At 49.0% G+C, this 57671-nt stretch carries 53 protein-coding genes (2 of these 53 running past the window's edge); 13 read left to right on the top strand and 40 right to left on the bottom strand.

The window, feature by feature from the left end; genetic code table 11:
- The 4 genes from ACFVU8_RS00980 to ACFVU8_RS00965 form a co-directional block, all read left to right on the top strand.
- A protein-coding gene (locus tag ACFVU8_RS00980) for a helix-turn-helix domain-containing protein (protein WP_387425536.1) crosses the window boundary here: on the top strand, positions 1–310 show its 3' portion. 1250 nt of this gene lie to the left of the window's left edge; only the last 310 of its 1560 coding nucleotides appear in the window; the start codon falls outside the window, past its left edge; the stop codon is at positions 308–310.
- An 86-nt stretch (positions 311–396) separates the two neighbouring features.
- Complete coding sequence (locus tag ACFVU8_RS00975) at positions 397–1416, top strand: ABC transporter substrate-binding protein (RefSeq protein ID WP_379464564.1); 1020 nt, start codon at positions 397–399, stop codon at positions 1414–1416.
- Between the two features lie 177 nt (positions 1417–1593).
- Positions 1594–2763 carry a pectin acetylesterase-family hydrolase gene (locus ACFVU8_RS00970; protein WP_387425535.1) on the top strand — a complete coding sequence of 390 codons (1170 nt, stop codon included), beginning with the start codon at positions 1594–1596 and terminating at the stop codon, positions 2761–2763.
- Positions 2764–2823: 60 nt separating this feature from the next.
- Positions 2824–3444 (top strand): TetR/AcrR family transcriptional regulator, encoded by a 621-nt coding sequence (locus tag ACFVU8_RS00965; protein WP_387425534.1) that lies wholly within the window; start codon positions 2824–2826, stop codon positions 3442–3444.
- On the opposite strand, the gene ACFVU8_RS00960 is transcribed toward ACFVU8_RS00965, so the two are convergent.
- The 3 genes from ACFVU8_RS00960 to ACFVU8_RS00950 are packed head-to-tail and all read right to left on the bottom strand — an operon-like array spanning position 3416 to position 7509.
- The gene (locus ACFVU8_RS00960) at positions 3416–4804 is read right to left on the bottom strand and encodes a HAMP domain-containing sensor histidine kinase (RefSeq protein WP_387425533.1); all 1389 of its coding nucleotides are present in this window, start codon (positions 4802–4804) and stop codon (positions 3416–3418) included. The genes ACFVU8_RS00965 and ACFVU8_RS00960 overlap by 29 nt on opposite strands.
- Positions 4801–5478, bottom strand: a complete 678-nt coding sequence (locus ACFVU8_RS00955) for a response regulator transcription factor (protein ID WP_379464568.1) — start codon at positions 5476–5478, stop codon at positions 4801–4803. Before ACFVU8_RS00955 ends, ACFVU8_RS00960 begins: the two co-directional genes overlap by 4 nt.
- A 60-nt stretch (positions 5479–5538) precedes the next feature.
- Positions 5539–7509 carry a serine hydrolase domain-containing protein gene (locus tag ACFVU8_RS00950; protein ID WP_387425532.1) on the bottom strand — a complete coding sequence of 657 codons (1971 nt, stop codon included), beginning with the start codon at positions 7507–7509 and terminating at the stop codon, positions 5539–5541.
- A 215-nt stretch (positions 7510–7724) separates the two neighbouring features.
- On the opposite strand from ACFVU8_RS00950, the gene ACFVU8_RS00945 reads away from it, so the two are divergent.
- Entirely contained in the window at positions 7725–8153 is a 429-nt protein-coding gene (locus tag ACFVU8_RS00945; RefSeq protein WP_175372473.1) for a VOC family protein, read from the top strand.
- Positions 8154–8261: 108 nt separating this feature from the next.
- Here ACFVU8_RS00945 and ACFVU8_RS00940 read toward each other — a convergent pair whose 3' ends face one another.
- Both ACFVU8_RS00940 and ACFVU8_RS00935 read right to left on the bottom strand, forming a co-directional pair.
- Positions 8262–8621 (bottom strand): hypothetical protein, encoded by a 360-nt coding sequence (locus ACFVU8_RS00940; RefSeq protein ID WP_387425531.1) that lies wholly within the window; start codon positions 8619–8621, stop codon positions 8262–8264.
- A 220-nt stretch (positions 8622–8841) separates the two neighbouring features.
- Positions 8842–9321, bottom strand: coding sequence for a DinB family protein (locus ACFVU8_RS00935; RefSeq protein ID WP_387425530.1), 480 nt, complete (start codon positions 9319–9321; stop codon positions 8842–8844).
- A 189-nt stretch (positions 9322–9510) separates the two neighbouring features.
- Here ACFVU8_RS00935 and ACFVU8_RS00930 point away from each other — a divergent pair, with 189 nt between their 5' ends.
- Complete coding sequence (locus ACFVU8_RS00930; protein WP_387425529.1) at positions 9511–10584, top strand: LLM class flavin-dependent oxidoreductase; 1074 nt, start codon at positions 9511–9513, stop codon at positions 10582–10584.
- A 226-nt stretch (positions 10585–10810) separates the two neighbouring features.
- Here the strand turns inward: ACFVU8_RS00930 and ACFVU8_RS00925 are convergent, their stop codons facing one another.
- The 18 genes from ACFVU8_RS00925 to iolD all read right to left on the bottom strand — a co-directional run bounded on the left by ACFVU8_RS00925 (position 10811) and on the right by iolD (position 34216).
- Positions 10811–11311 (bottom strand): MgtC/SapB family protein, encoded by a 501-nt coding sequence (locus ACFVU8_RS00925; RefSeq protein WP_175372469.1) that lies wholly within the window; start codon positions 11309–11311, stop codon positions 10811–10813.
- A gap of 29 nt (positions 11312–11340) precedes the next feature.
- Entirely contained in the window at positions 11341–12375 is a 1035-nt protein-coding gene (locus ACFVU8_RS00920) for a LacI family DNA-binding transcriptional regulator (protein WP_387425528.1), read from the bottom strand.
- A gap of 24 nt (positions 12376–12399) precedes the next feature.
- Positions 12400–13437 carry an ABC transporter ATP-binding protein gene (locus tag ACFVU8_RS00915; RefSeq protein WP_175372467.1) on the bottom strand — a complete coding sequence of 346 codons (1038 nt, stop codon included), beginning with the start codon at positions 13435–13437 and terminating at the stop codon, positions 12400–12402.
- Complete coding sequence (locus ACFVU8_RS00910) at positions 13434–14477, bottom strand: ABC transporter ATP-binding protein (protein WP_379464575.1); 1044 nt, start codon at positions 14475–14477, stop codon at positions 13434–13436. Before ACFVU8_RS00910 ends, ACFVU8_RS00915 begins: the two co-directional genes overlap by 4 nt.
- Before the next feature lie 32 nt (positions 14478–14509).
- Complete coding sequence (locus ACFVU8_RS00905; RefSeq protein ID WP_175372465.1) at positions 14510–15655, bottom strand: ABC transporter permease; 1146 nt, start codon at positions 15653–15655, stop codon at positions 14510–14512.
- A gap of 2 nt (positions 15656–15657) precedes the next feature.
- A complete protein-coding gene (locus ACFVU8_RS00900) occupies positions 15658–16656 on the bottom strand; it encodes an ABC transporter permease (protein WP_175372464.1) in 999 nt (332 codons plus the stop codon).
- Between the two features lie 192 nt (positions 16657–16848).
- A complete protein-coding gene (locus tag ACFVU8_RS00895) occupies positions 16849–18810 on the bottom strand; it encodes an ABC transporter substrate-binding protein (RefSeq protein ID WP_246317184.1) in 1962 nt (653 codons plus the stop codon).
- A 420-nt stretch (positions 18811–19230) separates the two neighbouring features.
- A complete protein-coding gene (locus ACFVU8_RS00890) occupies positions 19231–21345 on the bottom strand; it encodes a DUF5054 domain-containing protein (RefSeq protein WP_387425527.1) in 2115 nt (704 codons plus the stop codon).
- A gap of 28 nt (positions 21346–21373) precedes the next feature.
- Positions 21374–22909 (bottom strand): Vps62-related protein, encoded by a 1536-nt coding sequence (locus tag ACFVU8_RS00885; RefSeq protein ID WP_379464577.1) that lies wholly within the window; start codon positions 22907–22909, stop codon positions 21374–21376.
- Positions 22910–23298: 389 nt separating this feature from the next.
- The gene (locus tag ACFVU8_RS00880) at positions 23299–24450 is read right to left on the bottom strand and encodes a GntR family transcriptional regulator (RefSeq protein ID WP_387425526.1); all 1152 of its coding nucleotides are present in this window, start codon (positions 24448–24450) and stop codon (positions 23299–23301) included.
- Between the two features lie 867 nt (positions 24451–25317).
- Positions 25318–25848, bottom strand: coding sequence for an HAD family hydrolase (locus ACFVU8_RS00875; protein WP_246317182.1), 531 nt, complete (start codon positions 25846–25848; stop codon positions 25318–25320).
- A 20-nt stretch (positions 25849–25868) separates the two neighbouring features.
- Positions 25869–26882, bottom strand: a complete 1014-nt coding sequence (locus ACFVU8_RS00870; RefSeq protein WP_387425525.1) for a LacI family DNA-binding transcriptional regulator — start codon at positions 26880–26882, stop codon at positions 25869–25871.
- 98 nt (positions 26883–26980) lie between these two features.
- Positions 26981–27814 (bottom strand): 5-deoxy-glucuronate isomerase, encoded by an 834-nt coding sequence (gene iolB, locus ACFVU8_RS00865; protein WP_175372458.1) that lies wholly within the window; start codon positions 27812–27814, stop codon positions 26981–26983.
- 18 nt (positions 27815–27832) lie between these two features.
- Positions 27833–28846, bottom strand: coding sequence for an inositol 2-dehydrogenase (gene iolG / locus ACFVU8_RS00860; RefSeq protein WP_387425524.1), 1014 nt, complete (start codon positions 28844–28846; stop codon positions 27833–27835).
- Between the two features lie 91 nt (positions 28847–28937).
- Positions 28938–30383, bottom strand: coding sequence for a CoA-acylating methylmalonate-semialdehyde dehydrogenase (locus ACFVU8_RS00855; RefSeq protein ID WP_379464580.1), 1446 nt, complete (start codon positions 30381–30383; stop codon positions 28938–28940).
- 37 nt (positions 30384–30420) lie between these two features.
- Complete coding sequence (iolC, locus tag ACFVU8_RS00850; protein ID WP_387425522.1) at positions 30421–31428, bottom strand: 5-dehydro-2-deoxygluconokinase; 1008 nt, start codon at positions 31426–31428, stop codon at positions 30421–30423.
- A gap of 19 nt (positions 31429–31447) precedes the next feature.
- On the bottom strand, positions 31448–32341 hold the full coding sequence (iolE, locus tag ACFVU8_RS00845) for a myo-inosose-2 dehydratase (RefSeq protein ID WP_387425521.1): 894 nt from the start codon (positions 32339–32341) through the stop codon (positions 31448–31450).
- A 12-nt stretch (positions 32342–32353) separates the two neighbouring features.
- The gene (gene iolD, locus ACFVU8_RS00840; protein WP_379464582.1) at positions 32354–34216 is read right to left on the bottom strand and encodes a 3D-(3,5/4)-trihydroxycyclohexane-1,2-dione acylhydrolase (decyclizing); all 1863 of its coding nucleotides are present in this window, start codon (positions 34214–34216) and stop codon (positions 32354–32356) included.
- A 152-nt stretch (positions 34217–34368) separates the two neighbouring features.
- Between iolD and ACFVU8_RS00835 the strand changes: the two genes are divergently transcribed.
- Positions 34369–35043, top strand: coding sequence for a hypothetical protein (locus tag ACFVU8_RS00835; RefSeq protein ID WP_379464583.1), 675 nt, complete (start codon positions 34369–34371; stop codon positions 35041–35043).
- A 308-nt stretch (positions 35044–35351) separates the two neighbouring features.
- Here ACFVU8_RS00835 and ACFVU8_RS00830 read toward each other — a convergent pair whose 3' ends face one another.
- The 5 genes from ACFVU8_RS00830 to ACFVU8_RS00810 form a co-directional block, all read right to left on the bottom strand.
- On the bottom strand, positions 35352–35831 hold the full coding sequence (locus tag ACFVU8_RS00830; protein WP_387425520.1) for a GNAT family N-acetyltransferase: 480 nt from the start codon (positions 35829–35831) through the stop codon (positions 35352–35354).
- A gap of 322 nt (positions 35832–36153) precedes the next feature.
- Complete coding sequence (locus ACFVU8_RS00825) at positions 36154–36558, bottom strand: VOC family protein (RefSeq protein WP_379464585.1); 405 nt, start codon at positions 36556–36558, stop codon at positions 36154–36156.
- A gap of 42 nt (positions 36559–36600) precedes the next feature.
- Positions 36601–37140, bottom strand: a complete 540-nt coding sequence (locus ACFVU8_RS00820) for a PadR family transcriptional regulator (protein WP_387425519.1) — start codon at positions 37138–37140, stop codon at positions 36601–36603.
- Between the two features lie 69 nt (positions 37141–37209).
- Positions 37210–38367, bottom strand: a complete 1158-nt coding sequence (locus tag ACFVU8_RS00815) for a YhgE/Pip domain-containing protein (protein ID WP_387425518.1) — start codon at positions 38365–38367, stop codon at positions 37210–37212.
- A gap of 151 nt (positions 38368–38518) precedes the next feature.
- On the bottom strand, positions 38519–39448 hold the full coding sequence (locus ACFVU8_RS00810) for an NADP-dependent oxidoreductase (protein ID WP_387425516.1): 930 nt from the start codon (positions 39446–39448) through the stop codon (positions 38519–38521).
- Between the two features lie 187 nt (positions 39449–39635).
- Between ACFVU8_RS00810 and ACFVU8_RS00805 the strand changes: the two genes are divergently transcribed.
- On the top strand, positions 39636–40199 hold the full coding sequence (locus ACFVU8_RS00805) for a TetR/AcrR family transcriptional regulator (protein WP_387425515.1): 564 nt from the start codon (positions 39636–39638) through the stop codon (positions 40197–40199).
- Between the two features lie 180 nt (positions 40200–40379).
- On the opposite strand, the gene ACFVU8_RS00800 is transcribed toward ACFVU8_RS00805, so the two are convergent.
- From ACFVU8_RS00800 to ACFVU8_RS00760, 9 genes are all read right to left on the bottom strand, one after another.
- Positions 40380–40724: a 4Fe-4S binding protein gene (locus tag ACFVU8_RS00800; RefSeq protein WP_387425514.1), complete on the bottom strand. Its 345-nt coding sequence runs from the start codon at positions 40722–40724 to the stop codon at positions 40380–40382.
- Positions 40721–42331 (bottom strand): FAD-binding protein, encoded by a 1611-nt coding sequence (locus ACFVU8_RS00795; RefSeq protein ID WP_387425513.1) that lies wholly within the window; start codon positions 42329–42331, stop codon positions 40721–40723. Before ACFVU8_RS00795 ends, ACFVU8_RS00800 begins: the two co-directional genes overlap by 4 nt.
- 134 nt (positions 42332–42465) lie before the next feature.
- Positions 42466–43536: an ABC transporter substrate-binding protein gene (locus ACFVU8_RS00790; RefSeq protein ID WP_379464591.1), complete on the bottom strand. Its 1071-nt coding sequence runs from the start codon at positions 43534–43536 to the stop codon at positions 42466–42468.
- A 507-nt stretch (positions 43537–44043) separates the two neighbouring features.
- Entirely contained in the window at positions 44044–44376 is a 333-nt protein-coding gene (locus tag ACFVU8_RS00785; protein WP_379464592.1) for a 4Fe-4S binding protein, read from the bottom strand.
- Complete coding sequence (locus ACFVU8_RS00780; RefSeq protein WP_387425511.1) at positions 44373–45980, bottom strand: FAD-dependent oxidoreductase; 1608 nt, start codon at positions 45978–45980, stop codon at positions 44373–44375. The genes ACFVU8_RS00785 and ACFVU8_RS00780 overlap by 4 nt, the downstream gene beginning before the upstream one ends.
- 23 nt (positions 45981–46003) lie before the next feature.
- Positions 46004–46888: an ABC transporter permease gene (locus ACFVU8_RS00775; protein WP_387425508.1), complete on the bottom strand. Its 885-nt coding sequence runs from the start codon at positions 46886–46888 to the stop codon at positions 46004–46006.
- A gap of 12 nt (positions 46889–46900) precedes the next feature.
- On the bottom strand, positions 46901–47704 hold the full coding sequence (locus ACFVU8_RS00770) for an ABC transporter permease (RefSeq protein ID WP_387425506.1): 804 nt from the start codon (positions 47702–47704) through the stop codon (positions 46901–46903).
- Positions 47705–48008: 304 nt separating this feature from the next.
- Positions 48009–48785 (bottom strand): ABC transporter ATP-binding protein, encoded by a 777-nt coding sequence (locus ACFVU8_RS00765; RefSeq protein WP_387425504.1) that lies wholly within the window; start codon positions 48783–48785, stop codon positions 48009–48011.
- 685 nt (positions 48786–49470) lie between these two features.
- Positions 49471–50847, bottom strand: coding sequence for an MFS transporter (locus ACFVU8_RS00760; protein WP_387425502.1), 1377 nt, complete (start codon positions 50845–50847; stop codon positions 49471–49473).
- A gap of 107 nt (positions 50848–50954) precedes the next feature.
- On the opposite strand from ACFVU8_RS00760, the gene ACFVU8_RS00755 reads away from it, so the two are divergent.
- The gene (locus ACFVU8_RS00755; protein WP_379464598.1) at positions 50955–51293 is read left to right on the top strand and encodes an ArsR/SmtB family transcription factor; all 339 of its coding nucleotides are present in this window, start codon (positions 50955–50957) and stop codon (positions 51291–51293) included.
- 253 nt (positions 51294–51546) lie between these two features.
- Here the strand turns inward: ACFVU8_RS00755 and ACFVU8_RS00750 are convergent, their stop codons facing one another.
- Positions 51547–53007 carry a sensor histidine kinase gene (locus ACFVU8_RS00750; protein ID WP_387425500.1) on the bottom strand — a complete coding sequence of 487 codons (1461 nt, stop codon included), beginning with the start codon at positions 53005–53007 and terminating at the stop codon, positions 51547–51549.
- Between the two features lies 1 nt (position 53008).
- Positions 53009–53731, bottom strand: coding sequence for a response regulator transcription factor (locus ACFVU8_RS00745; RefSeq protein WP_175372435.1), 723 nt, complete (start codon positions 53729–53731; stop codon positions 53009–53011).
- Between the two features lie 162 nt (positions 53732–53893).
- Here ACFVU8_RS00745 and ACFVU8_RS00740 point away from each other — a divergent pair, with 162 nt between their 5' ends.
- The 4 genes from ACFVU8_RS00740 (at position 53894) to ACFVU8_RS00725 (ending at position 56932) form a co-directional block, all read left to right on the top strand.
- Positions 53894–54637 (top strand): hypothetical protein, encoded by a 744-nt coding sequence (locus tag ACFVU8_RS00740; protein WP_387425498.1) that lies wholly within the window; start codon positions 53894–53896, stop codon positions 54635–54637.
- Positions 54638–54853: 216 nt separating this feature from the next.
- A complete protein-coding gene (locus ACFVU8_RS00735; RefSeq protein WP_379464601.1) occupies positions 54854–55048 on the top strand; it encodes a hypothetical protein in 195 nt (64 codons plus the stop codon).
- Positions 55049–55182: 134 nt separating this feature from the next.
- Positions 55183–56367 (top strand): oxalate decarboxylase family bicupin, encoded by a 1185-nt coding sequence (locus tag ACFVU8_RS00730; RefSeq protein WP_387425496.1) that lies wholly within the window; start codon positions 55183–55185, stop codon positions 56365–56367.
- A gap of 160 nt (positions 56368–56527) precedes the next feature.
- Entirely contained in the window at positions 56528–56932 is a 405-nt protein-coding gene (locus ACFVU8_RS00725) for a CBS domain-containing protein (RefSeq protein WP_175372431.1), read from the top strand.
- A gap of 69 nt (positions 56933–57001) precedes the next feature.
- On the opposite strand, the gene map is transcribed toward ACFVU8_RS00725, so the two are convergent.
- Positions 57002–57671 carry the 3' portion of a type I methionyl aminopeptidase gene (map, locus tag ACFVU8_RS00720; RefSeq protein WP_379196193.1) on the bottom strand. It continues 77 nt past the right edge of the window, so the window shows 670 of its 747 coding nt (coding positions 78–747); the start codon falls outside the window, past its right edge; the stop codon is at positions 57002–57004.

Genomic DNA, 57671 nt, shown 5'->3' with positions numbered 1-57671 from the left:
GCTTTACGGGGACCTGGGCTTAAGACTTCCCGACTCGCAAAGCGCCGAACCTGCCTACGAGATATTGTCCATTGAGCAGCTGATTGCTCTTAATCCCGATCGCCTGCTTGTAGCTATTGGTACCGATCCACAAGCCAGAACGCTTTGGCAAGACCTTACCCAAATGCCCGAATGGCAATACATGACCGCCGTCCGCAATAGACATGTACAGCAGATCCAGCCGGACCCATGGTTCGACTACTCGGCGATGGGACATGAGCGGATACTCAGAGCAGTAATCAAGTTATTTTCCTTGGATCGTCCATCCTAATTCCTAACATTGACTATGGTCAGTTGGCAGGGTTAGCGGGTATGCTGTTTTGAGTGATATTGATTCTCAGTCTCAGGAGGGAAAGCATGTTTTATATTAAAAAATTTCAGCTAGCCACTGTGGTTCTGCTCTTGTCTGTGGCGTTATACGGCTGCAGCAACACAGACCCTGCTTCTACTGCAGCCAAGGAAACCGCGGCGCAGACAGAAGCTACGACCTCAGCGGTACCAGCAGCTAGCCCGGAAACAACCAATTCGTCTACGGAGAACGCTCCCCGCACGGTCAAGGACGACTTGGGCAATAACGTGGTCATACCTGCCAACCCTCAGCGTATTGTTGCCCCCTATCTGGAGGACGCGCTACTGGCCCTTGGCGTCAAGCCAGTCGCTCAGTGGTCAGCGGGTGATTTGCTCCTGAAGTATCTGCAGCCACAACTGCAGGATGTACCTAAGCTGGACTTTGTCAGCCTGGACCCCGAAGCGGTATTGAGCTTCACACCGGACTTGTTCATCGTGCCGTTCGCGGTACGGGTACAAGATGGAGCGTATGATAAATACGCGAAAGTCGCTCCGACCTATGTCTTTCAGGACGCGACCAAAGACTGGAGAAAGACGCTTCTCACCCTTGGCGATCTATTGAATCGGGCCACACAAGCCAAAGAAGCTCTTCAGGCATACGACAGCAAAATTGCAGACATTAAGTCCGCACTCCAGAACCAAACAGCCGGTAAGAGTGCAGCCATCATGCTCATCTCGGACAAGTCCTTCTCGCTGATGCAGGAGAATACCTATAGCGGTAAGGTCATCTATGATGGTCTTGGCTTAGAGGTGCCTCCGGGAGCACAGGGCAACGACTGGAAGGATATCTCCCTCGAGAGTCTGCCGGAATTGAAAGCCGACTATATTTTCCTCATGCAAGTAGACGGTGCCGATCCGCTGAAGAACCAGCAGCTGGCCTCCATCTATGATACATCCGTGTGGAAGAATCTTGAGGCCGTCAAAGCCGGTCATGTGTTCAGCGTGGATCGGGATTACTGGATTAACACGGGTCTGAACGCAAACCTGAAGGTGGCAGAGGATGTGCAGAACCTGCTAAACCGTCCATAATAAAAAATCTAAGATACAACAGCCGGAGCGAGGAAATCCCCACCTTGCCGGCTGTTTCTTTGTGATCAGGGCGCAGTTGCACTCAAAAATAATGCATAAAGGAGATTTAACGGTTTTAATTACACACATTGTGCAACCAATTATCTTAATGTATACTCATTTTGAGGAGTGATGCAGATGAGAAAATTGGCCAAAATTACAATCTTTACTGGGGTTGGGTTGCTGGGTTTGATTTTGATCGCTGTAGTGATGATCAGCGCTTTCGTGATCAAACGGCCAACAACCATACCCGAGCTTGCGGATGTGAAGCCATACAAGTGGAATAAAATGAATTTGGGCGGAAACGTGATTTCCAGTGACGGTTCCGAATATTTTCTATGGAATAAAAAAGGTGAGAATAATAACTGGATTATCTTCTTCTCCGGAGGTGGAGCAAGTTGGGATGCCAAGAGTGCCGCGCACCCTATCAAACTGATGAATTTTATAACAGGTGGAGATACAGGTAATTATTTTCCAGGCATCCCCTTCTATATGCTAAGTCTGCTGCAAGGAATGATGGATACCGATAATCCCGCCAATCCCTTTCATGGATGGAATGTCGTCTACCTCCCTTATACAACCGGTGATTTTCATATCGGCAACCACAACGCTGAATACACTAAAGAGGACGGGACTCCCTTCACGATGCATTATAATGGGAGCAACAATGTACGGAGCAGTCTGGACTGGATCTATGCCAACGTTGACAACCCGGGCAAGCTGCTGATCGCAGGCGAAAGTGCGGGCGGGTTCGGCTCCGCCTTCTGGGCAAAGGAAATCGCCTCCCATTATAAGGACTCGGAGATTTATCAGTATTCCGACAGCTCTTTCCTGCAATCGGATAAATGGCCCAATGTGGTTGATCAGGAGTGGCATGCAGACTTCACCAAAACCTTTGGGTATAAGGCTGAGCCGGATATCATCGGAGCGGCTTTTACAGCTAACGGCCATCTTTTACCTGCCAATGCAGTATTATTGCAGTCCTATTCGTTGTTTGACGAGGTCCTGATTCACTTTCAGAACAAAATCAATGATTACTCAGGACCGCAAAATCAGCAGAACATAGATGCATGGTCACAGCAAATGCGGACCTCTGTCCGTACGCTGGCGGCATCCCTGCCGAATTACTACTACTACCTGACCGACTACGGGCTGGATAAAGAAAAAGGCACCACCCCGCACACATTTGCCACCCGGGACACCTTCTATCAGGCCGAACAGGATGGGATCAAACTACTGAACTGGCTAGGTGATGCCGTCAACCACCACAAACGCTATTCCGTCGGCAGTGAGTTCCTTGAGAAATAGGAAGAAGTCCAGTACGATTAGAAGGAAGGTATTCTGGAAAGAGGCAGGAGAGAAACGCTAATGAAGCTGCGTGAAAAACAGATGCAAATGACGCGGGAGATGATCAAGGGTGCAGCGCTGGCACTGTTTAATAATCAGGGCATTGAGCGCACCGATATGGCTCAGATTGCTGAAGAAGCCGGCATCTCCCGGCGAACCTTGTATCATCATTATAAGGATAAGGAAGAATTGGCTGTCCAAATCTATGTCGAGAATCTGGAGCGGATGTTCGGGCAGTTGCTGTTTGACTTTAATTTTGAACACCCCGAGCAGTCGCTGGAGACCATCCTGGACAAATATTTGGCGCTTAGGGAGGAGAACGAATCACTGATCTACTACGATGCTATTTTCGGAGTTTACTACAGTACCCTCTCCAAGAATCCCGCTGAGTTGCCAGATTTCCAGAAAGCTATGCAGGGCTGGTCTGCAAGGCTTCTACAACCGGAGACGGAGCCGGTGACGCCGGAAGACAAAACAAAGTGGATAGACATCCTACTGAAGTCCACCCACCTGTATTTCATGTATTTGCAAAAAGCTGTGATTATTACCCGCCAGCGCGGGGGCCAGATTACGGAAGAGGATCGGACCACCGACCGGCAATTCAAGGATTTCATCATGCACGGTGTTCGTCATTCCCGCTGACACCGGGCACAGTGAGGGGCAGTCTGACGATGATCGTCGTGCCCTCTCCCACTGCACTATTCACCTCAATATTCCCCTGATGCAGCGACACAATTTTCTTAACGATCGCAAGCCCCAGTCCGTTGCCATTGTTATTTCCGTTCCGCGACTTGTCGACTTTATAGAATCTTTGGAATACAGCACTGAATTCCTCCGGAGAGATCCCGATGCCGCTATCGCTTATGGTAACGGCTATTTCTGCTGTACCAACTTCAATCCTAATACGGCTATTCCCACCCTCAGGGGTGAACTTGATGCTATTGCTTAGCAGATTCATCCAGACCTGCTTCAGTTGATCTTCATCCGCCTCGATCGTAACAGCCTCTGGCAACTCAAGATCAATAAGAATGCCCTTGGACGACCATTGCGGCTCACAAGTCACAACAATGGTGCGGATCTGCTCATCAAGATGAAAGAACACCGGATTAAAGGGATGATGCTCGGAGTCGAGTGAAGCTAGCTTCAGTAAATTATCACTCAGGCGTGACAGCCGTCCACTCTCCGCTATGATAATCTCAAGATATTCATTACGCTCTTCTTCCACGATCAGATCATGACTTTGCAGAGCCTTAGCGAACCCGGAGATCGAAGTAAGCGGAGTCTGGATCTCATGGGAGACATTGGATACAAAATCTTGCCGCATCTGCTCCAACTGCTTAAGCTCCCCGGCCATTTCCACATAGCTTCGGGTCAATTCCCCTATTTCGTCTACCCGATTGACCTTTAGCTCTACCTCAAAATCACCCTTGGCCAGCCTTCTTGTCGCCCGGGTCAACACTTTGATTGGCTCCACCAGATATCTGGCAGCGATGAGAATACAAAGGCTTCCGAGCAGTAGCACAAGCAGTAGTACAAAAAACATCATCCGGTTGATGATATTCTCATTCTCGGCGGAATACTGCAGGAACATCGCCTGCCACTCCCCTTTTAACAGAAAAGGCATCCCGATGAACGTATCATGATCTTCCGTTGTGGAGCGGTAATACCGTCCTTGCAGCACTTGTTTAACGGCTTCGGGTTTAATGATTACAGCCGGATTATCCTTAAGTCCGTAAAAGGTATGCCCGCCGGAATGATTAAACAGATGAATCGGATAGGCAGATACCTTAACCATACTCCTCAGGAACTCATCCGTATCGGCAGGCTTGGCGTCATCATAGCGGTGAATAATCTCTTTGCCCACACTGATCATTTCATTCTGACCTTCGTAACTGATCTGTTGTTGAAAAACATACAGACCTATAAAAAAGGAGCATAACAGGCTGAATACAATTATGGCCAGGAACGTGATAATCACACGCACATACAGGGTCTTAATCATGACTGCAGAATCAGCCGGTATCCGAGCCCCCGGGCGGTTTCAATTTGAAAGGGTCCATCCTTAATGGTAAACTTCTCTCTCAGTCGGCTGATATGTACATCCACTGTGCGGCCGTCTCCATCATAGTTAAGTCCCCAGATCTGCTGTATCAGTTGTTCCCTCGTGAAGATTTGGCCAGGATGGCTCGCCAGCAGAAACAGAAGTTCGAACTCCTTAAGCGGCATATTGACCAATTCGTCTCCGCGAGTAACCTCAAACGTGCGGCGGTTGAGGACGACACTCCCGACCTGCACTAACTGGGAAGTAACCACCAGCGAACGTTTAAGCAGCGCTTTTACCCGCATTACCAGCTCAAGCGGATCAAATGGCTTGCTCAGATAGTCATCTGTCCCCAGTTGGAAGCCTTTTACTTTATGCGCAGATTCGGATTTAGCTGTCACCATCAGAAGGGGGAGGTTAGCATCCCAGCGCCGAATCTCCCTGCACAGATCCCAGCCGTCCAATCCTGGCATCATAATATCGAGAATAACGAGATCCACCCGTGAGTTCTCCACAATAGACAGCGCTTTGGCACCATCATTTGCCTCTTTGATCTCAAAGCCCTCTTTACGTAAAAACAAAGACATCAGCTTGCGGATGTTGTCATCATCATCTGCGATAAGGATAATCGCCACAACCATCCCTCCTCTCTCAAGCTTCCATTATAAGTGTTCTATGCTAGGTAAAAAATGTCCTTAACCGAACTGCCAGCCCAGCAGGTTCCAATGGTAGAAAAACACAACCAACGTCACAGCTGAAAGTGTCACGAGCGTATAGTGAACACGCCGGAATGTTGTCCAATACCTGTTCTTCCAGACTAATATAACTCCTACCAATAATGCCAGCGTCAGACCCACAAATAGGATCGGCATGACCAAACTGAGATAAAGCGCGGTACTAATGCCGCTAAGCTTCGTCATGAGGTCCATTGACATCACTACCAGAAATAGCGTAACGAAGGAGAGTAGTCCCCAGCCAGAAGCCGCCGCCGACAGTCTGATCGCCCGCTTCTCCGGAACAGACATTGCCTTGATCTTGCGTCTGCCAAAGATAAATCCAAGTATTGCTGTGATGAACATAAATGCTGAAATTCCAAGTAAGGTGAACCAGAAACTGGTCTGATCCATTAGCGGCGTCCGCTCCAGCGGCATATCCGGGATAGCCCCCAAGATCATATGTGTGACCTTGCCGGAATCATCGGTGCGGAAGGCGATTTGTTCAGTACCCCCGACATGCTGGAACAAATCCTCACCAATAGGGGCGTAAAATGCTTGTTCACTGCCGCTTCCCAGGGACAATTTATTATCGGATACAGTGACATTGAACTGTACAAGAAAATTGAAAAATTTATCGATATCACTGAAGTTGCGACGTGTAAATTCATAGGAACCCGCATACTTTTGAACCGATTCAGCAGTAATTGAAGATTCTACTGGGGTCTCTTGAAGGGGTGCAGGGTAGTATTTGTTGAAAAAGGCTTGAATCAGACCTTCTGCCGACTCACTTCCCGAACCTCCGCTATAGGAGAGGAATATACCTATATTTTTGGCCGGAACCAGGTATAATTCAGTATTAAACATCGGATCAGAACCGCCATGGGTAATAAGGGTCAAACCGTTGATGCTCTTCTCAGCAAACCCAAGTGTGACTCCCGGCATACGTTTATCGAATTGGTACGCCGTTGCATGCATTAACCCAGCAGTATTGGCGCTAAGGATTTGCTTGTCCCCATATCGTCCATTCTGCAAATGAGCAATCATGAAATGTGCCATATCCACTGCCGAAACAGTACCCGACCCAGCCGGACGGAAGCCTGCTTCATATGTAGGTGTACCGGGGGTAAAGCTGCCGTTCTCACTGTTGTAACCCACAACTGCGTAAGGCTTGAACGCTTCCGGCAACGGCTCCTGTACCGTCGCATATTTCATATCCAGCGGATCGAATATATTCTTCTTAACATAATCGTCATAAGGCATTCCGCTGACATCTTGCACGATCAGGCCCGCCAATGCGGTGCCGTAATTGGAATAGGAGCTCATCTCACCTGGAGGTCTCACCCGGGCCAGCCTATGCTTTTCCAGCGTTTCCGAGATCGAACCCGGCAATTTAGCAGGGTCCGTCGTGATCTGATACCCTACGCCCCCCTCTTCAAACCCCGCTGTGTGTGTCATCAAATGGCGCATCGTGATCGGTTCGGGATAGGTATCCGGTACCTTAAAGTCTTTCAGGTAGGTATTCACATCGGTGTCCAGATCAATCTTGCCTTCCTCCACCAGTTGCATGACCGCCGTCCAAGTGAACAGTTTAGTGGTTGAGGCGATCCGGAACATGCTGGTCTTGGGATCAACCGGTGCAGCTTTCTCCAGATTGGAGCTTCCATAACCTTTTGTCAAAATAATCTGACCGTCTTTGACGATCGAAATAACTGCGCCCGGGATATGCAGCCGGTTCATATCCTCTTCCATGATTCCGTCCACGAACGTAGTTAAGCTTGTGGTATCATCCAGATTGGCAGGGGCTTCGATCTGATGCACCAATGGCTTGGCCTGCCCGGCTGCTGCCGATACTGATATCCGTGGAAATGCCAAGCTAGACAGAATTCCGCTGCCCAGGACAGCCAAAATGATCAGACAAGCAACAATTCTCTTTTTCAGGGTTGTGAACATGATTATCCTCCATATGATCCGTTATACATTGGACGGTCAACCGCTCCAACATGTTTAGAGATTATCAGAGGTTTGTGAATAGAAAGTTAACAACACTATAATATTTAAGCTATACCAAACTTCCCGCCATTTTACTATATAGGACAAGTTTTGATTATCAAGAATTGAAATGATACAATATGAGCGATCCATTTAAAACTGAGGAGTGAAGAACTTTGGCCATTGACGTGTATCTTAATTTTGAAGGAAACTGCCGTGATGCTGTAGAGTTTTATGCGAAGACTTTTGAAACGGGACAACCGCAAATTATGACCTTTGGCGATACACCACCAGATCCGAACTTCCCTCTTCCGGAGGAAGCAAAAAATCTGGTTATGCACGCAAGATTGAGCATCAATGGCAGCAACGTCATGTTCTCGGACACCTTCCCAGGAATGTCGTTCATCCAAGGCAACAATATCAGCCTGTCTTACAGCAGCAAGAATATCGAGGAGATCAAGTCCCTCTTCGGTAAGCTGGAGGATGGCGGCAAGGTGGGCATGGAATTACAAGAAACCTTCTGGAGTAAGTGTTACGGGAACCTCACCGATAAGTTCGGCATTCAATGGCAGTTTAACTATGACAACGGAGAATTTCAAGGCTAGCTCTTTTCTTTTTGAAAAAAATAAATTAAATGAAAACGGCCTGTCCGCAGACTTGCGGCAGAGCCGTTTTTTGTTGTTTATGCCGCTGGCTGGCACCCTTGTCACCACTCAAGCTCTGAACAGGATGATCAGCTCGGTAAGCAGGATCAGCCCCGCTGTGAAAATACCCACAGAATGCACCAGAGTCAGTACTTCGGTATAGCTCTCTTTGCGAAAATGTGAGGTGATCGCCACGGTCCATAGTACGCCGAAGAAGAGCGCTGCCATACCGGAGATGTCTTCCGTTCGCACTTTGCGGCTCTTGTAAAAGAATCCTGCAAGACCGATGATAGTGTAGGCAATATAGATGACAAGCTCCAGGGTGGTAATGGTGGGTGTAGGGCCAGACGGAAGCACATGTAGCAGACTGTATTGGAGGCCAAGCCCTAAAAATACGAGCAAGTTAAAGGGGATTTTCTTCAAATGCATAACCGTTCTCCTTTGATATAATTTATTTATAAAACAAAAGATAACGCTTACATTGTAATTGTAATTCCATCCTTTTACAGTGACATATGTCTGCTCATTTTACTGAACATGAACACAAACAGGCCGAAGCATAAAAATCATGCCCCGGCCTGTGAATCGCCTATGTGATTACGTTAAGTCCAGTCCCCGCAATTAATCCAGCTTGCTGTCGATAAAGCCGTTATCTATGTCTGCTTAAGAAGGTCTCGATCTGCTTCCGGTGATGCTTGTCATGCGGGAGAAAGCCCCGCAAATGCTTGCGGATGCTGAACTTCTTGCGGTCTCCGTCTTTGTATTCCTGTATGTATTCCTCTTCGGTTAATCCGGAAATTGTATCTAGAATGCGGGTTCGTTGCAAAATACAATCTTCTGCTACCTGCAGGGCAGATAGCGACTTCGCATGCTCAACAGCATTGGCATTAAATTCATTGAAGTCCAGATGTCTTGATGTTAAGGGCTGGCCCAGCTTGATCTTCTCAATGGCTTCCTCGTAAAAGTACTTGTCCCACAGCATAATATGACAAATAATATCCTTCACTGTCCATTTCCCTTCACCGATCGGTGTATTCCAGTGTGCTTCAGGGGCTTCTTTCAAAGACTCCACGAAAGGGAGAAACGACTGAAATTCGAGCACCATCTGCTCATTGGTTTTGACTGCCATACACATAACCTCCAGTTATATTGTCAGCAATTCCGGTGTTCTATTGCTTGGCTGCAGGTTCAATTGTATCAGAATTCACAGGTAAATAACTACAAATATTCCAATGCACCAAAACAAAACTTACTTACTAAAGTTGAGAAACATTAAAAAGTATAGTAATATAAAATTATAAATAAGGAGGCGATTGCAGTGGCTGAACCAGCAAACCGCATTGAAATAGGAATTAGTACATTTCTGGAAACAACCCCCGAATTGAAAACGGGTGAAATTATGAGTCATGCGCAGCGGATGCGCAACGCTGTAGAGGAGATTGTGCTGGCCGATCAGGTTGGCCTGGATGTATACGGCATCGGGGAGCATCACCGGGCGGATTATGCGGGCACCGCTCCAGAGATTGTGCTTGCGGCCGCAGCCTCTGTAACGAAACGTATCCGGCTGACCAGCGCCGTGACCGTGTTATCCTCGGCCGACCCGGTCCGTGTCTATCAGGGCTTCTCATCGCTGGACGGCCTCTCAAACGGCCGGGCAGAGATTATGGCAGGACGCGGCTCGTTCACAGAGTCCTTCCCGCTCTTCGGCTACAGCCTGGATGACTATAACGAGCTGTTTGAAGAGAACCTGGAGCTGCTGTTGGCGATTCGCGAATCCGAGAAGGTTACATGGCGCGGCGGGCATCGCCCGGCCATCCATAACCTCGGTGTCTATCCGCGCTCCGTTCAGAGCCCGCTGCCGGTCTGGATCGGCACCGGAGGTAACCCGGAGTCCGCCATTCGTGCGGGCGTGCTGGGTCTGCCTGTCGCCTTCGCGATCATCGGCGGCATGCCAGAGCAGTTCGCGCCGCTCGTCCGACTGTACAAACAGGCTGCCGCAAAGGCCGGGCATGATCCTGCGAAGCTACAAATCGCCACCCATTCACACGGCTTTGTCAGCGATACGACTGAGCAGGCTGCTGAGCTGCTCTACCCGCCGATACAAGCACAGATGAATGTCATCGGGCGCGAGCGCGGCTGGAGCCAGCCTTATAGCCGGGCGACCTTCGACGCCGCCCGCAGCCTGCGCGGCGCCCTGTATGTCGGCGACCCGGAATATGTCGCAGAGAAAATCATTCTGCTGCGCAAAAACCTGGGCATTACCCGTTTCTTCCTCCATTTGAGCGCAGGTACACTGCCACATGAGGAGCTTATGCACGCGATTGAATTGCTGGGCACCAAAGTCGCACCTATTGTACGCAAGGAATTGGCACGCATCGAGGGTTGGGAATAATCGAATTGGACTTCGAATTGAAATTGGAAACGAGCTGCCTCATTAATGAGGGCAGCTCGTTTTTTTACAGCAATATGCTATATAGATTGAACAAAAAAATAAGGGGAACGGAATGGAGGGAAAGTTGGAACTGAAGGAGCGATAGCGGCCGCCTAAAAGCTTTCCGAAGGAAAGCTCGCTTCGGAAGCATGGGCTCTCCGGATTTTATCCGCGAATAGCGGTACAGCTATGCGCTTAAATCCTTCTTTTCCTCCTTGGATTCCAGCTTCTTGTGCTCCCATTTCTCAATCCACCCGCCTACACGGATGAAGAAGAAAGCCACTACAATCGAGAACGTTACAATCCCATAGAAACCGGCCCCGGTTCCAATGCCAACTCCGCCTGCGAACAAGATCATCGCCGCAGACGTTAAGCCTTTTACTTCAAAGCCAGCCTTCATGATCAGTCCTGCACCAAGAAAACCGAGACCGGAGACAATCTGCGCCGCCAGACGCATGGGGTCCATCATCGTCCGGTTATGCAGCTGGCCGTATACTTCAACACTTTCAATAGATACGATTGTAATTAAGGCAGAGGCGACCGTGACGAATGTGTACGTCTTCACACCTGCCGGCTTGTTCTTGTGGGTCCGGTCGAACCCGATCAGCAGCCCAAGAACGGCACTGATCAGAATCCGAACGTAATATTCAAAAGGTACAGCATGGCCAATCGATGTAATCGCTGTCATTTGTTACCTCGCTAACCTGGAACTCCCGGTTACGTTTTATTGACTGGAGCGCAAGAGTCTCTTTCAATAAATTTGCTAGGGACGGTCCAGTTATTGTCATATTCCCCTTCCAGCACACCCAGTTTATGCATAAGCAGTCTTACCGACTGTACCCCGAGTTCAGAGGGTTGCAGATCCATTCCCGTCAAAGCAGGTCTTACCTGATGCATCATGGTCAAATCGCCGCAGATCACGAATAAAGAAATATCCTCCGGTACAGAGAGACCGGCTTCGTTGATGGCGTTGAGCGCGCTGAGCGCCGAACGATCATCATCGGCAATGATTGCTGTTACCCGCTCAGGATGACTCTTCAAAGTACGCATCGTCTCATCATACCCATATTTTATATACTCATCAGAGTGAATGTCCGGCTTGCTATAGATCATCTCCGGCTGTACAGTTATTCCGTGTTCCTCCAATACCCGTACAAATTCCTCCATCCGCTCAATCCCCACGGTCATTCGATCCCCAGCATTCAGGAACATAATATTATGGTGACCCAAACCGATCAGATACTCACAGATATATCGAATGATGCCCTTGTTGTCGTTGTTGACGGTAGACACATCCTGGATTCCCTCATTGATGATTCTGCCCACGGTGACGAACGGAATCTCATTCTGGTGCAGGAGATTTATCCGGTCATCCTCTTCCGTTGGGCCGAGCACAATCGCCCCATCGATAGGGTAGCTGGCTAGCGAAGGCGTCTTGACCTCACCCGTCGGAATCATATCCAGCAGCACACGGTATCCGTAATTGGAGGCTTCCAACAACACCCCGTTAATAAATTGATTATGGAACATGCTAAAAAAGAATTTACGGTGCGGAATCATCAGCCCGATCGCCATTGTTTTCTTGGTGACCAGGCTTCTTGCGATATGATTCGGCACGTAATTCAGTTTTTTCGAGACTTGAAGCACTTTCTCCGTTACCTTCTTGCTCGTGGGTCTCTTCTGACTGAATACGTTGGATACCGTTCCTTTGGATACACCCGCCAGGCGGGCCACATCGTCAATCTTCGCCATTTTAGGAATACCCTCTCTTCAACACTAGTTCACTTGCAACTCGGCAGACTCAATGGGAACGCCGCGAAGCTGAAGCTTCTCTGCATAATGACATGCAGCAAAATGATTATAACCTACTTCACGAAGCTCAGGCACTTCCTGGATACATTTCTCTGTCTTGTAAGCACAGCGGGGGTGGAAATGGCAGCCGCTTGGCGGATTAGCTGGATTCGGCACTTCTCCCTCCAGAATGATCCGCTCCTTCTTGAATTCAGGATTCGGCTGGGGTACAGCCGACATCAGAGCCTCCGTATAGGGATGCTGAGGATGTCCGAATAGCGATTCCGTTGACGCCAGCTCCACGATTCTGCCCAGATGCATTACGGCTACCCGGTCAGAAATGTTCTGTACGATAGAAAGATCATGCGAAATGAAAATATAAGTGATCTTATATTGCTCCTGCAAATCTTTGAGCAGGTTAATAATCTGTGCTTGAATCGAGACATCGAGCGCGGATACCGCCTCATCACAGACAATCAGCCTAGGCTGTGTAATCAGCGCGCGTGCGATAGCAATCCGCTGCCGTTGTCCCCCGGAGAAGGCATGGGGATATCTTTTTAAATAACCTACATTCAGTCCGGTTTTCTCGGCAATCTCGGTGACCTTAGCCTCCACCTCATCCTTGCTCAGCTTAAAATTGGCAATCAGCGGCTCGGCAATAATATCAAACACGTTCATCCGCGGACTAAGTGAGGAATACGGGTCCTGAAAAATCATCTGAATATCTTTTCGGTAAGCCTTGATTCCTTTACGGTCAAGCTTAAGATAATCAACGGCCTTCTCGTCCTCTGCATGATAGACGACACTGCCCGAAGAGGCATTAACGCCCCTGACGATACACCGCCCAAGCGTCGTTTTTCCACAGCCGGATTCTCCGACAATACTAAGCGTCTCCCCTTCAAGCAATTCGAATGAAATATCATTCAGGATATGAACAGGCTTTGGCTTTTTGAACAACGCTTTGTCGGATTTGACTTGAAAGCTCTTGTTCAGCTTGAGGACTTCAAGGATAGGTTTGGTCATTGTACTTCTCCTTCTCTCTGGTCCGCGTACAGGAAACATCTAACCATGTGCTCGTCAGAAATTGTGATTTTCGGTGCAGACTGTGCATTACATACGCCTTCGATCCGGTCTTTGCAACGGTCATAAAATCCGCACATCGGCGGCATGTTTATTGGCATTGGGACAGAACCTTCAATGGAATCCAGCCGTTTACTCTTGTTCCCGCCTAGTCTAGGCATGGATCGGAGCAAGCCTTTGGTGTAAGGATGCTTCGGATTATTGAAAATTTCTTTCACCGGTGCCTGTTCCACGATTTTCCCAAGGTACATCACCGCGACCTCATCGCACATCTCGGCGATAATTCCTAAGTCATGAGTCACCAGCAGAATCGCCATGCCGAACTCCGCCTGCAGACTTTTCATGAGTTCCAGCACCTGCGCCTGAATCGTCACATCGAGCGCTGTCGTCGGCTCGTCAGCAATCAGAATCTCCGGGTTGCAGGACAGTGCCATTGAGATCATCGCCCGCTGGCGCATCCCTCCCGAGAATTCATGCGGGTATTGATCAAACCGTTTCGCCTGGTCGGAAATGCCGACTTTGCTGAGCATCTCCAGCGCGATTCGCTTGGCTTCTTTCTTGTCCTTCGTCTGGTGAGTCCGGATCGCTTCCATAATCTGATTCCCGATCGTATACATTGGCGAGAAGGCCGTCATCGGCTCCTGGAAAATCATCGAGATTTTCCGGCCTCGGATAGAACGAATCTGCTTGCCAGTGGGCTTAAGGGATAAAAGATTTAGACCATTCAGCGCCGACTCTGATTCCGAATTGTAAGTGATGGTTCCGCTCGTTTCACATTCCTTCGGATTAATGCTGATGATAGAACGGCTGGTTAAGCTTTTACCGCAGCCGGATTCACCGACGAGGCCCAGAGTTTTACCTTTGTAAATATTGAAGTCTACCCCATCCACGGCATTCATGATGCCACTTTCCATCTGGATCTTGATCTTTAAATCCTGAACGGACAGTAAAGGTTGCTCCTTATGAGCCGCTTGAGTTGCCATGCTATCCCCTCGCTTGCCTAGTATTTGTGACATTATTTTTTGTACGGGTCAGCTGCGTCGCGCAAGCCGTCACCAATGAAGTTATAGGTCAATACGGTCAGAATGACTGCACCCAGTGGAAGCAGCTTCCATGGATACAAGGCCACGTTCTCGATCTTTTGGGCCTCCTGCAGCAGTACACCCCAACTGGTCGCCGGCGAACGGACACCTAGACCGAGGAAGCTCATGGCTGTCTCCCCCAAGATCATGCTGGGGATGGCCAAGGTCGTCGCTACGACCAGATAGCTCATAAAGCCGGGCAGTAGATGCTTTACAATAATCTTCGTATTGCCTACGCCAGCAATTCTTGCCGCTACCACATAATCTTCATTCTTGAGCGAGATGAACTTGCCTCTGACGACACGTGCGAGATCCGTCCATCCAATGAACGCAAAAATGATAACGATGTACAAATACATGGTCACCACCGGAATACGTGGCGGAATTGCAGCAGACAAAGCCATCCATAACGGCAAGGTAGGGAAGGAACGAATAATTTCGATTACACGTTGAATCAGGGAATCAAGCCAACCACCAAAGTAACCGGAGATGCCGCCAATAATTAATCCCAGAATAAAGCTGATGCCCACGCCGACTAAAGGAATGCTGAGCGAGATTTGACTGCCCAGCACAATCCGGGAGAACAAATCTCGGCCCATACCATCCGTACCGAGCAAGAAGATTCGCCCTGGCTCTTCTACCGCGAACAAATGGGTCTTCATCGGGATCAGGCCCAGAAATTTATATTCCTGTCCTTTCACGAAGAATTTGAAAGAGTGTCTTGTCTCTGTATCCGCAACAAACATTTTGCGTAAGGTTTCCGGGTCACGTTCCGTCTTCAGCCCATAAACAAACGGTTTGATGTGAAACTTGCCTTCCGCATCCACAAACCGGAGACCCATAGGCGGAGCATTGACGTATTTACTATCATAGCTTTGCAGATCGTATGGCGCGATGAATTGCGCAAACAAAGCTACGAGGTATAGTAAACCCAGAATGTACATACTGATCCGAGCCAGTGTGTGCTTCTTGAACTTCTGGTAAATCAGCCGCCATTGCGAGCTGTAAACCGTGTCTTTAGGTGCCGCGGTGACTGGGGCTGCTGGTTTTTGACCTTTAAATAACGGTAGTGTTCTCATGATTAAGATCCCCTGAACTCTGTACGGATTTTTGGATCAAGCCAAGCTAGCAAAATATCGGAAATCAGGGTTCCGAGTACTGTCAGCAAAGCCATAATCAATAGGAAGGTTCCGGCAAGGTACATGTCCTGCCCCAACAGGGCGTTATGCATAACCGGTCCTTGAATCGGCAGGTTCAATACAATTGCTGTAATGGTCGCGCCCGTAAAGATCGAGGACAAGGACCAGCCAAAGGTACTCACAATCGGATTCAGGGCTGCACGCGTCGGATACTTGAACAAGATTTGCATCTCTGACAAGCCTTTAGCGCGGGCAGTCACCACATTCGGTTTATTCAATTCGTCAAGCATCTGACCCCGCATAATGCGGACCAGATCTGCCGTACCTGAAAGCCCGATGACGATAACAGGAATGACCATATGCTGCATTAAGTCTTTAACTTTGTCCATCGACCACGGCGCATTTACGTATTCGGGGGAGAATAAGCCGAGTAACGGGTTGCCAAACCATTTATAGGACAGGAACATCAGAATAATCGCCAGCAGGAAGTTTGGGGTAGCCATCCCGATAAAGCTCAAGCCCGAGAAGAAATAATCTCCTACGGAATACTGCTTGACTGCTGTGTAAATCCCGATGGGAATCGCAACGATATAATGAAAGGCCATAGTAACTAGGGAGACAACCAGCGTCAGACCCATATATTGCTGAATGACGGCCATAACCGGCTTGTTATAGTTGAACGAAAATCCGAAATCGCCATGCAGAATGATTTTTTTCATCCACATAAAATACTGCTCATAGATCGGCCGATCCAGGCCCAGATTTGCCCGCATCTGATCCATTTCCGCCTGGCTCATAATATCGCCGGAAGCGGACATTTTGGCCGCATAGGAGGAGACATAATCTCCGGGCGGCAATTGAATGATATAGAAGACGATGAAGGAGATTAAGACCACCACAGGTATCGCCAGAAGAATTCGTCTAATAATGTATTGAAACACTTTGCAATCCTCTCCTCTACAACACTTAATGATACAAGTAGAAACGGCTTTGCCGTCCGCTAAGGGACGGTATCCGTTTCAGCGAGAAATATAAGGATAATTTATACGTAAAACATATAAATCCTTATATTTCAAAAGGAAACAATAGCGGGGATGTGATCCCCCGCTATTGCCACAAGAAAGCTTCAAAGCTTATTGCTTGATAAAGAATTGCGCTGGATGTCCTTGGCCGAGGGAACGATATTCGTCACACCAGATGGCGTCGGTAGGAATGTTGTGAATCTTATTGTTGGCAACAATCAGCACTGGCGTTGGTCCTGCATAACCAATCACCCATTGGTTCTTCTGATGCAGCTTCACGATTTCATTGCTGTAATTGTTGATATCCTCAAGCGTTTTGCTTGATTTAACTTTATCCCAATACTCCAAGATCTTCGCTACATCACCTTCCGGTTTAACGCCTTCTTTACCGCCGGATTGCGTGTAGAGTCCATAATGACCAAGCCATGGCGTCATAACACGAAGCGGAACGAGGGTATCCGGACGGAAGGCTACGTTAGCGACAGAGATATTCTCAGTATGCATTGGAATCTGGTTGGCGTACTTCATGTCGAATTGGGTAGTACCATCCACGATCTTCACATTCGTTCTGAGACCCATTTCTTCATAGTACTTCTTGAGCAGCTCCAGGAATGGCGCATTGTCAGTGCTGCTTTCTACAATGGTCAGCGTCAGTTCCGAACCGTCAGCATTGGTACGGAAATTATTCTTATCACGCTTGGTGAGACCCAGTTCATCGAGGATCTTGTTTGCGCGTTCCGGATCATATTCAGCCCACTGTTTATCCCAGCCTTCCTGATACCCCATAACCCCTTTCGGAACAGAAGCCTGTATCGGCTCGCCGAGTCCGTTGGTTACGATCTCAGAGACTTCGTTCCGGTCAACCCCAATCGAAAGTGCTTCCCGGAATTTGATATCCTGGAACAGCTTGCGCAGGTTCGGATCTTCTGTCGTCTGGTTCAATTGAATACCGGCACTGGACCAGGATGGCTGTGTCCATGGAATGATGCGGAAGTCGCCTTTTTTCTCATTTTCCTTCAGGACTGTGAAGTCCTTGGAATCAAAAATAGTCAAGTTATAATCGCCGGAAAGCGTACCTAACACCTTTTGGCTTGGATCTTGAATCTTAGTTGCTACAATCCGGTCAATGTATGGTAGCTGCTTCCCTTCTTTATCTGTTTTCCAATAGTAAGGGTTGCGTTCCATCACGAATTGGTCACCGTTAGGATCATTCGTTGGTACCCAAGCACGGAGTGTCGGGATTTGGTAGTGCAGCCAGTCCGTATACCCGGTCTCCATGAGGAAGGTTTTCGGATCTTCATAGCCCCACTCTTTGGTGATCTCCAGTGTCTTCGCATCGCCTACAAATTCAGGCAGGATCGTCTTATGGAAGTGTGCCGGAGCAAAGAACCACTTGTTGTCAATGGCCACACGCTCCAGGAAGAGCACGCTTGGATACTTGTGAGTCACTGTAAAGGTGTAATCATCCACCTTCTTGACTTCTGCCAGCGCTCTATCGCCTGTTGCCGGATCGACGGAATAATAGGCATCGTAAATCTTTTTACCGAAAGTCTCTTTGGTCAGCATGTGCTCCCAATAGAAGAGGACATCATCGGCTGTGAAAGGAACACCGTCAGACCATTTCATGCCTTCCCGCAAATGAATGGTGAACACTGTGGAATCCGCGTTAACTTCATAGCCTTTGGCTACGTTTGGTTCAACCTTATTGCCTTCCTGATTGAAGCGGAACAGTGCTTCTTCAGTCGGTTGACCAATCCCCCACTTGTCAGCTACGCCATTCCAGGGCATCTTCCAGTCGCCGCCATACTCTCCGATTTCATCAACGACATTCTCAACCATAATGTCCTTGGCAGCCGGAAGACGCTCTTCCAGCTTGGGCAGCTTTCCTTCAGATACCAACTTAGCCAGATTAGGCGACTCTTTAGTGTTATTATTCTCTTTGACGATCGTTTCTTTCACATCCGGCGATTCCTTAACCTTCTCAGCTACGTTGTTAGACGAAGAGAATGAACATCCTCCCAAGGCCGTAGTCATAAGGATAAGGCCAATTAACAATTTGCTTCCCCTTTTCAAGTTAACCCCTCCGTGTTTAGATTTACGATTTGTCCAGCGGAACTTGCTCTAGTTGTCTCCCACCTCCCAAGTGGAATTAAACCGATTTAACATAAATATAGAATGCTATGTAAAATCGATATTAAACCGGTTTAATAGGGGCTTTAAAATAATAATGGGCCTGTTACTTACCCCACATTAAACCGGTTTAAATATCGTTAATACCAAAATGAAAACGCTTTATTTGTATAATACATGGAATTAAGCGCTTAATCAATAAGCAATTAACAGAATGTTCAATATTATTTTAAGATGAATAAAAAAGGGCTTTACCTTATTTGCAACCCGCTAATCCCTCTTACTTGTCCTATTATAGGACTCAAATGTACTAGGATTATTAGCTGATCATCAAATTTCGGTAAAACCCCTGCTTATTTCCTTTTATTTAAGATTGGAATGTGTGTTCAGACGGAAGCGGAACTTCGCATCATCCCCGTACCACATCGGGAAGTTTGTTCCCCATTTGTTGTTGTGCAGATTGAAGTGCCATCCCCCTGCCAGCGAAACAAAAGTATTGTCGAACTGCAGCAGTCTTCTCTCACCAGGCGCAACAAGTGCAGAATCCAGCGCTGCAATCGAAGCCAGGCCGTCTGCGCCTTCATAGAAAACACCACGATCTATAGCATGCAGATTACGGTTGCCGTCCTTCACCACACTCAGTGGCGAGATTGGACCGCCGAGCTTATCCATCATCCACAGATTCGGGTTATCCACCTTCAGGCCACAGCTGAACCAGCTGGCTTCCGGCAAGCGATTAGCATCTTTTCCGAACCACTGCAGACTAACGTCCACTCCACCGTCTCCGGCAAAGGTGTAGATCAGCTCCAATTCCTTTGGCGCTCCGTATACTTCATGAGCTTCCTTAGGCATGGACAGACGAAGCAAGTATTGATCCCCGTTCGCACCACTCGTCTTTTGCAACTCCCGTACAATTGGCTTGTAAATGCCGTGACTTGGCAGCGGACGCACGAACTCAAAACCAGGCTTGCTGAAGTCGGCATCTGCCCACGGATGCGTTAAAGGCAAGTTCTGCATGTACGTACGGAAATATCTGTTGTAATCATCTGTGCCGAAAGTTTCGTAGACGTATTCACCAAAAGGATGCTGAGCATCCACCCAGTTCTTGCCGTTGCCGTCGATCAACTGAATCAGAGCGCCGTTCTCATTGAAGGCTACCTCATAGCCGCCGCTGTTGTAAGCCGAATGACTGACAAACGCAGACGACCCGGACAACTCATTCTTCACTGGCTTCAATTGTTCAAACGCTGCCCGTGCTTCCGCTTGCTTATCTTCGCTCAATGCTGCGACAGCTGTGTCCAGATATCCGCGCTGCTCCGCCCAAGAGCTCTCGATCATCGAGTATGTGCGGCGGCTGGTCTCGGAAGCAAACAATCCGCTGGAATGCTTGTCGAACTCGTCCATGGCGAATGCACCGATGTATTGGAATTTGGCCGGAATATCATTCACGTCAATATCGTCAACTTCTCTCGCCTTGTTGAAGTCTGGCTTCGCGTAGTTGCGGAAATCCGGTAGCCATTTCTTCACATCAAGACCCCACGTATGCTCTACAACAAGCAGCAAGGCGTCGCTGAAACCTTTGTATTCGGCGCTTGCGATATCGATCCGGCCCTCAGCCAGCCACTTATCTCTCAAGCGCTGCAGCTCACGAAGCTTAGCAACCTTCAGTGGATCAGTAGCTCCGCCGTGAATCCAGGTATCTCCAAGCTCTTCACGCACAACAGGCAGTCGATCACTAACAGTGAGCAATTTTTCAGCAAAAGCATCCAGCGAAGAAGCAATAATCTCAGCATCCGGATAACGCTCTTGAATATGCTCGAACTGCTCACGAATCTCCTCTGCACTTGGCGGTCCACAGTTGTCGCCGGTATGCGCGAACAGCAGGATATCGTCAAGATCGTCAAGCTCTACTGCTTCACCGTAAGTTCCAGCGTAGTTAACAATGATCTCGCTGCCGTCTGCCGCCTGCCATCTGAACAGCTTCGGCACGTCTGGGCGCATAGAAGCCGGGTTCACGCCAAGGTGCATATAGCGAATGCCTGCTTCGCTCATGTATGGCACCATCGACAGGGTGTGACCGGGTACGTCTGTCATCTTCGAAGCAATCGTCGTTTTGCCGAACTGAGCATCCAGTTCTTGACTGATCGACAGACCGTAGCGGAACAAGGTCGGGTCCATTAGTTCGGTATGCGTTGTGAACGGCAAACCGTGCCAGACGATGTGCCCTTTGCGGATTGCTTCATCCATAGCCTTTTTGCCTTCTTCAGACGCATGATCCAAGTAATAGCGAATCAACCAGGAGCCTGTGGTCCACACGAAACGCTCTTTGCCACCTTTGGCTTCAAGCTCCGCAGCTAGCGCGATTGCTTTTGGAATATACTCCTCCATGTACTGCTTTACTACATTTGCTGCCAGATGGGTGAAACCGATATCGAGGTGAGTCTTAAAAACAACGTGTACTTTTTTTCTGCTAGTCATGGTTGTATGCCTCCGTTTTTCAAATAAATTAGTCAAGAACTACATCGTTCGTAAGCGCGCCTTTTTCTTGCGGGCCGGTAGGTCCGCCAGCGAGGAGCGGCTGTCCAAAGAAGGAGCCTTGGGCAGGATTACCAAATTTGTACACCGAGAGACTGTTCGGGTTGCTGTAATCTCTGTCCAGCCAGGACGGCCACGCATTGCCGAGGCCATTGCCAGTTAATGAGTTCGGGTAGTACTGGAATGCCTGAATATTGTTCCATGTATCCCATGCGGTTCCTTGATTCGCTACATCAATCAGTTGTGTAACGACCAGCTCTTTATACACATGGTTGCCTGGATCTTTCCACATTCCGTGGGAGCCAAAAGCAGAATAGGCTACGGGATGGGTATTATTCACTTTATCTACTTCATTCCAGTTGTATGTTGTGCCGAAGGAATGGGCACCATAATAAACTTGAACCGGTTTAATAAAATTCGTGCCTTGATCCGTGAATTTGGCCAATCTGACGGTTACACGTTCCCAATCCCCTACATGATCGCCTACTTCTGTACCGAATACGGTCTTACCAAGATCATAGGCGCTGTACTGGAAGTATACCAGATCGACATTGTTATACTCCTTCTCTACCCAGAACGCATAGATTGGAGCAGTGGCCAAATCGCCTGAGAAATAAGGGAGCTTTAGTGTATAAGGGTTGAGCTCCGTTTTAGTTTTGAATTCATACAGTCCAGAGCCAGGATTGATATAGCGGTCCAGATGAGGCAGCGTGAACTCTACAGAAGCCGGGAAGTAAGTCTCTCCTTGGGCGAACCAGATCCTTGGCGCAAAGGTTTGTAAAATCTCACGTTTGGCCGTATCGCTGTAAGCATTGCCTGGCACCGCTCTGGTTGTAGAATCCTGTGGTGAAATGGCCTCCACCTTCAAGCTGGATACCGAATCATTAATGTCACTGCCTACATAGATCGCATCAGCGGTCAGAACCTTGGAGGCACCGGAGTAGTTATAATCTTTGAATAGTGTAACCTTATAACCCGGGGCTATACGAATTGCAGAAATAGCGTCATTCCCCACTCCAGCCTTCAGATCATCCACATTGTAATTGCCGATATCAAACTGCTGCTCGAATCCGCCATAAGGAGAATTGGAGTAAGCAATCACCGGCTTGTTCGGACCACCAATCTTCTCCACTTTAAGACTGGAAGTAGCGTCATTGAAGTCATCCAGCCAGCTTGCATCGCTGGTTAGTTGCTTAGTGTCACCAGAGAAGTCCTTGTCACGATACAGGGTCAAGCGGTAGCCCGATGCTACCTTAACTGAAGAAATTTTGTCGTTGCCGACGACATTTAGCTCGTTTACATTGTAAAGGCCAATCCCAAACTGCTGGGAACTGCCGCCAAAATCACCATCCCGATACACGGTTACCGGATTATTATCTGCCGCCAGCGCTGACTGGTTGTCTTCCGCCGTCGCTGGCTGAGCTTCTTCTGCCATTGCAGGCTTTGCTACCGGTAAAATAAGAGATACTGCCAAGAACGATGTTGCAAGCAAAGATTTGATTGTCATATTCGGGCTCCTCTTCGAATAATGATTTCATTTTCTGCTAACATGCATGTCTTCAGGCTTCTGTAGGTCTATGTTCAGGATGTATGATAACGCTTTCCAAAAGGTCCTCCTTTCATGATTAAAGATAACTATACCCTCAGGGTAATCTATGTCAGTGACATATACAATAATAAAATCAACTTTGTTTTGTAAATTATTTCGAGCATACTTTTTAGTATTTGACCATATTTTACAATATTTTCGCACTTTTTAGGGATGAAGATAACACTACTGAGATTTGTTTTCCATATCCAAGAAAAATAATTCCATATGTCACTGACATATAAAAAGCCTATACGATCACGAACATGTGATCATATAGGCTTAAGGACTGAAAACCCCTGTTACATTCAGAGATTGAGATCCCGTACAGAGCTCCGTTCGATAATGGTCGTGTTTACCTTAATCGATACCGCTCCTTCCCTGGAATTCTCCATACGTTTGCAGAGAAGATTGACTGCCGCGTGGCCCAACTGCTGGGTGGTTTGTCTGGCTGTGGTCAACGGGACCGGCAACAAACTGGCGAGCTGGATATCTGAAAACCCGATGATGGACAGCTCATCAGGTACCGGTTTGCCGATTGACAGAGCCGTATTCAAGCAAGAAGTCGCCAGATAATCATCCGCACAGAGGACCGCCGTCATGTCAGGATTATTTTGCATAAAATCAACCAGCTCCTGATTGGAGCCATTCAGGTCCAGCATGTAATCCTCTGAGCAGTTCAGGTTAATATTACGCCCATTCACAGGTAGCTCATAATCCAGCATGACCTGCATGTATCCTTTATAACGGTCTTCCCGGCTTGTCACTCCGTCGAATGGCATTGAGAGATAACCGATTTCCCGATGCCCTCTCTGAATCAGATATGCCGTCAGATTATAGGCGCCTTGATGATGGTCATGATACACACAATCAATGTTAACCTCGCGAAAAATCCGGTCGATGATCACCAGCGGATAGTTTAGCAAATTCAGCTCCAGTACCTTCTCGCTGCAATGTGTTCTGCCTCGAGGGTATAGAATAATTCCGTCAACTCCGTCATCATATAGCTCCTGAAGGCTGGTGCTCTCATCCTCTTTATCGGTAGTCATGCGAATAAGCAGGTGACAACCAGATTTGCGGGCTTCCCGCTCAACGGATGCTATAATTCTAGCCACATAATCATCCACGTTCGGAAACACAAGGGCGATCCTCCGCTTGACCAGCGTCTTGCCCCCATCTGTTTGCTCCGCTACAAACTCCCTGTCCGGTCCCGAATAGTCACCTGACATAAAGGTACCTCGCCTCGCCAATCGGTATACAATCCCCTGCTTCTCCAGAATTTGCAGCGCAAGCTTGGCTGTCATGCGGCTGACAGAATACAGCTTGGCCAGCTCTGCCTCAGACGGCACCGGATCATGGGGCTGCAACTTACGCTTGCGAATTTCCTCCAGCACCAAATCAGCAGTTTGCAAATATAACAGCGGCTTCCGGTCCGGCTTCTGATGTTGTTGTTCTTCCATGTATGGCATCTACCTCAATTCCGTATTGCTATCTTTCTTTAGTCATTTTCTCATGAAAAAGATAGTTCGATATAGCTATTGTACAATCCTGTTCAAGAACCGCCACATTTATCACTAAATTAGACGAACTTTAGATACGAAAGGAAGGCTCGCTTGTCACTACGGTGAATGTTTGGACTTCCCCACCTAGAAAAAATAAGGGAGCAACAACCGCAGTCCACACTTCACCGGAATATTCGCCTGAGTCTACGTTCGAGCTTAGGAAGGATTTGATAACAGGAAAATATACCGTTAATCTTCCCCTCTCACCTTATTTTCTGTGAATAAAGGGATTTTCTCCAGTTAAATACCTGTTTTATTCCTCAATGATCTTGGTATGAGGTAATTAACAGGACATTTTCCAGTTATTTTTAGAAAAGCAGAGAATTTAATCAAAATAACAGGAGTTATTCCCGTTATTACAATGCCCTATCAAGTGAATTGAACTTTTCGGCGCATTTGTCAGTTGAAGCCGTGCAATCCTTGTGAACTAAGCATACAGAAGGGTTCATTTCTATTTTGTACCTTAGGCTACATAAAGACTGTTAATTACACGTCCGAGTCATTTTCGAAATTGCGTTGTGTTTATAAGCCTGTTATCTATACATTCCGCGCCGCGTGCGCCTCCCGGCGCGCGGTGCGTGGCCCAAGGTGGTGGTCAAACCTCTAATATAAAAAAACAGCCCTTTGTCCGAAGGATGGTTAATAACCAATTCTTCGGACAAAGGGCATGCATAGATTGAATTTCAAATTTTCAAAGTAGGACAGATGTCCTTATCCCCGAATGATATTTTCTAGCACAATCTATACAACAGGCAATCAGCCTTATTATTGCAGTTCGGCATTCAGCCGTTCAATGAGCTCAAGCAATTGCAGCGGTTCACTGACGGTATGTGTCGGCCGTTCGGATTCATCCGCCGGCTCGTGAGGATAACGCGGCGTCCAGCTCTGAAAGATGCTGGTGATGCCAAGTGCGTTGGCTCCCTTCATATCACGGCTCAGGTTGTTGCCGATCATGACGGTCCGGGAGAAATCTTGCTCAGACAAGTCAAGCGCGCCGATTGCGGCCTTGAACATCCGAGGGCTAGGTTTGATCGCTTTAATATTCTCAGAAATAATCATTGCGCTGAAATAATCGTGAAGTCCATGCTGCTTGAATACGTTCTTGAAAGATTGTGCATCACCATCGGCCACCAAGGCCAGCGTGTAGCCTCTCTCATGCAGAGTTTGAATCGTGATATCTGCTCCAGGGATCAGATCCGCACTGATAACGATGCCTTCTTCGTCCCGAATCTCGGTCGATTCATCTACGATGGTGTCGCCGCTGTCAAAAAAGATAATTAACCTCTTGTCGTCCATATTCTTTATGACCATCCTCTTCATTCGATTGGCGGACTGCCTGTGGATTCCCGGATGACCAGTTCCGGCTGCATGACAATTCTCTGCTTGATATCATCTGCGTTATCCAGACTGCCGATCAGCAGATCGAACGCCAGCTTCACCATCTGATCCATAGGCTGAGCAATGGTTGTCAGCGTCGGGTTCGTCACCGTGGACAGTATGGTATCGTCAAAGCCGATGATCGAGAGCTGCTCCGGTACGGATATACCCGCTTCCTTAGCAGCTTGCAGAGCGCCGATAGCAAGCAAATCGTTGCAGCAGAACAAAGCCGTGGGACGTTCCGATCCGCGTATGATCGCAGCGGCTGCCCGTTTGCCGTCTTTAATATTCGACTCGCAAGAGAGAATCTCCTCCGGGTTCAGTGAAATCCCCGCTTCGAATAATCCAAACCGGAAACCTCTGACCCGCTCAAAGCTGCTGCTCACCTTGAAATTCTCCGAAAGAACCGCCACTTGCTTGTGGCCCTTACCCAGCAAATACCGGGCGGCAAGCTCACCGCCTCTGAAGTCGTCCGTCAGGACGCTGTGCACCGAAATGCCCGCGGCCTCCCGCGCAATCATAACAATCGGAAAGGATTTTTCTGCGAGCAGCGCCAGAATCTCCGCATTCTCCAAGCCGGTTCCGATCAGGATACCATCAACGTTTTTTTGCTCCAGCAGCCGGATGTATTTTTCTACGCGTTCATCCCTGTTGTCCGTACTGCAAACGATGACACTGTAGCCGCTTGAATGCGCCAGGTCCTCTACCGTTCTCGCAATCTCAGAGAAAAAGGGGTTGGAGACGTCCGGAATCAGAAGACCTATCGTGTAGGTCTTCTTCCCCATCAAAGCAGACGCAATGACACTGGGCTGATAATTCAACCGCTCCATCACCTGCAGAATTTCTTCACGCCTTTTCTTGCTTACTTTCCCTTTGCCGTTAATTGCGTTGGAGACGGTGGCAATCGATACGCCCGCTTCCTTCGCAACATCATATATCGTGGTTGCTTTCATGGCATAGCCTCATTATTATCGGATTGTTAAGGGATAGTTTCTCTTCGGTCAAACCCCTATCACGTTATTATCCGATGAATATACTCTTTTTGCAACACTCATTCACTCTCAGTTGGAGCAGTAGTGCGGGGCTGTGCGAGCCATTCGTGATCTGGATCATTGTGGAATTTCCAGATCCGGGTTGGTCCAGCCATCACGTTCAAGTAGTATACATCATAGCCTGGAGGCGCCGAAACAGGGTGATAACCTTTCGGTACGAGCACGGCTTCGCTATCTTTGACAGCCAGCGTCTCGTCGAGGGAACGGTCATCCGTATATACACGCTGAACGGCAAAGCCCTGCTCAGGCTTCACATGGAAGTAGTACGTCTCTTCCAGTAGTGATTCGTCGGGGAGTGCATCCCGGTCATGCTTATGCGGAGGATAACTCGACCAGTGCCCCTGCGGTGTGAATACCTCGACCACCAACAGACTGTCAGCCGGTTCCTGCTCCGGTAAAATATTATGGATGAACCGCTGCGTAGACCCTTCTCCTCTAACCTCAACGCCTACATCGCTAGGAGCGATCAGACGCGCGTCATGGTTTCCGTGGCCTGGGGCCTTGCATACCGCAAGCTCCAGTTCAGTAACAGCAGTTACCTTGAAACGGTTGTCATTCGGGACGTAGACAGAATAAGGTGGAATCTGCTCGAACACGCTCATTCTTTGCCCGATATTGAGCCAGGAAGCATTGGCAGTCGCGATGTCTGCTCTACCACTCAGAAGCACGAGACATACCTCGTTTCCGTCTGTAGACTGGCTTAACGTCTCGCCTGGACTCAGTCGATAGACCTCAAAGCCTACATAGGTCCAGCCAGCGGACTCCGGTGTTACCGATAGAGCGGGATGATTTCCTGAACGCTTGGAATCCGGACTAACAATCAGCTTGCTCACGCTTTTCACAACCTTTCCTTATTGTAATTCCGAGAGTTTTATCGGACGGTTCTCTTGCATAGAAAGCTTCGCTGCCCGGGCAATTCTTTCCGCCTGCCAGCCGTCATTTCCATTGACCGAAACTGCCTTGCCTAGTAGGAGGGTATCGATAAATTGCTGTGTTTCATCTACATATGCTGCATTATAACGTTCCAGGAAGAAGTGCAGCGGCTTGTCGCTTTGGATGCCGTCTTCTGTACTCAAAACAGCCGTATTCGGGAAATCATTAGCGGCCGTTACAGAGCCTTTCGATCCGAACACCTCTACACGCTGGTCATAACCGTAAGCCGCCTTGCGGCTGCAATCGATGACGCCAAGCGCACCGTTCGCGAAACGGAGGGTCACAATCGCTGTATCCACATCGCCATATTGGCCGAACACAGGATCAATCAGTACGCTACCTTGTGTGTATACTTCTTCAACTTCACTGCCCGAGAGGAAACGCGCCATATCAAAGTCATGGATCATCATATCCATGAAGATGCCCCCAGAGACCTTAATGTATGCTTCTGGTGGTGGCCCCGGATCCCGGGAGGTAATCTTGATCAGATGAGTGTCACCAATGGCACCGTTCTGTACATGCTCACGTACCCGTTTAAAGTTGTGATCGAACCGGCGGTTGAAGCCGACTTGCAGTTGTACGCCGGCCTTAGATACGGCTTCGATGGCTTCTTCAGTCTGACGGATATCCATACTGAGCGGCTTTTCACAGAAAATATGCTTGCCTTGCTCTGCCGCCTTTTTGATCAGAGGAACATGCGTATCTGTGGAAGAACAGATAAATACAGCGTCAATCTCAGGATGGTTCAGAATCTCTTCGCTATCCTTAGTGACGATAGCAATGCCTCTGGATGCTGCCCATTCTTCAAGTTCCGGACCTGCGAACAGGTCGCTCACAGCGAGAATTTCTGCTTGCGGATGTCTAATCAAGTTGTCGGCATGGATTTTCCCGATTCTGCCGGCGCCGATAATACCGAATTTCAGCTTCTTCATAGTCGTCAGCCTTTCGTAGTGGGGTGTAAATCATTCCCCGGCTCACAGCCGGGGATTTGCTATTTCGTTGTTGTAAGGCTGCTATTATCGATTACCAGCGAGCGGTAACCATCTTTTTACGGGTAAAGAATTCCACGCCATCCGTTCCGTTAGCATGCAGATCACCGTAGAACGATTTCTTCCAGCCCGAGAACGGGAAGAAGGCCATTGGAGCGGGTACACCGAGATTGACACCAAGCATACCTGCATCGATAGTTTCGCGGAATTGACGCACGCTGCTGCCGTTGCTGGTGAACAAGCAAGCCCCGTTTGCGAACTCTGAACGATTGGCAATAGCGATTGCATCCTCCAGCGTATCTGCACGCATCACGGACAGAACCGGTGCGAAAATTTCATCTTTCCAAATCTTCATTTCACTGCTCACCCGGTCAAAGATGGTCGGCCCTACGAAGTAGCCGGAGTTCTGAACAGCTTCATCCTTCCGTCCGTCTCTAACCAGTACACCGCCTTCAGCTTCCCCGGATTCGATATAGCCAAGAGTTCTTTCCTTGTGTCCGCCACGGATTACTGGACCGAGGAACGTGCCTTCTTCCAGCCCGTTACCGATAGTAATCTGATCGGCAGCCGCAGACAGACGCTCAACAAGCTCATCAGCAACATCACCGACAGCGACTACAACCGCGCAAGCCATACAGCGTTCGCCAGCAGAGCCAAATGCAGCATTGACGATTTCTTTAACCGTCAAATCGAGATCCGCGTCAGGAAGCACGATAGAGTGGTTCTTCGCGCCAGCCAAAGCTTGCACCCGTTTGCCATGGGCGGTACCTGTTGTATACACGTACTCTGCAACTGGTTGTGAGCCAACGAAAGATACTGCCTTAATCTCCGGATGCTCCAGAATACCGTTCACGACATCATGTGCCCCGTGTACGATGTTCAGCACGCCAGCTGGCAAGCCTGCTTCATGGAACAGCTCAGCCAGACGATTCGCCAGAAGCGGCGTACGTTCGGATGGTTTCAATACAAAGGTGTTACCAACGGCAATCGCCAGCGGGAACATCCAGCAAGGTACCATCATCGGGAAGTTGAACGGCGTGATACCGCCGATTACGCCGATAGGATAACGGTACATACCCGATTCTATGTTGGATGCAATATCCGGCAATTGTTTACCCATCATCAGGTTTGGTGCACCTGCAGCAAACTCGACGCATTCGATCCCACGCAGCACCTCGCCACGCGCTTCGCCCAAGCTTTTACCATTTTCCTTCGTAATCAGGGTAGCCAGCTCTTCCCAGTGATCCACCAGCAACTGCTGATATTTGAAAAGCACGCGTGCCCGGCGCGGAACCGGTGTCCGGCTCCAGCTTTCAAAAGACTTGCGGGCGGCTTGGACCGCTGAATCTACGTCACCCTTGGAAGACAATGGCACCTGCGCCAATACTTCTTCTGTAGCAGGGTTGTACACATCATCGTATTGTGCAGCGGAAGACTCCACCCATTCTCCGCCGATCCAGTTCTTTAACTTCGTTGTCATCGTAGTCCCTCGCTTATAGTAGATTTAGCGGCTTTGCTTAGCCAGCTATGATTTCGCCGCGGTTGCAGCGTTCAATATAATCTTCAACTTGTGCTACAGTCGGCATGGCTTCTGAACAGCTATGGCTGGAAATGACGATACATGCTGCCGCACTGCCGAATTCCATGCTTTTCTCAATAGTCAGACCGGACATGAGCCCGTGAATGAAGCCTGCGGCATAAGAGTCGCCAGCTCCAAAAGTCTTGATAACCTTCGCCGGATAGGATTTAGCCCGTTGCTCCAGTCCCTCTGCGGTGTAAGCAATCGAACCTTCCTTGCCGTGTTTGATAATAACGAGTTTGGCAGAGTAGTTGAACCACTTGGAAGCTGTGAAGCTGTCGCTATGCTCGTGATTATTTTCAAACCGCTCCATGCTGTCGAATTCTTCTCTTGTGCCAATAATAATGTCGCTTTTCTCTGCCGCCAGGTTGTAATATACCGCTGTTTCTTCGGCAGAATTCCAGGTATAAGGACGATAATCGATATCCAGAATGACTGTGGTGCCATGCTTACGGGCATAGTCCAGAGACAGAAGCACAGCTTCCCGGGAAGGACTGGCAGCGAGCGCTGTACCCGATACAAGCAGGGCCTTGCTGTTAGCAATCAGTTCCTCATTTACTTCAAGCGGGCCTAGCTTCAGGTCAGCTACATTGTCGCGATACATCAGAATGCTGCATTCGCTCGGGCTCTTGATTTCGGTAAAAGCAAGTCCTGTAACCGCACCCGTCTTGTCTGTAACGACATTACTGGTATCAATATCTTCTTTCTCCAGGTACCCTTGGATAAACCGTCCCATCTGGTCATCGGCAATCTTGCCGATAAATGCTGTTTTGTGGCCCAATCGGCTCATGCCAATCGCAATGTTAGCAGGCGATCCGCCAACGTATTTGGTAAACGTCATTGTCTCTTCCATAGGCCGGTTAATCTCATTCGCATTCAAATCGATGCACAAGCGGCCAATTGCAGTAAAGTCAAACTTCCTTCCGGAAGGAAAAATGTAAGACAATAGGTTCACCCTCCTTCGTTTATAGTAAAGATTCCAAGTAGCGGAGTGCCTTCTCTGCATATTCACGAGCCGGATGCTCGCCTGGGTCCTGCTCCCCTTCGAGGAGCGCCCAGCCTGTATAGTTTCGGCTCACAAGCTCGCCGATAATCGGTTTGAAATCAATGCAACCATCTCCGGGAACGGTGAACACGCCTCTGCGGATGCAGGTGACGAAGTCCACGCCGTCTGCTCTAGCCTGCTCCAGCAGCGTTGGACGCACATCCTTCAGATGCACATAAGCCACCCGATCATAATGCTTGCGCAGGACATCCAGCGGATTCGCCCCGCCGTACAATGCATGACCGGAATCGAAGAGCAGATATACAGCCTGTGGATCTGTCAGCTCCATCAGCTTGTCGATTTCTTCCGGGCTTTCTACAGCAGTGCCGCCGTGATGATGGTAAGTCAGCTTCAAGCCATACTCTTGGGCAATTCTGCCCGCAGCGTTCAGGCCTTCTACCAGGCTGGCCCAGCCCGCTTCATCAAGACGAATGACTTCACTCTCATTTGGCGTCCGTCTCGGATCGAAGTGCAAAGAGCCGCCTACCTCGCAAGTGCTTATAACTTTGCTGCCCATGCTCTGCAGGAATTTGGCATGCTCCCGGAAAGCTTCCAGCTCCTGCTCACGATAAGCAGGATCGGAGAACAATACGGATTTCCACTGGGAGACTAGCTGAATATCACGCTTCGCCAGCTCTTCTTTCAGCAATGCGAGATCCGTCGGGAACTTTCTGCCCATCTCTGTGCCCTTAAGACCCAAGGAATGTATATCGTCCAAAATCTGCTCGTAAGTGGTATCATTGCCATGCTCTTTAACATCTTCGCCGACCCAGTTGATAGGGTGAACGCCTAATTGAAATGGAAACCGTGTCATCACTTAGTCCTCCTAGTAGACTCTCGCCTGAGATAACTTCTCGTTCATTGCCTGATGCGCATCCGTAACTTTAGTGCTCGAGGAAACGGCGGGAACCCCTACATTCCACCAGGATTCATAACCGTCGGTATTTGTACCGGCAAGAACCGGAATTTCAATTAATGTAGTGCGTGTTTCTTCCTTCGCTGCCTTGAGGGCTTGCTCAAGTTCTTCTGGTGTAGTCGCTTTGTATGCGGCTGCGCCAAGGCTGCGGGCATGAGCTGCAAAATCAATCGGGAGCGGCGCCCCTGTGTAGCGGCCTGTACTCTGTTCACGATAACGGAACTCGTTGCCGAAGCCATCACTGCCATGTCCGCGCTGCAGGTTATGAATACATTGATAACCATGATTGTCGAATAGCAGCACAGTGATCTTGCGCCCTTCCTGGAGGCTTGTGACCAGTTCGGAGTGGAGCATCAGATAACTGCCGTCTCCGACAAAGGCGTACACATCACGTTCCGGCTCTGCAAGTGCAACGCCGAAAGCTCCGCTGACTTCATATCCCATACAGGAGAAGCCATATTCCATGTGGTAGCCCTTTGGCTGTCCGACCCGCCACAGGCGGTGAAGGTCGCCCGGCAAGCTGCCTGCCGCACAGACAATAACGGCTTCGTCGCCAATCGTCTCGTTGATGACGCCAAGTGCGCGCGTCTGAGCGAAGCCTTCTGGATGTTCCAGTTCGTACAGTCGGTCTACCTCATTCTTCCACTCGGTACCGAGCGCGGTGATCTGCCCGTCAGCATAAGAACTGCTATAACCTGCAGCACTCAAGCCTTCCAAGAGCTGAAGGATGACCGTCTTCGCATCTCCCGTCAAGGCTACGCCGTCAAGCTTGGCGCCATCCATACGGTTGATGTTAATATTCAGGAACTGCGCTTCCGGATGAAACGCAGATTTAGATGAGGTCGTAAAGTCGGAATATCTTGTTCCGATACCAATAATCAGGTCTGCCTCTTTGGCTACCTTGTTGGCGGCCAAAGCACCGGTCACGCCAACTCCGCCAACGTTGAGCGGGTGGTTCCAAGGCAAGGAGCCCTTGCCTGCCTGTGTTTCCGATACCGGAATACCAAATTTCTCTGCAAATTCAGCAAGCGCTTTCGTCGCCTCTGAATATTTAACGCCTCCACCGGCGACGATCATTGGCTTGCGTTTGGACTTCACAAGAGCAATCGCTCTCTCCAGAGTCTGGGGAGCCGGTTGTTGGCGTTCTACATAATGCACACGCTTCTCGAAGAAGGATGCCGGATAATCATAAGCTTCAGCCTGCACATCCTGTGGCAGTGCCAGAGTAACCGCGCCAGTCTCGGCCGGATCTGTAAGCACGCGGATCGCGTTCAGTGCCGAAGTCATCAGTTGTTCAGGGCGGACAATGCGGTCCCAGAATCTGCTCACCGGCTTAAAAGCGTCGGCTGCCGAAATAGTATAGTCATGACCGGCTTCAAGTTGCTGTAGTACCGGGTCAGGCTGTCTCGAAGCAAAGTTGTCACCCGGAAGAAGCAGCAGCGGAATGCGGTTGACCGTTGCCGTTCCGGCTGCAGTAACCATATTCAAAGCACCGGGACCAATGGAAGTGGTGCAGGCATAAATTTGTTTGCGATTGTGTTGTTTAGCGAACGCGGTGGCCGCATGTGCCATCCCCTGTTCATTCTTGCCTTGAATGAAATTCAGACTGCCTGAGCTTCGCTCCAGGGCCTCACCAAGACCGGTTACATTGCCATGACCAAAGATTCCCATTACCCCGGCAACAAATTTTGTTTCTACTCCGTCGCAGGAAATGTACTGTTGATCCAGAAATCTTAATAGGGCCTGTGCCATTGTTAAGCGGATAGTAGTCATTGTATCCTCCCTATTTGTGAGTTAAGCGCTTATCAAAACTAAATAAATGTAAATGCAATCATTTTATATTCATTGTATAGGTAAAGCGCTTAATCCAATGTTACAATGAATAGGACAAAAAAATCAATCATTATTTCTTGGAGGTTTTGCTAATGCCTGTTGTCGACCATCTTCGTCCCTTCTGGGACACTGTACTTCGCGTTGCACCGTTACTATATTTGGACCGCCGGGAGCCCTTCAAACCGCATCGTGTAGGAGTCACTGTGTTTGAGACGACCGCACCCTCAGTTTCTTTTGACCGGATCGTCCATGTCGATACCAGCAAGTATAGCCTGGTCATTGAGTACGCTATTTATTACGATTATGACATTCAACATATTTATGACTTGGAGCATGTTTGGGTATACCTGAATCATGACGGTGGCATCGAGTACGCTGAAGTCAGCTTCCATGGCCATTTTCTGGTAGGATTAATGCGCGACCGCAGCAATTTGACAGATGAGGGTGTGATCAAAATCTATGTTCAGCCTGGTAAACACGCCATGGCCGCACATGAAGAATTGTTCCGGCTGCTCCCGAACGTCGAGAGATGCTGCCAGGAAGAAGCGGGAATCGAAGGTGTGCTGGAACCGGACATGTTCAGTGGTGAATTCAAGCCAGGAGTACATATCGATCCGCCAGCCGAAGCGCATTTACGAACCTTCAGTTTTCAGCCTTCGTTCGAATATGTTCCCTATCCCTTGCCTGAGGAGACATTTGTCTCCTGGCCAGAACTGCGCGAAGAGATTCCGGTACGCATGAAGGCTCTTATTGACACGATTAGGTAAAAAATATTAATTATTTGGAAAATAAAACAAAAAGGTATCCTCCAAGCCGTGAATGGCTGGAGGATACCTCTTTGTGTGTTAAATGTCCGATTTGCCAACCTCTTTGCCCCTTAACCTTATTCAAGAATGACTGAACCGAGGGCGATAAGCTTAGCTTTTTACCATGTCTTGGATTTAGAATTAATTAAAAGTTGTCTACCGTTAAGTTCATTTAAAATTTTCAGGTTTTTCTACATACCACTCCGTCAATCCCCGTTGGATATTGATGATTCAGGACAATCAACTCTACCTACTTTGTTGGTCTTTAATTAACTACTAAAATCTTGTATTCTTCGACCGTTTTCGAATCGTTCTTTAAATTTCCCTTTAGTGTATTCGTTAATGGTTTTGTTCCAAAAAGCTTGAGCTGGTCGGTTACTTTCTAATTGATAAACCTCCCCGTCGCCCTTGTGTAAATCGAATAGTTGTTTGGCTACTGCTTTACCAATTCCTTCTTTTCTATACTTCTTCATAATAAAGAACTCTGCGATTGAAAAATAATTACGTTCTTCTGATTCAATGAACCTTACTAACACAAATCCTGCATATTTTTTATCTTGTTTAATGACATAAGGAAACCGTTGATTAACTTCTTCCCAATATTCGTCTAAATAAGGATAAGCCCCAAAAAGTCCATCTTCTTCAACATCACATTTTACAAATTCAGAAAAGTCATAAATATAAAATTGCATTAAGTTTTTTATGATTTCTTTTTCTTCTATAGTAGCTCGTAACAATTCATAATTCATTCAAGAGTCCGCCTTTTTATAGTCTTTATGTATCTCTGCCTTGAACTTTAATAACCACATTCTCCTTCCATGATTATACAACTAACACCCTAGAGGTGATAGCGATGATTAAAAGTCAACTCCAACACACTGGATATCCCTTTTGCCCAGTTAGATCAAGGTCTACTTGCCAATCTCAGGCTACGAAATCCAACTCTCCACAAATATCCAAAGAAGATATGTTTTTATGAATCATTATTCAAATAAGAAACCTGTCTTCCCTTTAGAAATGGAAAAAGACAGCCCTTAAATAGGAGCTGTCTGCATAAAAATATAATCCTTTTTATTTCCCTTGCATGCGCACATAGGGTTCATATGAAGAGATTTCAACCAGATTCTCATCAGGATCCCTGATATAAATGGAGTACATCGGCCCAAGTGCGCCTGTACGCTCTACCGGACCCAATTCAATCTTGACACCCTGCTCTGCCAAATGCTTTTTTACATCATTCAGTGAATCACTGGTAATCAGACAGAAATCGCCGGACCCCATCGTCGGCCGCTTAGCTTTCGGGTCAATCTCCTGGCCAACCTGCTGGAAATTGATCTTTTGTTGTCCAAACTTTGCTGCTTTCCTGTCCTGTCCGAATGAGATGATCTCCATCCCAAGGACTTCGCCATAAAAGCGGCAGGAAGCCTCTACATCGCGGACAGTCAGCACCAAATGATCGAATCTGGCGATTTTCACAGTTCTCACTCCCGGTAACTAGAAGTAGCCTTTGTTGTGCTGTTATTCAGCCCCGGCGCGCTCACGGACAGTGGTCAGCACCTTATGGAGCCAGTTGATATCCTTTTGATACGTTTGGTTCGCATGATCCATAATCAGACTAACGGCTTCCCGTCTCTCCACCGGAATAATAGTGAGCTCAGGATCGGTTTCTTCTATGAGGCTGACCTTTTTGTTCAGCTTCTCGATGGCCTCCTCAATGACATAAGCAAGTTTATGGGGATCGACCTTATCCAGAAATAGCAACGAGGAATACAGTGATCGGATATCGCTGAAATTTTTGAAAACATCATATATTTCCTCTTCCAGCATTATCCTTCCCTTGTCCGTGATACCGTAGGTGGTCTTCTCAGGACGATTGTCAGATTGCACCACTTTGAGCTTCTTTATAAGCCCCTTCTTCAACAACACCTCGAAGTTATAATACAGCGTCCCGTCGTTGATGGACACCGTGTTGTCCAGTGGTTTGAGGTTCTTCTTAATGTCATAAGGATGATGCTCACCCTCACTCAGCATACCCAGGATAAATATTTGAAGCGACAATAGTGTCCTCTCCTTCATGCATATTTAAAAGGGGCCCACGAGGAGATTTCTGAGCCCGCTATTGTTATTTTACATGAAAAGCGGCTGCGGTGCAGGTTCTATTGCTTCTTTAGGCTGTTTTACTGTCTTGAACAGATGGATCAGCGTATTAATTAACAGCGCTCCAAGACCGACTAGCACTAGGCCTGTGAGATATACCCCCGTTTTGCCGCCGCCGAACAGCAAGTTGTAATCCAGATGCAGTGTATAGAACATCGGGGAAATGTAGCTGACAGCCTTGAACACTCCGCTCATCATTTCCTGTGGAACCACGGAACCGTTGGCAATCGTCTGGGTCAGCAGAATTGGTAAATTCAGAAGCATCCCCGCCTGGCCCAGCAGCAGGCAGCAAATACTCGTAAACTCAATAGCCACGAACATTTCCAGTGAATGCACCATCCACACTTTCATAAATGTCTCTGCACCATAACCATGAACCGCGAAGTACAATGAAACGCCGACAAGCGGGGCTATCAAGGATATCAGCACATTGACACCTTGCAGGGACAAGAAGGCTTTCCATTTGCCAAGGCGGGATCTCAACTGATTCAAAGCGCCAATACTCATCATGGAATAAATCATCGCGCCCACATAGGAAGACATCGTCAGGAACATTGGAGCCATCTGATTGTGCATTCCGGCTGGCTGTGGATTGGTCGTCAAGACATTGGCATCCACCTTATTCATTACACCAGCAACCATCTGCTGCGCCTGGGCTTCAGGCACTTTCATACCTTGCAGAATACCATCGAAGCTCTGGGTCTGTAATTGCTTACTAATCTTGTTCGTGATCTGGGTGACAACATTCTGCATGGTACTGCTTACAGTAGCGGGATTAGACTGGTTAATGAAAAAATCCAGTTTCACCTGTTCTCCCTGCGCAGACAGCTTCTGCGTAAAATCCTGCGGAATATGCATCACCAGATGGGTGCTGCGATCCTCCAACTCTTGCTTAGCCTGTTCCAGTGACAGATTCGTTACGACATGAAAAGGCATTTGCGCCTGAATCTCCTTCACAAACGTTGCCCCAGCCTGCTGATCCTCGTTAACAATGGCCACAGTAAGCTTGTCGATATCCTTAGGCATCGAGCTATACCCGCCCATAAAAATCCCGATCATGATGATCTGATAAAAGATCATCATAAAGACGCCACCCAAAATCCCTTTGTGCTTCAGAAATGATTTCATACTCCAGCTCCACCTTATACTTTATTTTAAATACTCTAATTAAAGTAATATAATCAGAGTTGGGTGTCAATGGAGAATAGAAAGGAAAAAAACAGGTTTAAACAAAACTGCCGCAGCACTTTTATAAACCTGTTAAGTATTTTCACATAACCTATTCCTTGATTTGGATAACCAACTTGCCGTTGATATGACGGCTTTCGCTTTTCCGGTGCGCCTCGGCCACTCCCGTCTGTGACAGTGGAACAACACCGTTAATATGAACCTTCAGTTTATGCTCTCTAACCCATTCTTCAATCTGCGCAAAATCACTTGCATGGGGCTGAATGAGCGCAAATCTTGCCTCGACATCACTCCGGGAAGCATTTCTCGTAATGGCCCGGTTAATCAGCGAGATTAGCTTGCCTCCCTCTTTGAGAACTTTAAAGCTCATATTCTCAACCTCACCGCCAACACCATCAATGACGACATCCACAGCATGCACAACTTCAGTAAAATCAACAGCAGTATAATCAATAACCTCATCTGCACCGAGCTGTCTAACAAAATCATGATTCCGCGAGCTTGCCGTTCCTATGACATAGGCTCCTGTCCATTTAGCCAACTGTATCGCGATGTGCCCTACACCACCAGCTGCGGCGTGAATTAATATACGTTCTCCTTTACGGAGCTGACCGTAGTGAAAAAGCGATTGCCAGGCTGTAATAGAAACTGCGGGCAAAGCGCCGGCTTCAGCAAAAGAAATATTGGGAGAGATACGGACCACAGCAGATTTATCTACTCTTGCATACGCTGCATAGCTTCCGGAATCCACAAGCCCGAAGACCCGATCCCCTGGTTGTAGGTGATCTACATTCTTCCCTGTCGCCTGGACGATTCCGGCAATATCAACACCCAAAATGTGTGGAAAATCTACTGGAAACATCTCCTGCACCTGTCCGGAACGAATGTAACAGTCCACAGGATTAACTGACGTGGTATACATCTCTACCAACACTTCATCATCATGGATGACCGGAATCGCAACCTCCTCTTCTCTTAGCACATCCGGGGTTCCATATTCATTAAAAATTATAGCTTTCATTGTTGTTCCTCCAGTCGATATTAGATTGACAATTGTTGATTTATAAACAACCGTTCTATAAAATCAAATCTAAAGGCTGGGTTGCCCGGATTCAATCGCTAATGTCTGCGGAATTGTTTATTAATCAACAGAACTACAGCTTGTTGTTCAAAATCTATCAATCAGAAATAGAAATTGGAGGTTAATGATGGACAGGCGCATACTAAAAACCCGGTCAGCCATTAAAAAGGCATTTATTGAGCTGATGGCCGAAAAGAAGTTCGAAGAAATCACCATTAACCAAATCTCTGAACGGGCCAACCTTAACCGAGGTACCATATACTTACATTACATGGATAAATATGATCTCCTGGAGAAATGCATTGAGGAGCACTCCGAGGTGTTGCGGGGGCTGTGTGTTCCGGAAAATCATGAAGATCACCATCTACCGATCAGAGATTCGCTGCTGCTGGCCCTTGAATACATTGAGAGGCATCATTTGTTTTATTATTCCATGCTCAACAATAAAGGGATGTTTTACTTCTGGCAAAACATGCAGCAAATGATGATGCAAGGCATCAGCAACCAGATATCTATGGATCGTATCAATCAACACGCCAACAAAGAAATCCTCGTCCGCTTCCTGACATCGGCTTCTGTAGGGGTCATGGAATGGTGGATTATGAACAAAATGCCCTATTCCGCAAAAGATATCGCCGATGAAATATGGCTGCTGCTGGAGCGAAATCAGGTGCAAAAAGAGATCGTGTAAGGATATCTGCCGTCATCTATTCAGCACAAAAAGGGATTGGAAGCTCCGGCCAGGCCGAATCTGTTCCAATCCCTTTAAGTAATTACTCAAGCGTTCAGTTGCCCTCTCTTCCCTGCTCCTATTTTGCTCCTGAAGGGGAAGAAAAGAAGGGAGAAAAAAACGCATGCGGACGTCCGCCTCTTACCTGCCCCTATATTGCTCCGTGAAGGTCTCGAAAAAAGGCGTCGTATCCCGCTCCGCCATCGTGGACTCGGAATCCCGGCTCCAGCCGATTTCGGCCCGCCAGCTTCCCAGCAGCCCGGATGACACCAGTTCCTCCTCGTTCACCTCGACGGAACACTCACCCTGTGGCGCCACATATAGCGCATCCACAGGACAATAAGCTTCGCACATGAAGCAGGTCTGGCAGTCGTCCTGCCGGGCGATGACGGGCAGCTTGCCCTGCATCTCGAATACATTGGTGGGACAGACCTTCACGCACAAGCTGCACCCGATGCAGCGGTCCTTACTGACTAGCTCGATCATATCGCCCGCTCCTCCTGAAGTCTGCCCAGTTCATGAGCGTGAGGCACGCTCTCTGTGCTGGTGACGATCTTGTCAATGCCGGAGAGGATCAGCCGGTGGGTCTGACGCGGGTCCAGGGCGGGATATTCCGCCAGACTTTGCAAGCCCCGGCTCTCCTTGCGGGCCAGGGCAGCGGTATAGATCCAGCGGCCGACGATCAGCATGGCGGCCGCTTCTCTTGACTGCACGGTTCCTTGCACCGATGGTGCGATTCTCCCGTGCAGGCTGGGCATGAGGTCCGTCAGCCGCTGCAAGGCGGACTGGACGACTGGCACGCTGCGGAAGTAGTTAATCCGCAGCGGCAGGATTTCCCGCTGGACAGCCGCGATCAGCGGCTTTGCGTCCAGCGCCCTGCTGTGGGTGGCGCCAGCCGGCAAACCATAGCGGCCTGCCGCGAGCAGCCGCCGGCTGTCTGCGCCTCTTGGCTGGGCCAGCGCATACTGCGCGGCGCCCTGCCCGGCCCAGCTTCCGCTGCACATGGCCCAGGAAGCGTTGTAGGCTCCGCCGCCGGAGATCGCGCCGGTGACCTTCTCGCGCGAGGCGGCATCCCCGGCGGCATATAAGCCGGGGACAGTGGTGGCGCAGTCGCTGCCCGTAAGGCGCAAGCCGCCGGTACCGCGCATGGTCCCTTCGTAGCGAAGGGTTAGCGGGAACTTGTGCCGGAACGGGTCAATCCCGGCCCGTTCCAGCGGCATGAAGAAGATCGGGTGGGCCCGGCGGAGGAACTCCCTTTTCTCCGCCGTATCGGCCAGATCAAGGCAGGCATAGACAGGACCTTGCTGCATCAGCTCCGGCAGGCTGCCAAAGGTGCGGTCTCCCTTGTGCAGCGGCCGTCCGCCCGCATCATACAGCGTGGCCCAAGCCAGCATGCGCCCGCGGGTGACGGTCCCGTCGGCGAAGCTTGGTGCATATTGGCGGCTGAATTCCATACCAGACAGCTCCGCACCCGTCTCGGCAGACATCAGCAGCCCTTCCCCGGTCAGCACATTGCAGCCCAGACCTTTGCTGAGAAAGGCGCAGCCGCCGGTAGCCATGACGACGGCATTGGCCCGGATCTCCCAAGTCTCGCCGGTCAAGCGGTTGATACCGCGTGCACCACCGACACCATGCTCGTCATGCAGCAGTTCCAGCGCTGGAGACTGGTCCATAATTTTAACCCCAGCCTTGCGCACCGTCCGCCGCATGATTTGCATATATTCCGGCCCGTGCAGATGCGTCCGGAGCGGCTTGCCCTCCCCATCCTTAGGGAATGGATATCCCCACTGGGCCACCAGTTCCAGATTATGCTCTACCTGGTCCAGAACCCGGTGAATCCAGGCATTTTCGGATAAATATCCGCCTGCCCGGAGCCGGGCCTGAACAGCTTGCTCCCGCAAATCTGCCACCGGCGGAATGACGAGCAGCGTGGTTCCACCAGGCGCGGTTGCACCGCTGGTACCCAGATAGCCTTTGTCCGCCAGTATGACCTTTGCTCCTTGCGAGGCGGCTTTCCAAGCTGCCCAGGCTCCCGCCGGTCCACCGCCCAACACCAGCACATCCGCCGTCCACTGTTGATCCTGCTGAGACATTCGGTTTCCCCCTTATTTACAGGCCATGTCCCATAGACCTTCTGTTCTTGGTGATATTGAGTGCTATTGAGTGCTATTGAGTGATACTGAGTGATATTGAGTGCTCTTTGAGTGCTATTGAGTGCTATTGAGTGCTATTTCAGCTGCCAATCACTGATCTTGAAATCTTTTTTAGCAAGCTTTTCTTCCACCAGGAAGTTCTTCGTGCCTTCCAGCAGCTTCGTGCCTTCCTCCGTAAACGCGGTATCCTTGATATCGCTGATCGGACTCACTTTCTTCACCAGCTCTGGCGTTGTATTACCGATATCCGCAAGGAATTGATAATATTCATCCTCATGCTGCTTCAAGTCAGCTAAGGCTTTCTCGCGCGCTTCATTCCATACCTTCGGGAAATCAGGGAACTTCGCCAAGTAGTCATCAGACGCTACGGTTGCACTTGTACCTAGAAGGGTTGGGTGCTGGGTGGCATCGTCCAAAAGGGTATAGCCTTCATCAATCAGCTTAAGTGCAGGCACACCTGTATTGGTGATGGCATCCACATCTCCGCGGGCCAAGGCAGCTGTTCCATCAGGAGTCAGCATATGCACAAGCTTAACACCTGTCACTCCCTCTTCCTTCAGCAATCCAGCTATATAGCGGTGCATGAAGGAGCCTTTTTGGATGGCGATGGTCTTGCCTTGAAGCTCCTTGACAGTCTTAGCACCATTCTTCTTGCCAATCAGATAACCTACGCTATGCGCAGAGGATTGGGAGATGAGACGTGTCTTTGCTCCAGAGGCATACGCTATAATGGCAGGTGTATCACCAAGGCTTCCGGCATCCAGCCGGCCGCTGATCAAGGATTCCGTTTGGTCGGGTCCGTTCGGGAAGCCGGTAAGCTTCACTTCAGTAATGCCGTGTTTCTTCAGCTCTTCCTGGATAATTCCCTTGTGAAAGCCCCAGCCTTCTGCTCCGCCCGGAAGATTCAGCTTGTTGGAACCGATATAGCCAAAGTTAAGCGTCGCAGGCACATTTCCCGATGCCTCGCCGCTCGCAGCCTCAGCCTTCTCTCCACCTGCCGGAGCGGATGCTTCCTTGCCACCACCTGATCCCGCGTTGTTGCCGCACGCCTGAAGCACCATCATAACCATGACTGCACTTGCGATGAGCAGCAAACGCAGCCGTTTGCCCTGTCCCCCTTGATTCTCTCTGAATGCCTTTGCCATTGTTGCTTCTCCCCTCGATGTTGAATGTTGGAATGAATATGAAGACAATATTGCCGATACGATTTCCAGACATACTTTCAGCTTTGTGTATCTATACAGCTAGATAGAACGCATTAAAAATAACAAACAGAGCCTAAAAACTATTTCCAGAGTGTAATTAACGGCATTTTTGCACCCTAATTATTCTGCATCTAAGGATTAACGAAGATTAAGTGCAATATTGTACCTTAAATCTTCCAGAATATCCGTCCAGCGTGATTTTTCGAAAAATAAGGTACAAAAATGCCCTTATTCCCCTTATTTTCCTATAATGAAGAAAAATAAGGTGCAATAATGCTGTTAGTTGGGAGATTGGACCCTTTTTCACTCTTAAAAAGACAGGTACTTCACCAGAATAACGCCTGGTTTCTGGTTTCTGGTTTCTGGTTTCTGGTTTCTGGTTTCTGGTTTCTGGTTTCTGGTTTCTGGTCTTCTGCTTGAATCTTAACTTCACCCTATATTTGAACTTTAAAACCCCGCTCTTCGCGACAGTTGATACATAAAGTCATGGCCCGCGACCGGCTGCCGGCCTCGGCCCCAACCTACCTTTTCACGGTACCCGCCAAGCAGTCCCCGCTCCTGCAGTTCTGCCTCGGTCACGCCTGAAACGGCTTCGGCGTCAGGATCTACATACAGCGCATCCACCGGGCAGTATAACTCGCACATGAAGCAGGTCTGGCAATCACTCTGCCGGGCAATGACGGGGATTCCATCCTCCACCCGTTCGAATACGTTGGTCGGACAGACCGCTACACATTGGTTGCATGATATACAACTATCTGCACTGAGGACTTCAATCACAGAAGAACACTCTCCTTCGCTACCTCTTCCCGCTTGACCCATACGTCATCCAGGCCACCGCTGATGAGGCGATGATGCTGCTGTTGATCAATCTTTAGATAATCCTCCCGCTTATGCATTCCGCGCGTCTCTGTTCGAGCAAGTGCAGAGCTATACATCCAGCGTGCTGTAGCTGTCATTGCCTGAACTTCCCGTGCTTTAACCCCTTCAGGTGTACGCTGAATTTCCGTATTACGCTGTTCTTTCCACAATCCGCCCAGACGTTCCAGCGAAGAAGTCAGACCCTTCTCGGTCCGGAAAAGATTGATGTCATAAGGCTTCACTTCCGCCTGCACCGCTGAGACAAGCTCCGCTGTCCGGGCCGCTGTTCCCGGCTTCACCTGCTGCTCCACCAGTGATGAGGAAGACAGACCCGATGGCGTGCGGTCCTCCGCATGTCTACCCAGACTCAGCGCATGGTCAGCAGCACCTTCCCCGGCAAAAGAACCGGAGGACATTGCCCAGGCAGCATTATGGCTGCCGCCGCCAGTGAAGCCTCCGCAAATCAACTCACGCGTAGCCGCATCGCCGGCTGCGTAGAGGCCGGGGACGCCTGTGCCACAGCTCTCATCCGTGATGCGGATGCCGCCCGTGCCTCGCACGGTGCCTTCCAGCCGCAGTGTAACCGGGAACGCATCCTTGAAGGGATTGATCCCGAGACGGTCAAAGGGCAAGAAAAAATTCGTCTGCGCCACCCGTAGAAGCGGCTGCAGATCTTCCGGCGCTCCATCCAGCTTGGCGAACACCTGACGCCCGGCCAGCAGGTTGCGGGCAATGACCGACCGGCCTTTCTTCGAGCCCGCTCCTTCAATCACACTACCATCCTCATAATAGAAGCTGGCATAGTTGTAATAAGCCGTCTTGGTAACCGAGGAAAAGGTAGGGCAGATCGCGTAAGCATTCGAAAATTCCATTCCTGACAGGGCTGCCCCCGCCTCAGCTGCGAAGAGGTACCCGTCTCCGGTCAGGACGTTGCAGCCCAGCGCCTTACTCAGAAACGCGCATCCGCCAGTGGCAATCACCACTGCCCCTGCTTGCACAGACCAGGTCTCACCGGTCTGCGTCTGCACACCAGCCGCACCGGCAACGCCATGACCGTCAGCCAGCAGTTCCAGAACCGGACTATGATCCAGAATCTTGACCCCGGCCTTCTTGACCAGCTTCCGCATTAAGCGCATGTATTCCGGTCCTTGCAGACTCCGGCGGTGCTGGTTACCGTGCTCATCTAGCGGGAAAGGATACCCTGCCACACCGAGCCGATTCATATTCTCGTACGTGCGATCCAGCACCCGGTTCATCCAGCGGTCCTCTGCCAGTCGTCCACCCAATTCAAAGCGGCTGGCCTTGGCATCTTCACGCAGCTTCTTGTCTGGGTTCACATACCAAACGCCAGTGCCGGAAGGCGCCGTTGCACCGCTTGATCCGCAGTACCCCTTGTCGGCCAACACAACTTTAGCACCTTTAGCGGCTGCTGTAAGCGCCGCCCAGGTTCCTGCCGGACCTCCACCAATCACCAGAACGTCTGCCGTCAAATACAACGATCCTTTTTGTGCTACTACGCTCATATGCATAGACCTCCTCAAATTGTTTAACCTTGGTAGCTTTCGCGCCAGAACAGAAATTTCCGTTCAATCACCTTAAAAAGAGAGTCAATCAGCTTACCAACAACCGCGAAAATAATAATGCCTACAAAAATGATTTCCGTATGGGAGTTCTGCTTCGCTTCATTGATAAGGAAGCCAACCCCTGATTGTGAACCGATCAATTCGGCAACGACGAGACCAATCCAGGCAACAGCCAGTGACAGACGTAGGCCAAGCAAAATACTGGGAAGTGCCGCCGGTAAAATCAGCCGTAGCAGCTTTTGAGATGGACTGAACCCAAGCACACGGGCCACCTCGAACAGCTTGTTATCCACGCCACGAATACCGGCAAATGTATTAATGTAGAGCGGAAAGAAAGAGCCGCTCATAATAATAGCTACCTTGGAAACTTCTCCAAAACCAAACCAAAGGATAATTAGCGGCGCTATCGCAAGGTGCGGAACAAGGCGCAGCACCTGTACGCTCGGGTCCAGCACATATTCCGCGCTGCGGAACAATCCGGTTAATACGCCGAACAATAGCCCCAGGATTCCGCCGATCAGAAAACCAATTCCCGCCCTGCCGATACTGACGCCTAGATGATGCAGCAGTTGGCCGCTGGCGAATAATTCGACAAAAGACCTCGCAATGGATAGCGGTGTGGGCAAGAACTCACTCGAGATCCACCCGGCGCTGCCAGCCAACTGCCAGACCGCCACAGTTACGACTGGGATCAAGGCACCAATCCCTAGATCAGACAGCAATGGTCTCCAAACAACCGGGGCCGTCTTGGTCTTCTTTTTGGACCATATGGGTGCCGTTCCACTATAATCGTGGGCCTCTCTGACTGCTTTGGCCTGATTGATAATAATTTCTACACTATCGCTCATGCTGCACTCCTCCTATCCTTGAAAGTTGTCTTTCCATTTCAGCAGCCTGCGCTCGATCAAGCGGACAATTGTATCACTCAACAGCCCGGCTACCGCAAAGACCAGAATCCCCACGAATACCACCGGCGTGTCGGCAAATTGGCGGGCATCCGACATCATATAGCCGATACCTGAGCTTGAAGCGATAAGCTCCGCCACCACCAGCCCAAGCCAGGACAATCCAAGCGACAGGCGTACGCCAAGAACGACATTTGGCAGTGCTGCGGGCAGCACCAATCTGGAAATCTGTTTCAGCCGACTGTAACCTAGCACCCGAGTGACCTCGAACAGCTTGTTGTCCACACCGCGGATGCCTACAAATGTATTGATATAGAGCGGGAAAAAAGCACCCTTGGCAATCAGTAATACCTTAGATTCCTCGCCGATACCGAACCAAAGGATGAAGAGCGGCACCACCGCAAGGCTCGGGATCATCCGAATCATCTGCAGCGATGGGTCGAGCAGCTTCTCCGACCTTCGGAACAAGCCGACCAGAAGACCTAACAGCAGTCCAAGCCCCCCGCCAAGTACAAACCCGCTAAGTGCCCGGGCCGCACTGATTCTCAGATTGACCCAAAGATCACCTGAAACTGCCAGATTCCAGAAAGACTCGCCAATGGTATACGGTGTCGGAAACAGCATCTCGGAGATGATTCCATAATGACCTAATGTCTGCCACAGAATCAGTACACTTCCCGGGAGCAGCAAGGCCAGCCCTAATGTTGCGGCCTTTCCTGGTCCTCTTGCTGCGTGCACCGCTGCAGTACGGTTGCTCATGAATGCTCTCCTCCTGTTCTTTTCCAAACCTCTTGTACTATAAAAAAAGAGACTCCCGAAAGATTTCTTCAGGAAGTCTCCAAGTGGTATGGTCGACTTATAGTGCTGCTTTAGTGCTGCTTTAGTGCTGCTTTAGTGCTGATTTTTTGATTTAATGCTGCTTCAATGCTGTATTAATTCTACTTCTATACTGCTCTAATTCGCTAATTACCGCTCTACATTGCTCCATCACTGCTGTTTCATTGCCTTGGCTATTTTTCATTAGTTTTACCGAGGCAACAAATCTCTGCTTAAAATGCCTGCGTCAGATCCCTGCCCCGTCCGTGAGTTCCAGCTCATCCACCTTCTCGAACTGATTCAGCACCCGGAGCCGTAGCTCCTGAAAGGATGAGGTCGTCTTCTTGCGCGGATACGGCAGATCTATAGGGACAATCTGACGGATTTTGCCTGGCCGCGGTTCCAGAATAACTACCCGGTTACCCAGGAAAACAGCCTCATCAATATCGTGGGTTACAAAGATCATCGTCGTCTTGTTGGTGCGCCAAATATCCAGCAATACCGATTGCATATGCGCCCGGGTGAAGGCATCCAGCGCCCCAAATGGCTCATCCAGCAGCAGAATTTTCGGACTCCGCAGCAGCGCTCTAGCAATCGCCACACGCTGGGCCATCCCGCCGGACAGCTCACGCGGATAAGACTTCTCGAAGCCCTTCAGCTTCACCAGCTCAATCAGCTCATCTACCCTCTGCCGGACTTCTTTATTCTTCAGCGACAAATCGGAAGCGATATTCTTCTCCACAGTCAGCCATGGAAACAGCCGATGCTCCTGAAATATAAAGCCTTTATCGATTCCCGGGCCGCCAATCTCGCTACCTTCAAGAGTCACATTGCCCGTATAGCCGCTGTCTAGTCCGGCAACGATTCGGAGTAAGGTGCTTTTGCCGCAGCCGCTGGGACCAATGACTGTAATAAACTCCCCTTGCTGCACTTGCAAATCTACATTGTGAAGGGCCTGAACAGACCCGCTCGCCGTCTCAAACCGTTTATTCAGATTTGTTATGGATAATAACGCCTCTCCCATCCCAGCTCCTCCTTAAAAGCGAGTATATAAAACGAATCCCTCTCAAAATTAGCACTTGCTTGCTCAAACAACGGACTCCAGAGACTTTATTTCCTTTGGATTTAAACATTCCGGAAGATAAAGGACTCCAGAGACCTTATTGACAAAAATTTGGCTCAAAATCGGTTGTTTGGGACGAAATAGCGTCACCTGAGTCCGCTACATGTGCAAGAGCAGCCTCATGTGAAAAATAGCGCCTTTGAGGTCCGTTAGCTCCTACGTGTTAGGTCCAGCTTGATACGATGATGCTGTTCTATCCAGTTTGTTTCGATGACCCTGTTCTGCCCAGCTTGTTTTGCAGGCTGTTCTGGTAAGCACTTATTATGGTGTTGAAATAAAAAAACAGAGGTATCACGCTTCACTTAAGCGCAACACCTCTGTCTGAACAGTCGGTTATTTAATTAATTCAAAGTAATTATATTGGAATTTGTGTTTTTAAAATATCATCTATTTTATGGGTTGTCAACGGTCTTTTATGCGCATTGGTCTAATCCTACCTCTCGAAGACATTGCTGAACCCCACTGCTATAGGGTACCTTTGAAATCTGCTCTGAATAAATAAAAAGTCCAAGATATCCTGTAAACACAGGATTCTCGGACTTTTTACCTTTACCTTTGTGCTATGGAGCTCCAGGTAAAATTCGGATTATACCTGCGGCTGGCGCTGCATGGCCGATCTCAGGTAGAGCACTGCACAGCCGATGGATACGATGACGATGATGGACAGACCCCAGTAAATATTGCTATAGGCTAGTCCCATTGGCAGACTCTTTTGCATCGCCAGTGCGCTGGCAGAAGCAGCAACCCCCATGGCTCCGCTGCAGAACTGCAGTAGCTGGTACAGCCCCATTCCGGAGCCCATCTCGGCGGGCAGCAGAATACGGGAGATTTCGTTGGATACGCTACTCGACAGAATTGTGAAGCAGGTGCTCATCAGCATGTAAATAAAGATAATGGCTACATACGAGCTTCCCTCAAATAATGCAAACAAGACAACGGCTGCCAAGAAGAACAGCGGGATGATCCGCAAAATCGGGTTATTGCCGCGAGAATCAATAAACCGGCCGACCCGCTGGGAGACAACCATGGCCAGGAACGATCCCGGAAAAATCACCATTCCCGCCTGGATGGCGCTTAGACTATACTGTTTCACCAGAATCTGCGGCATCAGGAACAAGGTCGCAAAGCTGCAAAGATAAGCAGCGATACCAACCGCAGCGAGGATCAGATAGCGGCGGTTCTGGAACAAGGACGGTAAGACAAACGGTTCCTTAGCTGAACGAATCCGGGCAGCGAACAACACAAGCGCTACAAGACCTACAACCAGACCAATCCAGGAATGATTCGTTAAGGCGATTAGCAGGCCTGTCGTGCCCGCACTAATGAACAATGCGCCCAGGAAATCGAAAGACCCCTTCTGCACACGCTCTTTTGGAATAAAAATAACGAACAGCGGTACCAGTAGCACCGTAACTGCAGTAACTACAAACAACATATGCCAGCCTAAGTACTCAACAATAGCTCCGCCAGCAACCGGACCTAGTCCAAGACCCATCGAGACGGAGGACATGGTTATACTCATCGCCTTGCCGCGGCGCTCAACCGGAATGTAGCGGGAGTTCAGAACCATTGTCAATGCAAGGATTGAACTTGCACCAGTGGCTTGAACGAGCCGCACAATTAAAAGCATTATAAAGCTATTACTGAACAGCCCTACTATCGCTGCAAGACTCAGCGACAAGATACCTATTATGAACAGCCTGCGGATCGGTACAAAATCGGCAAGACGACTGTACGTGATAGACGAGACGGCAAAAACGATCGAATAGCCTGTGACAATCCACGAAGTTAACGCAGGTGTCAGATGAAAAGCTTCTGCAACATCAGGCAGAGCCAAATTGAACATCATGGTATTCATGATGACTAGCACGATCGCTACACCTAGCAGAATGCCTACTGCCCGTTCATTTATCACAGCCGATTCCTGTCCGCCAGATGCGGCAGGGACTGGTTGTTTATTCATTTTCTCCACCATCCAATTTTTATTGTTCGATTATAATCGAAATTTGAAAATAATATATCACGACTTGTGCTATAATGCAATCATAAGCAAAAAAAGGAGGCACTCCCGTGAAACTTCTATATCATCCCGATCAGGCAGATATTCATTTGTCCACGGTTCTGGATGCCCTAAGCGATCCTATCCGTTTATTAATTGTTTCTGAACTCCATAACGTAGGTGAACGCGCCTGCGGAGACATTAATGTACCTGTGGTGAAATCTACAGCATCTCATCATATCCGTACCCTTCGTGAATCCGGTATTGTCAATGTACGTGTTCAGGGCACACAAAGACTCGTATCCATGCGTACTGAGGATTTGAATATACGATTCCCTGGGCTGCTATCCTCCATTCTCGAGGCTTTTAAAAATTCTGAAGAAAAAAGAAAGCTAATGAATCCGGAGTAATTGCTGCGCTGCGTAAGGTAAGAAACATGCTTTGAAACACGTAGAGAGATACGTAAGATACAAGTAGAATCGAACGCAGTCATAGTCAGACATGAAATCAAACATAACATCATACATGAATCAAACATAGTGCCAAACACGAACCAAACATAGTTCTATACACGAAATCAATAGCAAACAGCGTGCCAAGAATATTACGGCACGCTGTTTGTTATTTAGGTCTCTCATATGAGTAGGATCTGAACCGAGGTCTTCAGATGCCCTTGGATACAGGGAAGCCGAATGTGATTATCGCTCCTCCCTCTTGGAGGTTGGCGGCCTGTATAAGGCCGCCACAGCGCTCTACAATCGCGCGGGCAATGGCTAGGCCGAGCCCGGACTCGCCGTCCTTGCCTTTAACGAAACGGTGAAACAAGGTCGGTAGAAGTTCCTGCGGGAAGCCGGGGCCATCATCTGTAACGGTCAGCTCCACTTTTCCTTTTTCAATACTTCCCGTGATATGAATGTATTCCTTCGCATATCTTGCCGCATTCGTTACGATATTGAGCAACGCCTGCAGCAGCTTATCACGGTCGGCCATAATGACCAGCGCTTTGTTATCCGGACAGTCAATGCGGAGCTTCAGATTTTTCTTCACCAGCAGCGGGTTGACACGTTCGGCCATTTCTGACAATAGTTCATTCAGGCTCACCTCGGATGGCTTGAAAATATCCTCTTCGCTGTCCAATTTCGCCAGCAACGTCATTTCCGTTACGATTTTCCCCAATCTCCCGCTCTCCTCCAGAATCACATCCAGGCCCGTCCGGACACTCTCGCCTTCGAACACACCATCCCGGATACCCTCCGCGTACCCTGCAATGGACATCAGAGGCGTTTTCAGCTCATGGGATGCATTCTGGAAAAACTGCTTTTGTACCTGGTTGAACCGATTCAGCTCCCCGGCCATTTCATATACGGTCTGCGCGACAGCACCTATCTCACCTCCGGCTCTGACCAGCTGTACATCGGTAAAATGCCGCTCCTTGACCTTCTTCAATTCCTGCTTCAAATTCATTAGCGGCTGGATTAGTTTTTTCGTAATAAACAAACTGAGAAGGAACAAGATTGCACCTACAATGAAGATTACCAGAACAAGTCGTCCCAAGAGCGCCTGCTCGATTGCCTTGATCTTGCTCATTGGAGTCAGGAGCGTTAGGGTGCCCTGTGGAATCGCGCTTACATTCATCACATAACGTCCATCTTTCCCATTCCATAATTCCTGAAGACTGGAGGTAACAGGCTTGGCCTCCTGCAGCAGTGCGGGCGTGACTGCTGAGAAAGAGCTATCGGTTGCTTTCAAAGACGTTGCATTCAACGGCAGTGGACCTGTCAGCACTTTCCCGTTAGGATCGGTGACGATAGCTTCCACACCAGCATAACCAGCTGGAATCGCGCTTGCGACATCAAGGACTGCACCACTAGTCGTCTTGCTTGGGTCCAGAGCTACTCCATTCACATTTTGCAGGGTCCCCATATCCTGAATCATCGCTGGGGTAACATTCTCTTCTGCTTGGGATAAAGTCGCCGACATCGCCGCGCTTAATGTCTTGAGATCACTTTTCTGTGCCCCGATGAAATGATCCAGCAGCACATAATGAATCAACACCGCCGTGATCGAAAGAATCAGCGCCAATGATAACCCGAAGGCAAGGTTAATCTGGTGAACGAGTTTCATCTCAAGTCTCACTCCTGTCTGTACGCATACGGTATCCGTGTCCCCATACGGACTCTACCGGTAATTCCTCTATTTTTTTACGCATCCGCTTAATCAGATGATCGACTGCACGATCACTGCCGAAGTAATCGTCTCCCCAGACGAACGTCAATAGCTCGTCCCTCGTAAATGCCCGGTTCGGATGTTCTGCCAATACTTTAAGCATAGCAAACTCCTTACTGGTAAGATCCACTTCTTCGCCATGCCATATTGCCCGTCTCTCTTCCAGCAGCAGCCTGAGCTCGCCAATGTCGATTCGGGAAGACGCTGACGCTGTCTCATTAAGGGCTGCCCGTTCTTCTGCATTCGTGATCCGGACCCAGCGCTCCAGCTGCCGCTTGATTCGGGCAACCAGTTCGCGTGGACTAAAGGGCTTGACAAGATAATCGTCGCTGCCTAGTTCAAGACCGAGGATTTTATCCACTTCATTATCCTTGGCCGAAATCATGATAATTGGAACCTCGCCCTCATTACGGATGCGCCTGCATAATTCATAGCCATCCATACCGGGAAGCATGATGTCCATTACCCACATACTCGGTGGACTTGTTCTATATAATGTCCAAGCATCCTCAGCGTTCGCGAGGCCAATTGTTCGGTAATTTTCCTTGTGCAGATATGCTTCTATTAAAGTCCGGATATTCTCGTCATCATCGACTACTGCGATGAGATAGTTGTTATTCATGAAGTGGTCCTCCTGTGTCTTTTCTCTTTAGTAAGTATACCAAAGGTAGATATAGCATAAGAGCGTTGCCATTGTTTTTCCACAAATCAACCAATATTGTGCCACACTCCTCCTGTAAATTGGACATTGTAAGACAAACCAAACCACAAGGAGTGTTGAAAAATGAACTACAGCTTGAAATTCAAAAATGTCGCCCTGTCCGCCCTGCTGATCTCCGCCATCTCTGTACCGGTTATTGCCAACGCCGACAGTGCTGCAAATCTCAAAGACACCAAAAACGAAACAAGTGCCGTCCAACCATTGAAAGCCACTACTGCAGCCTTTACAATGGCTAACCCTTTAGAGCTGGCTAAAAAATATGCACCTGAAACTGTAAGCGAATGGGAAGTTGTACTGGAAAAATACAAAGAAGTACTGCCTATGGCTATTCTAGTAGATGCCTCTTCCGCTCAGAATATTTCTGAAATCCCTGCACTTCCCACGCTGAAGGAAGGCGAAGCCGTGAAAGGCACGCTTAAAAACGTAGAAGGGGTAAAAATCGAGCTGCCGGCCAAGTCTGAGACTACGAAGAGCAACCAGACGGCTGCGGTAAGCCCCAAAAATTCAGAAGCGGAAAAGCTAACATGGACTGAGGTTACAATTCCAGCTCAGGCAACAGCCCTCGGTGAAGTGAAAGTTTCCGGTAATTTGGAAGGCGTTCCGGCAGGAAAAGCTGTAAAACTCGACGCTGCATTCCCAGTAGTCTCTATAGAAAACAATGCATTCTTTAACGCTCAGAATAATCTGAACGAAGCTGTGGCTACTAAGGATGCTGCCAAAATCAAGAACGCCCTTGCTGAGCTCCTGAAGCAATACAAGGCAGAGATTAAGGTTACTAATTCGGAGAAAGCTCAGCCTCAAGAATAAATTACTCTATATATCCCACGTATAAAAACATTGCTATTCCCGGGCATCCCCACTCATATAGAATGACCGAAATCGCATGGATCAACAGACCCCCTCCCAGGGGGTCTGCTTTATGCTCGTTAACTCTCTTCAAATCAAGAAGATGGCCCTACATTCCATAGGGAGAGCGGGATTATTTTCAGCCTCAACACGATATACAGAAGGAGATACCACACTATGGATTTTCACGTCGATATTAAAAAGATTTTGCTGTCCCTCTTGCTGCTGGCTGCAGCCGCGCTTTGCTTCCTGCTCTGCACCGATAGCGAAGTAACTAGCCAGCTACCTGCTAGCGCAGTTGTGACGGCCGCGAAATCAGGCTTAAAGACCGAGATTGTAAAAGGCGGATTCAGGGCACAATCTGCTTATTGAACAGCTTACAACCCACAATTCACACTCGGGAGTTGTATTTGTTTAGCAAAAATCGTATAAATGCCCGAAAAACCTCATAACAATCTCATGTATGTCAATCATCCGGCATTTCGTAAAGAGAGGAAGATGAGTTCATGAATAAGCATCCCTCCAAATCCATTCACATTCCCCAACCGATCCGCAGTGACGGTGCGGGGAATGTAGACAATGGTCCGCGCGATATTTTACGGGATTTACAGAACCCCGATATGTTCGTCCCGCCGGTTACGGATAACGGGCTAGTTCCGAACCTGCGATTTTCGTTCTCCGATACACACATGCAATTGAACCATGGCGGCTGGTCACGGGAAATCACCGTGCGGGAGCTTCCGATCGCCACCACACTGGCCGGAGTGAATATGAGTCTGACCCCGGGCGGCGTCCGCGAACTGCACTGGCATCAGCAAGCAGAGTGGGCTTATATGCTGCTTGGCCGAGCTCGGATTACAGCTGTGGACCAGAACGGCAGAAATTTCATAGCTGATGTCGGACCAGGAGATCTGTGGTATTTTCCACCCGGCATTCCTCACTCCATTCAAGGCCTAGAAGAGGGCTGTGAGTTCCTGCTTGTGTTCGATGATGGCAGCTTCTCCGACCTCAACACACTCTCAATCTCAGACTGGTTCGCGCATACACCAAAAGAAGTATTATCAGCCAATTTCGGAGTTCCGGAAAGCAACTTTCAATCCATCCCTGACAAACAGGTATATATTTATCAGGATACCGTTCCAGGCCCTATTAACAGCCAGGCTGTTGAATCTCCGTATGGCCCCATCCCTTTGTCTTTTAAGCATCAGCTACTCGCACAACCTCCACTCAAAACCTCCGGGGGAAGTGTACGGATCGTGGATTCCTCCAATTTCCCCATCTCCACAACCGTCGCCGCAGCACTGGTGGAGATTGAACCGGGCGGTATGCGGGAGCTGCACTGGCATCCTAATAATGATGAGTGGCAGTATTACCTCTCGGGGCAAGGCCGGATGACCGTATTTGCAGGCGATGGAGCCGCCCGTACGTTCGATTACAGAGCCGGGGACGTAGGTTACGTGCCTTTTGCCTTCGGACATTATGTTCAGAATACCGGTACAGAGAGTCTATGGTTTCTGGAAATGTTCAAAAGCGACAGATTCCAGGATGTTTCACTCAATCAATGGATGGCCCTGACGCCTCACCAGCTTGTGGAGAGCAATCTGAATGTAAGCCCAGACTTCATCTCCAAGCTACAAAAGGTTAAACACCCGGTTGTTAAATATCCTCAGCATTGGGAGCAGAAGCGTTAAATTTCAGCATCACCGCGAACGACCCATGGAATCCCGATTGAGGGGAGTTTTCATGGGTTTTTAAGATGAGAATCAATTAATCAATGCGCTTACATCCTAAAATATGTTTTAATAAAAGAGACACTGCCCATAAATCCACAGTAAAGGAGAGTTCATACCGATGGAAATATCCTCTTTTTTGTTGCCTAAAGATCAGGTTGCCTATATTACCTCCTCAATGTCCATGTTGGAAGCGATGGAGCAATTGGAACAGCATCATTACACAGCGATCCCTATAATTGATGCCGCGGGGAAATATGTAGGGACTCTATCGGAGGGCGACCTGTTGTGGAAGCTGAAGCGGACGCCAGGACTAACGTTTGAAACGATGCGCGAGGTGCAAATTAGCGATATCCAAAGGCATGTGCACAACGAAAGTGTATTTGTCAGAGCACAAATGGAAGATATGCTGACTCTGGCTGCTGATCAGAACTTTGTTCCTGTAATCGACGAGGAAGAAGTTTTCATCGGGATCATCCGTCGTAAAGATATCATCGAATACTATACAAGCAATATCACAGATTAATACACAAATACCCCTGGTCCTTCTTCACACTAAAGTGAGGCGGGCCGGGGGTATTGTATGGTTATGGAATTAAAGCTCTGTCAGGATAATTGTCCCTTGCGGCGTAATCGCCAGTGTATGCTCGTATTGAGCAGACAAGCCGCCGTCAATGGTGCGAGCTGTCCATCCGTCTGCATCCACCTTCGTACGGTAGCTTCCGGTATTCAGCATAGGTTCAATGGTAAATACCATACCTTCTTTGAGGCGAGGTCCCTTCCCTGCGGGGCCGTAATGCGGCACCTCTGGGGCTTCGTGCATCTCCGAACCGATGCCGTGACCAATAAAGTCGCGCACCACCGAATAACCGCTCGTTTCAGCAAAAGTCTGGATCGCATGTGCTACATCCCCGATCCGATTGCCTGCCACCGCCTGCTCAATGCCACGGAACAACGATTCCTTCGTGGTATCCAGCAACTTTTGCGCTTCATCGCTGATGGTTCCCACTGCATAAGACCAGGCCGAATCAGCTAACCAGCCGTTCAGGTTCACCACCATATCGATTGTCACAATATCGCCTTCCTTCAAAGGCTCTTTCTTCGGAAAACCGTGGCAAATCACATCGTTGACCGATGCACAGGTCGCATAAGGATAACCATGGTAGCCTTTTTGTTCAGGCGTTGCCCCTTGGGACAGGATGAACTTTTCAGCAAATTCATCAATCTCCCAGGTAGTAATACCGGGTTTAATAATTTGCGCAATC

The organism is Paenibacillus sp. NPDC058177 (genome assembly GCF_042883835.1).
In the GTDB taxonomy this organism is placed as follows: Bacteria; Bacillota; Bacilli; order Paenibacillales; family Paenibacillaceae; genus Paenibacillus_AQ; species Paenibacillus_AQ agri.
Note: the sequence above shows the minus strand (reverse complement) of the source record. Positions and strands in the feature narration are given on the sequence as shown.

What these genes read in the sequence shown, in the direction of transcription:
- iolG (WP_387425524.1), bottom strand. Translation starts at nt 28,846, where the DNA reads ATGAAGAAGCTGAAATTCGGTATTATCGGCGCCGGCAGAATCGGGAAA.
- ACFVU8_RS00885 (WP_379464577.1), bottom strand. Translation starts at nt 22,909, where the DNA reads ATGACAATCAAATCTTTGCTTGCAACATCGTTCTTGGCAGTATCTCTT.
- ACFVU8_RS00960 (WP_387425533.1), bottom strand. Translation starts at nt 4,804, where the DNA reads ATGATTAAGACCCTGTATGTGCGTGTGATTATCACGTTCCTGGCCATA.
- ACFVU8_RS00950 (WP_387425532.1), bottom strand. Translation starts at nt 7,509, where the DNA reads ATGTTCACAACCCTGAAAAAGAGAATTGTTGCTTGTCTGATCATTTTG.
- ACFVU8_RS00965 (WP_387425534.1), top strand. Translation starts at nt 2,824, where the DNA reads ATGAAGCTGCGTGAAAAACAGATGCAAATGACGCGGGAGATGATCAAG.
- ACFVU8_RS00875 (WP_246317182.1), bottom strand. Translation starts at nt 25,848, where the DNA reads ATGGACGACAAGAGGTTAATTATCTTTTTTGACAGCGGCGACACCATC.
- ACFVU8_RS00830 (WP_387425520.1), bottom strand. Translation starts at nt 35,831, where the DNA reads ATGAATTATGAATTGTTACGAGCTACTATAGAAGAAAAAGAAATCATA.
- ACFVU8_RS00920 (WP_387425528.1), bottom strand. Translation starts at nt 12,375, where the DNA reads ATGGCGAAGATTGACGATGTGGCCCGCCTGGCGGGTGTATCCAAAGGA.
- ACFVU8_RS00855 (WP_379464580.1), bottom strand. Translation starts at nt 30,383, where the DNA reads ATGACAACGAAGTTAAAGAACTGGATCGGCGGAGAATGGGTGGAGTCT.
- ACFVU8_RS00935 (WP_387425530.1), bottom strand. Translation starts at nt 9,321, where the DNA reads ATGGCAGTCAAAACCAATGAGCAGATGGTGCTCGAATTTCAGTCGTTT.
- ACFVU8_RS00775 (WP_387425508.1), bottom strand. Translation starts at nt 46,888, where the DNA reads ATGAGCGATAGTGTAGAAATTATTATCAATCAGGCCAAAGCAGTCAGA.
- ACFVU8_RS00790 (WP_379464591.1), bottom strand. Translation starts at nt 43,536, where the DNA reads ATGGCAAAGGCATTCAGAGAGAATCAAGGGGGACAGGGCAAACGGCTG.
- ACFVU8_RS00810 (WP_387425516.1), bottom strand. Translation starts at nt 39,448, where the DNA reads ATGAAAGCTATAATTTTTAATGAATATGGAACCCCGGATGTGCTAAGA.
- ACFVU8_RS00735 (WP_379464601.1), top strand. Translation starts at nt 54,854, where the DNA reads ATGGATTTTCACGTCGATATTAAAAAGATTTTGCTGTCCCTCTTGCTG.
- ACFVU8_RS00815 (WP_387425518.1), bottom strand. Translation starts at nt 38,367, where the DNA reads ATGAAATCATTTCTGAAGCACAAAGGGATTTTGGGTGGCGTCTTTATG.
- ACFVU8_RS00925 (WP_175372469.1), bottom strand. Translation starts at nt 11,311, where the DNA reads ATGACAGCGATTACATCGATTGGCCATGCTGTACCTTTTGAATATTAC.
- ACFVU8_RS00890 (WP_387425527.1), bottom strand. Translation starts at nt 21,345, where the DNA reads ATGACTAGCAGAAAAAAAGTACACGTTGTTTTTAAGACTCACCTCGAT.
- ACFVU8_RS00805 (WP_387425515.1), top strand. Translation starts at nt 39,636, where the DNA reads ATGGACAGGCGCATACTAAAAACCCGGTCAGCCATTAAAAAGGCATTT.
- ACFVU8_RS00795 (WP_387425513.1), bottom strand. Translation starts at nt 42,331, where the DNA reads ATGTCTCAGCAGGATCAACAGTGGACGGCGGATGTGCTGGTGTTGGGC.
- ACFVU8_RS00915 (WP_175372467.1), bottom strand. Translation starts at nt 13,437, where the DNA reads ATGACCAAACCTATCCTTGAAGTCCTCAAGCTGAACAAGAGCTTTCAA.
- ACFVU8_RS00730 (WP_387425496.1), top strand. Translation starts at nt 55,183, where the DNA reads ATGAATAAGCATCCCTCCAAATCCATTCACATTCCCCAACCGATCCGC.
- ACFVU8_RS00910 (WP_379464575.1), bottom strand. Translation starts at nt 14,477, where the DNA reads ATGGCAACTCAAGCGGCTCATAAGGAGCAACCTTTACTGTCCGTTCAG.
- ACFVU8_RS00970 (WP_387425535.1), top strand. Translation starts at nt 1,594, where the DNA reads ATGAGAAAATTGGCCAAAATTACAATCTTTACTGGGGTTGGGTTGCTG.
- iolE (WP_387425521.1), bottom strand. Translation starts at nt 32,341, where the DNA reads ATGACACGGTTTCCATTTCAATTAGGCGTTCACCCTATCAACTGGGTC.
- ACFVU8_RS00940 (WP_387425531.1), bottom strand. Translation starts at nt 8,621, where the DNA reads ATGCATTTGAAGAAAATCCCCTTTAACTTGCTCGTATTTTTAGGGCTT.
- ACFVU8_RS00800 (WP_387425514.1), bottom strand. Translation starts at nt 40,724, where the DNA reads ATGATCGAGCTAGTCAGTAAGGACCGCTGCATCGGGTGCAGCTTGTGC.
- ACFVU8_RS00905 (WP_175372465.1), bottom strand. Translation starts at nt 15,655, where the DNA reads ATGAGAACACTACCGTTATTTAAAGGTCAAAAACCAGCAGCCCCAGTC.
- ACFVU8_RS00745 (WP_175372435.1), bottom strand. Translation starts at nt 53,731, where the DNA reads ATGAATAACAACTATCTCATCGCAGTAGTCGATGATGACGAGAATATC.
- ACFVU8_RS00880 (WP_387425526.1), bottom strand. Translation starts at nt 24,450, where the DNA reads ATGGAAGAACAACAACATCAGAAGCCGGACCGGAAGCCGCTGTTATAT.
- ACFVU8_RS00740 (WP_387425498.1), top strand. Translation starts at nt 53,894, where the DNA reads ATGAACTACAGCTTGAAATTCAAAAATGTCGCCCTGTCCGCCCTGCTG.
- ACFVU8_RS00750 (WP_387425500.1), bottom strand. Translation starts at nt 53,007, where the DNA reads ATGAAACTCGTTCACCAGATTAACCTTGCCTTCGGGTTATCATTGGCG.
- ACFVU8_RS00780 (WP_387425511.1), bottom strand. Translation starts at nt 45,980, where the DNA reads ATGAGCGTAGTAGCACAAAAAGGATCGTTGTATTTGACGGCAGACGTT.
- ACFVU8_RS00725 (WP_175372431.1), top strand. Translation starts at nt 56,528, where the DNA reads ATGGAAATATCCTCTTTTTTGTTGCCTAAAGATCAGGTTGCCTATATT.
- iolD (WP_379464582.1), bottom strand. Translation starts at nt 34,216, where the DNA reads ATGACTACTATCCGCTTAACAATGGCACAGGCCCTATTAAGATTTCTG.
- ACFVU8_RS00760 (WP_387425502.1), bottom strand. Translation starts at nt 50,847, where the DNA reads ATGAATAAACAACCAGTCCCTGCCGCATCTGGCGGACAGGAATCGGCT.
- ACFVU8_RS00975 (WP_379464564.1), top strand. Translation starts at nt 397, where the DNA reads ATGTTTTATATTAAAAAATTTCAGCTAGCCACTGTGGTTCTGCTCTTG.
- ACFVU8_RS00870 (WP_387425525.1), bottom strand. Translation starts at nt 26,882, where the DNA reads ATGAAAGCAACCACGATATATGATGTTGCGAAGGAAGCGGGCGTATCG.
- ACFVU8_RS00765 (WP_387425504.1), bottom strand. Translation starts at nt 48,785, where the DNA reads ATGGGAGAGGCGTTATTATCCATAACAAATCTGAATAAACGGTTTGAG.
- ACFVU8_RS00770 (WP_387425506.1), bottom strand. Translation starts at nt 47,704, where the DNA reads ATGAGCAACCGTACTGCAGCGGTGCACGCAGCAAGAGGACCAGGAAAG.
- ACFVU8_RS00835 (WP_379464583.1), top strand. Translation starts at nt 34,369, where the DNA reads ATGCCTGTTGTCGACCATCTTCGTCCCTTCTGGGACACTGTACTTCGC.